We start from the raw sequence: 55,057 nt of genomic DNA, 5'->3' as shown, positions 1-55,057 counted from the left end.
CCCGATCGACCGCGTCCTGCTGCCGCGCGCCGACATCGCCACCGAGACCCTGGTGGCCGGCCTGGTCGAACTCGGCTGGGAGGTCGACGACGTGACGGCCTACCGGACGGTGCGGGCCTCCCCGCCGCCGGCCGAGACCCGCGAGGCGATCAAGGGCGGCGGGTTCGACGCGGTGCTCTTCACCTCCTCCTCGACGGTGCGGAACCTGGTCGGCATCGCCGGCAAGCCGCACAACGTCACGGTGATCGCCTGCATCGGGCCGGCCACCGCGAAGACCGCCGAGGAGCACGGCCTGCGGGTCGACGTGATGGCTCCGGCCCCGTCGGCCGCCGCACTCGCGCAGGCGCTGGCAGACTTCGGGGCGAACCGCCGCGACGCCGCCGTGGCGGCGGGCGAGCCCGTCTACCGCCCCAGCGAGCGCCGCCCCGGCTCCCGCCGCAAGGCCGCCCGCTAGGAAGTGGTTGCACCGGGGGCGCGAGGAACTGCGCGCCGGGGAACGGCAGCACCTGCAACTGGCTGACGGAGGTTCAGTTGCCACTGGTCCGCCTTCCGTACCCGCGCAGTTCCTCGCGCCCCCGGCATCACCGAGAAGGGATATCCGTTGTCCGCTGAGTTCCCGTACGTCCGTCCGCGCCGTCTGCGGCAGAGCCCCGCGATGCGGCGGCTGGTCGCGGAGACCAGGCTGCACCCGGCCGAGCTGATCCTGCCCGCGTTCGTGCGGGAGGGGATCACCGAGCCGCGGCCGGTGAGCTCGATGCCCGGGGTGGTGCAGCACACCCGGGAGACGCTGAAGCGGGCCGCCGCCGAGGCGGTGGAGGCGGGCGTCGGCGGGATCATGCTGTTCGGCGTGCCGCTGGTGCAGGACGCCACCGGCAGCGAGGGCACCAACCCGGACGGGATCCTGCAGCAGGCGATCCGGGACGTGGTGGCCGAGGTCGGGGACGACCTGGTGGTGATGTCGGACCTGTGCCTGGACGAGTTCACCGACCACGGGCACTGCGGGGTGCTGGGCGCGGACGGCGGCGTGGACAACGACGCCACCCTGAAGCGGTACGAGGAGATGGCCCTGGTCCAGGCCGAGGCCGGGGTCCACCTGGTCGGCCCGTCCGGGATGATGGACGGTCAGATCGGCGTCATCCGCAAGGCCCTGGACGCCAACGGGTACCAGTCCACCGGCATCCTGGCCTACACCGCCAAGTACGCCTCGGCGTTCTACGGCCCGTTCCGCGAGGCCGTCGGCTCCTCGCTCAAGGGCGACCGCAAGACCTACCAGCAGGACCCGGCCAACGCCCGGGAGTCGCTGCGCGAGCTGGAGCAGGACGTCGCCGAGGGCGCCGACCTGGTGATGGTGAAGCCCGCGATGGCGTACCTGGACGTGCTGCGCCAGGTGGCCGACGCCTCGCCGGTGCCGGTCGCCGCGTACCAGGTCTCCGGCGAGTACTCGATGGTCGAGGCGGCCGCGGCCAACGGCTGGGTGGACCGCGAGCGGATGATCCTGGAGACCCTCACCTCGATCCGCCGGGCCGGCGCCGGGCAGGTCCTCACCTACTGGGCCACCGAGGCGGCGCGCCTCCTCAAGTGACGCACGCCAAGGGCGCGGCACCCGGGGACGGGTGCCGCGCCCTCGTGCTGACGTGGTGTCAGTGGATCTCGGCGTGGCCCTCGCCGCCACCGGCGGCCCAGTCGTCGCCGGCCACGAACCACTGCTCGAAGCAGGCCTCGATGTGGCTGGTCTCGGCGTGGCCCCACTGCTCGGCGGCCAGGAACGGCTCGCTCGCGGTGGCGGCGAACTGGGCGCCGCCGTGAGCCTCGACGTGCGCGTAGGCGGGGGCCGAGACGCCGGCCAGGGCCAGGGTGGAGATCGCGGTGAGCGCGGCCTTGCCCAGGATGCTCTTCATGGTTTCCCTCTCTGCGTGACAGCAGTGTGACTACACGTGATCACAGAATCGGACGGCCGCGGCGCAGCACGCGCCAGGGCCGCCCACCGGCCACCCGAAGGAACCGCACTCCAACGAGTGGCCGGGGTCGCGGGGGAACGGAAAACCGCCGGGCCCGGGGGGAGTCCCCCGAACCCGGCGGTCGGCCTTACCCGGTTGATCAGCCGATCAGGTGGCTGACGCCACCGTCGCCCGAGCCCTGGGTGGCGGGGCCGACGTTGCAGGTCTGCTTCGGCTCGTTGTTGAGGACGTCCGCCTCGATCGGCACCGCGACACCGATGACGGCGACGGCGATGTTGTGGACCTCCGGCAGGCAGAGGTTCGGGTTGTCGAGGGTGTGGAAGTTCGGGGAGTGGTCGCCGTGGGTGCCGGTCGCGTTGGTGCCACCGTTGCCGGAGACGCCGACGGCGGAACCGTCAGCGTCGCCGATCGCCATGGCGGGGGCGGCGGTCATGGCCAGGCCGGCGGTGGCAACGCCGACAGCGGCGAGGGCCTTCTTGATCATTGTTCTGTTCCTTTTCGGACTTGATGGGTGTGGTGGAACGGGTGGTACTGGTCGGCCCCGGGTAGCGGGGCCGGGCCGGCGAGAGGTCAGCCGACCAGGTGCGAGACGCCGCCGTCGCCGCTGCCCTGGGTGCCGGGGCCGACCACGCAGGTCTGCTTCGGCTGGTTGCTCAGGGCGTCGACCTCGACCGGCACCGCGACGCCCAGAACGCCGACCGCGATGTTGTGCACCTCGGGCAGGCAGATGTTCGGGTTGTCGAGCACGTGGAAGTTCGGGCTGTGGTCGCCCCAGGTTCCCGTGGCGTTGGTGCCGCCGTGGCCGGAGAGGCCGGCCGCCCCGCCGTCCGCGTTGCCGATCGCGGAGGCCGGGACGGTACCGGCGGCCATGGCGGCGGCGGCCAGGCCGACTGCCGCGAAAGTCTTCTGGAGCATGGTGGAGATACCTCTCTTGATGAATCACCATCGGTTGCCGGCCCGTCCGGGGGGATTGCCTCCGACCGCCGTCCTGGCTGCGACAACGGGATCAAAGAGCGAGCGGCGGGAAAGTTACGCGGAATCTCGGGGATTCACCAACGGTCAGTCAAGATCCTCTGTGTCCGGTCGGATTATTAGGCCGAACCGGTCAACGCTCGCTATCCCGCTCCCGGATTGCTCGTTGAAGGGATTGATTTCCCAGGCCGGCCGAATCAGGCCGATGGGCCCTTCATATGACAGAACGGTGAACAGCATGAAGCTCTCCAAGCGCGCGGCCGGCGCGCTGCTGCTGGCGGTCGGCTCCGGTGTGCTCACGGGTCAGGCGGCGGCCGTGGCGGCTCCTGCCCACACCGAGCCGATGACGGCCGGTCAGGTCGCGGCGATGGAAGACCAGTTGGCCACCGAGGAGGTCCCCTTCAACATCCCGCTGGAGACGGTGAGCGAGCACCTCCCGATCTTCCCCGGGGACGGCCACATCTCGGGCGGGGTGCCCACCTCGCTGGTGATGCCGCCGAAGCCGGACGAGGCGCCCGGTGGCCAGCTGATCCCCGAGCGGGTCGTGCCGGGCCTCGAGGTCGGCCGGATCGGGCCGCGCCTGCAGGCCGCGCTGCCGCTGCCCACCGCGGACCGCTCCACCGACCTGGGCGACGTCGCGCTGGACGCCCCGGCGGCCCCGCTGAACGCGCAGGGCCCGGACCTGACCCTCGGTCACCCCTTCGAGTGGGCCCAGGGCAACGCGGCCACCCCGGTGGACGACGTGCTGAGCGCCGGCGAGCTCGACCCGCAGCTGATCACCAACCCGGTGCAGGCCATCCCGGGTGCCAAGGCCAGCCTGGGCAAGGGCGAGGAGAAGCTCTCGGTCAGCGACTCGCTCTCCGACCTGACCGGCACCACCGCCGGCACCGTCCGCGAGGTGCTGGCCCAGGGCTGACCGGCCCGGTACGGCGAGGAGCCCGGCACCCCCGAGGTGCCGGGCTCCTTCCGCGTGCGCGTCCGTTCAGCCGGGCAGCTGGTCGATGACCCCGCCCACCAGCGGCAGGTCCTTGGTGCCGCCGCCCTGGCTCAGCGGCTGGGTGAGCGGGGCGGTGCCGACCGGGGCCAGGCCGTTGTCGGGCTCCAGCGAGAGCCCGTTGTTCAACAGGTCGGCGGAGGAGCCGGCCCACGGGTCGAGCCGGAGGGTCTTGGCCGGGCTGAGGCCGTGGCCGAGCCCGCCGGTGGCGCCCTCCAGGCCGGCGGCGGCGTCGATCGGCTGCAGGCCGCCCACCGGCGGGGTGAGCCCGGCCGCGGCGGCGGGGGAGGAGAGCAGGAAGCCGGCCGCGAGCAGACCGAGGGCGGCGGCGGGGAGGTGGCGGGAGAGCATGGGGTTCGACTCCTCAGCAGGGCAGGGCAGGGCAGGGCAGGGCAGGGTGCGGCGGTGTGGGGTGCGGCAGGGGGCGGGTCAGGGCCTGGACGGCGCGAAGCCCCCCGATCGGCGGACCGGGGGGCTGCACGCGCACGGGGTACCGCTGGTCACCTGGAGGGTGATCAGCAGTCCTCCTCGGGCATCGGCGGGGCGTCGACGTTGGCGCAGGAGTTGCCGAAGGCCGGGTTCAGCAGGCCGACCACGTTCACGGAGTTGCCGCAGACGTTGACCGGGATGTGCACCGGAACCTGGATGGAGTTGCCGGAGCCGACGCCGGGGGAACCGGCGGTGACGCCCTCGGCGGAGGCACCGGCGACGGCGGTGCCGGCACCCGCGGCGACGATGCCGACGACGGCACCCGCGACGGCGGCGGCCTTCTTGACGTTCTGCATGGGGTGATCTCCTCGATCAGGGAAGGGTGCCGGGCACCCGGCGCGGAGGCCGGGTGCCCAGCGGGTGGTGCTGCGTCAGGTGCGGCTGGGTCAGCCGACGTTGGCGCAGGAGTTGCCGAAGGCCGGGTTCAGCAGGGCGATCACGTTCACGGTGTTGCCGCAGACGTTGACCGGGATGTGGATCGGCACCTGGACGTTGTTGCCCGAGAGCACGCCCGGGGAGCCGGCCACGACGGCCTCGGCCTCGGAGCTGGCGAACGCGCCACCGGCGGAGCCGAGCACCAGGCCGGCCGCGGCGACGGAAAGGACAGCAGCCTTCTTGAAGCTACGCATGGGAAATCCTCCGTTTGAGCGGGCGAGCGGGAATGTCGCCCGAGAACTGGGGGTGTACCGTGTGGTGTCGCAATAGCGGCCCAAGTCCTGTGCGTCGCCCGTGGCTTGGGCGGTTCCGCGCGGCCGCTTCGTTCACGCCGCCCCCGTCATCAGTTCTCGCACGGTCGAGAACCGGACGCAATCGCGGCGCGCCCAGGAGGGTTCGAATTGCCCCACCTGGAAGTCATCGGACTGACTCGGCGTCAGTCTCAGGCGTTCAGGCAGGAGTTGCCGAAGGCCGGGTTGAGCAGGCCGACCACGTCGACGGTGTTGCCGCACAGGTTGACCGGGATGTGGATCGGGACCTGGACGTTGTTGCCGGAGAGCACACCGGGCGAGCCGGCCACGACGGCCTCGGCCGACGCGCCGCTGGTGTGGCCGTGACCGTGGCCGTGGGCGGCGGCGGCAGCGGCGCCGCTCAGCAGCAGGGCCGCGGTGGCGGCGGTGCCGAGGGTGCCGTAGGCGAGCTTGCGCATGGTGCGAGTCCCATTTCTTGCGGTGGTTCGATGCTTCGGTGTGGAGCCTGTTTCGCCAGGAAGAACGACGCAGTGCGCGGAGGGAAACGGGCGGATCCGAGCGGTGCGGGAGATCACCCGAATGGCACCGCTGCTGCAAGCGGGTGAATGTGGCCGGGGGTGCGCAACCCGTACGGCCAGGGCTCGTTGGAGTCGACGCACGCCCGTGCGCTTCCATGCTCGTCCGCTGTTGGTACGGCACCTGGAAGAACTGATCTACGAGGAGACTCACATGAGCGTCAAGAAGGTCGCCACCGTCGGCGCCGCTGTCGTTGGCATCGTTGCGGCCGGTGCGGGCACCGCGATGGCGAGCAGCTCCGCCGAGGGCGTCACCGCGGGTTCCCCCGGTGTCATCTCCGGCAACTCCGTCCAGGTCCCGGTTCACGTTCCGGTCAACCTCTGCGGCAACTCGGTCAACGTGATCGGCGCCCTGAACCCGTCGTTCGGCAACTCCTGCGCGAACGTCGGCTGAATTCAGCCGCGTAGCAGCTGAGTTGTACCCGAACAGCGCCTGACGCCGCGCGCGTCGGTCGCCTCTCGGTCGATTCCGCCGTACCCGAGCCGCCGTCCCCGCCTCCCCTCCTGAGGCGGTGGGCGGCGGCTCCGCGTCGTTCAATCACCCGCTGCACGAGGCTTGTTGCGTTACCGGTCAGTACCTAGCATGTGAGCCGGGCTCACCTTTTCCGGGCCCGCGCACCACGCACCAACTCCGGTCCCCCACCCTCCAGGAGTCACGCGTGCTCAGCTCACCACGTACCTCACCGGGAACGGCCCTGCTGGCCGCGGCCGGGCTGCTGCTCTCCCTCGCCGCCGGCGTCCCCACCGCCACCGCCGCGCCCGTCACTGCCAAGCCGGCCGCCATCGTCGCCCTCGGCGACAGCGCCATCTCCGGGGAGGGCGCCGGGACGGACACCAACGACGCCTACACCCCCGGCACCGACACCCCCACCAACTACTGCCACCGGCACGGGAAGTCGGAGATCTTCGTCACCGACATCCCCGGCGTCACGCCGGTGAACCTGGCCTGCTCCGGCGCCCAGACCGGCGACCTGGTCAGCGACCCCGAGCTGGCCAAGGTCACCGGCCCCGGCAGCGGGGACTTCGGGGAGGAGAAGCAGGACGTCCAACTCGCCCGCACCGCCGCCCAGTACGACGTCAAGATGGTGGTCGTCACGATCGGCGCCAACGACGACTTCGACTTCAGCGGGATCATGATGAGCTGCCTGGAGCAGTACTTCCCGATCCCCAAGGACAAGGGCTGCCGGGACACCATCGGCAGCGAGGCGATCACCGCCCGGGCCGAGCGGGTCAAGCCCAAGGTGGTGGCCGCGCTCACCAGCGTGCGCAACACCATGCGGGCCGCCGGATACGCCGACTCCGCCTACCAGTTGGTGTACCAGTCCTACTTCACCCCGATCACCCCGGACATCCGGCGCAACGACTACGTCGGCAAGGTGGCCGACGGCTGTCCGGCCTTCCCCGAGGACCTGGCCTGGGGCCACAACTGGGTGGTGCCCACGCTCAGCGACGCACTGCGCGAGGCCGCCTCGCGCGTGCCGGGCGTGCGCTACCTGGACCAGCGCCGGGTCTCCTACGGCCACGAGGTGTGCGCGGGCTGGAGCAGCTCGCCGTACGAGTACACCAACGGCGACGTGATCGACCTCTCCGAGCGGGACCGCAACGGCTGCGACCACGAGATCGGCATCCCGGGCGTCTGCATGAACATGGTGCGGCAGTCCTACCACCTGCGGGTGGCGGGCTACCGCGGCGAGGGCGTCTGCCTCGGTCAGTTCTACCAACGGCCGGAGCTCCCCGAGGCGTTCTGCACCCTCAACCCGCAGAACACCACCTCGATCCAGCCGCTGACCCCCGGCAGGCCCTTCCCCGACAAGCCCGAGGCCGGCTCCTGGTACCAGCTCACCAACCTGGCCACCGGGCAGGTGCTGGACTTCGCCGGCGGCGGCACCTACGGCGACTCCACCAACGGACGGGCAGCCATCGGCTACAAGCCGACCGGCGGGCTGAACCAGTCCTTCGTCCTCAACTCCCGCCCGGCCGGCGGCTTCTCGCTCACCTTCAGCGGCAACGAGTCCATGTGCCTGGACGCCGCCGGCGGCTCCACCGCCCCCGGCACCCGGCTGCTCCAGTGGGCCTGCCACGGCGGTGACAACCAGCGCTGGCTGATGCGCCCGGCGGCCGCCGGGGGCTACGAACTCGCCTCGCCCGTCGACCAGTCCAAGGTGATGGCGCTCTCCACCGCCAAGGACGCCCAGGGCAACCGGGTGGTCGAACTCGCCTCCTCCACCGGCGCGGCCGAGCAGCGCTGGCAGATCACCAAGCTGGGCATCGCGTACCTGCCCTGATGCCAGGGCCGCCTCCTCGGTGGGGCCGAGGGGGCGGCCCGAGGCCGGGGCCCGGCCCGTGGGGGGTCGGGCCCCGGCCGTTCAGACCGCCTCGCCGACCACCCGGGGCAGCCAGTCGTCCAGTCGGGAGAACGTGTAACCGAGCTCGCGGGCCCGGGAGTTGTCCATCCCGTAGTAGTGCCCGAAGGAGAACGGCGAGGGCTCGGGGCCCTCCGCGAAGCGGGCGGCGGGCAGTCCGTGGCGCTCCAGCAGGGCGCAGAGCTCGCGCACGTCCACCTCGCCGGTGGAGCAGGCGTTCACCGGGCCGGTGAAGTCCTGCTCCGCGGCCCAGACCAGGAAGCGGGCGATCTCGCCGTACTCGGCGAAGGTGGCCGGGGCGGCCGGGCGGTGCACGGTGATCGCCTCGCCCGCGCGCATCCGCTCCGCGTAGTGCGCCAGCCGCCCGGTGAAGTCGGCCGCGCCGCCGCCCAGCACGTGCGCCGTGCGCACCGCCGCGTACGGCAGCCCGTCCTGCCGGGCCAGCACCGCCTCGGCCCGCCGCTTGCCCTCGGCGTAGCCGTCGCCGACGGGCTCCGCGCCCGGCCAGGCCGCGGCGTCGAACTCGCCTTCCCCCAGCGGCTTCCCGGGCACGCCGCGGACGTGGTCGTAGACCTCGCAGGTGGAGGTCACCAGGTACCGGCCGGCCCGGCCGCCGAAGACCCGCAGCGCCACCTCGGCCTGCTCGGGCCGGTAGAGCACCTGGTCCAGCACCACGTCGAAGCTCGCGTCCCCCAGCGCCGAGGCCAGCGCGGCCTCGTCGTCCCGGTCGGCCCGCACGTGCCGCACCCCGGGCGGGGCCTCGGCCGACCCCCGGTTCACCAGGGTCACCCGGGCGCCGCCGTCCCGGAGTAGCTCCACCACCCGCCGGCCGAAGTACCGGCTCCCGCCGATCACACAGATCTCTCGCATGCACACCCCAACTCCGCCGGGCTCCGGAGTCTTCCAAGATCCACCGTCCGAAAGGCGGTTCACCTGGTGGACAGCTCTGCGGCCGCCCCGGCCGATCGAGCAGGATCGGGCACCACCTCGCCTTCCGGGAGCCCGCGATGTCCAGCCCTGCCCGCCCCGCCCAGACGGTCCTCGCCGCCGACCGGATCGCCGCCGTCGCCGAGGAGCACGGCACCCCGGTCTGGATCTACGACGCGGAGACCATCCGGGGCCAGATCGCCAAGCTCCGCGGCTTCGACACCATCCGGTACGCCCAGAAGGCCAGTTCCAACACCCACCTGCTGCGGCTGATGCGGGAACAGGGAGTGGCGGTGGACGCGGTCTCGCTCGGCGAGCTGGAGCGCGCGCTGCGGGCCGGCTACCAGCCGCAGGGCGAGGACGAGCCGGTGGTGTTCACCGCCGACCTGCTGGACCGGACCACCCTGCGCCGGGTGGTCGAGCTGGGTGTGCCGGTCAACGTCGGCTCCCCCCAGATGCTCGACCAGCTGGGCCAGGCCTCCCCGGGCCACCGGGTCTGGATACGGATCAACCCCGGCTTCGGGCACGGCCACAGCCGCAAGACCAACACCGGCGGGGAGCAGAGCAAGCACGGCATCTGGCACGAGCACCTGGCCGAGGCGCTGGAGCTGGTGGACCGTCACGGGCTGGACCTGACCGGCTTCCACATGCACATCGGCTCCGGAGTGGACTACGGCCACCTGGAGGCGGTCTGCGAGACCATGGTCAAGCAGGTCCGGCTGGCCGGGCGGGACGTCCGGGCGATCTCGGCGGGAGGCGGGCTCTCGGTGCCGTACGCGCCGGGCGAGCCGGAGGTGGACACCGAGCGGTACTTCCGGATCTGGGACGCGGCCCGGCGGGAGCTGGCCGCCGAACTCGGCCACCCCGTCCGGCTGGAGATCGAGCCGGGCCGCTTCCTGGTGGCCAACTCCGGGGTGCTGGCAGCCGAGGTGCGGGCCCACAAGCCGGTCGGCTCCAACCACTTCGTCCTGGTGGACGCGGGGTTCAACGACCTGATGCGGCCCGCGATGTACGGCAGCGCCCACCGGGTCAGCGCGATCCGCGGCGGCGCGCCGCTGACCACCCCGCCGGTGGACACGGTGCTGGCCGGTCCGCTCTGCGAGTCAGGCGACGTCTTCACCCAGGCCCCCGGTGGGGACGTGCTCGCCGTTCCGCTGCCCCGGGTCGAGGTGGGGGACCTGGCCGTCTTCCACGACACCGGGGCCTACGGGGCGAGCATGTCCTCCACCTACAACACCCGCCCGCTGATCCCCGAGGTGCTCGTCGACGGCGACGAGGCCCGGCTGATCCGCCGCCGCCAGACCCTCGACGAATTGCTCGACCTGGAGGCCTGACCCTCGCCTGGGCGCCCCGCGTGAGCGCCCCGCAGGGGCGCGAGGAACTGCGCGCAGGGGAACGGCAGCACCTGCAACTGGCTGACGGAGCCTCAGTTGCAGGTGGGCCGCCTTCCGGACTCGCGCAGTTCCTCGCGCCCCCGGTGTAACCACGTACGTCCTTGCGCCCCCGGCGCCTACTCGTGCCGCAGGGCGTCCGGGCGGAGCAGCTTGAGGAGGGGCGGCAGGCCGGCTGCCGTGGCCAGCAGGACCGCGCCCGCCGCGCAGGCGGTCAGGGCCAGCATGGAGCCCCAGTCCATCAGGAACTCCAGCCCGGCGGTGAACTGGAGCAGTGCGCCCGTGCCCAGCCCGGCGAGGGCGGCCAGCGCCAGGCCGAGCGCCATCGGGACGGCGGTCTGCCAGAGCACCGAGGCGGCCAGCACCCGGCGCCGGGTGCCGAAGGCGTAGAGCACGCCGAGGATGCGGCGCTGCTCGCGCAGCCGTTCCAGCTGGCCGACCAGCAGGCTGACCGCGACCAGCAGCAGGGTCAGCCCGGCCCCGGCGGTGAGCACCCGCGTGACGGCCAGGTAGGTGTGGTCCCGCTCGGCCGTCAGCGGGGTGCGGGTGCGGGCCTGCGGGGAGATCACCATGGCGTCGGTGGTCAGGCGGGCCACCGGGTCGGCCACCGCCTCGTCCATGGAGACCAGGACGGTCGCGGGGTGGCCGCGCAGCACCCCCTCGGGGGCCGCGCGCGGGGTGAGCAGCAGGGTGCCGCCCGGGCTGTACAGGGCGGTCGGGTCGACGCCCGGCCGGCTCGGCACGGTGGCGGTAATGGGCGGGACGGTCCACTCGGGTGCCTCGCCGCCCCGGTGGCCCAGCGCCCGGACCCGGTCTCCGGCCCGCAGCACCTCGCCGGGCGCCCGCCCGATCCCGGTCGGGCCGGTCAGGAAGGCGTCGCCGTCCTGACAGGAGGTCAGCACCGCGAACTCGGCCAGCACCGTGCAGTCGGCGATCCGGACCTCACCGCCGTCCCACTCCCGGCCGGGCGGGCCGCTGAGCAGGAAGTCGGTGAACCCGGTGGTGCGGGCCACGCCGGTGGAGCGGGCCAGCCGGTCGGCCAGTTCGAGCGAACGGGTGCCGCCGCCGGGGAACTCCACGCTGTACCGGTACCGGGCGCCCGCGGCGTCCGGCTGCCGCACCGAGTAGGCACCGCTGACCCCGAAGAACAGGGTCTGGAGCGCGATCGCCCCGGCGACCGTGACCACCACGCCGCTGACCGCGGTGGCCGCCGGGCCGGCGCTCAGCTGGAGCCGGCGGACCGCCAACTGCCAGGAGAGCGGGCCCCCGCCGGCCCGGTGGATGAGCGCCTCGACCAGCCAGGGGAGCAGCGTGCAGACCGCCAGCAGCACCAGCAGCACGCCGACGGAGACCAGCAGCGATCCGAAGGTGCCGTGCACCGGGTTCAGCAGGCCGTCCGCGTCGGCGAAGCCGGGCCCCCCGGGGCCGGGCAGCGCCATCGCGCCGAGGGCCACCAGCAGGCCGAGGGCCGCCAGCGCCAGCCGCCACCAGATCCGCCGCCGCTCGCGCCCGGAGCGCCGGACCACGCCCAGCGGATCCACCGTCACCCGGCGCATCGCGACCAGCGTGACCAGCACCGCGAGCGCGGGTACCGCCAGGGCGACGGCGAGGGCGATCGCCGGGTGCGGGGAGACGTCGCCGGCGAAGAAGCTGAAGCCGGCCACGGTGACCTGCTCCAGCAGCTGACGGCCGATCAGGAAGAGCGCCAGGCCGAGGACGAGCCCGAGCGCCGAGCCGACCAGCGACTCGCCGGCCGCGAACCAGGCGGTCATCCGCCGGTCCGCCCCGGCCAGCCGGAGCGCGGCCAGCCGGCGGTCCCGGCGCTCGCCGCCGAAGCGGGCGGCGGCGGCCAGGAAGACGCCGACCGGGGCGAGCATCACGATCAGGCCGACCGCGTTGAGCAGCACCAGCCGGGAGTCCATCGCCTTGGCCGGGGCCGAGTACCCGTACCGCTCGACCCGCAGGGCGCCGCCGTCCACGGTCAGCGCGTCGGAGCCGAGCACGAAGGAGTACTGGCCGGGGCCGAGCAGGCCGTCCGGGCCGACGGTGCCGGTCACCGGGTAGGGCAGCCGCTCCCGGAGCAGCTCGTTGCCGGGCTCGGCGAGCAGCCGGGCGAGGGCGGGCGAGACGGCCATCCGGCCCGGTTCCGGGAACGCGGCCAGGCCCGGGGGGAGGGCGGCACGGGCGCCTTCGCGGCGCACCACCCGGCCCCGGACGGGCTCACCGTCGAAGGTGGTGTCGGCCACCGCGAGGAGCACGCTGCGGTCGGTGGGGGCGGCGATCCCGTCGTCCCCGAAGGTGTCGTTCTGGACGTACAGCCGCGCGTTCCGGTGGTCGACGATGCCGGGAAAGGAGGCGGTGAAGAGCAGCAGCGCCACGCCGATGGCGACCCCGGCGGCGGTCATCAGCAGGCGGCCCCAGCCCTCCCGTCCGCTGCCCAGCGCCAGCCGGGCGCCGAGCGCCAGCTGCGCGGGGGCGCGCAGACGTCCGGTGGTGGTGCTCATGCGGCGGTCTCCAGGTCGGTGGTGCGGCCGTCCCGGACGACGATCTCACGGTCGGCGTACGCGGCCACCCGGGGCTCGTGGGTGACCAGCACCACGGCGGCGCCGGTCTCCTTGGCGGCAGAGGCCAGCAGCGACATCACCCGCTCGCCGTTGAGCGAGTCCAGCGCGCCGGTCGGCTCGTCGGCGAAGACCACCGACGGACGGGTGATCAGCGCCCTTGCCACGCCCACCCGTTGGCCCTGCCCGCCGGAGACCTCGCCGGGCCGCTTGGCCGCCAGCTCGGCGACCTGGAGGCGGTCCAGCCACTCGGCCGCCTCCTGCTCGGCCGCCGCGCGGCGCACGCCGTTCAGCCGCAGCGGCAGGGCGACGTTCTCCAGGCAGCTCAACTCCGGGACCAGCTGGCCGAACTGGAACAGGAAGCCGAACTCGGTGCGGCGCAGCTCGCTCAGCTCGGCATCGCCGCAGTCGGTGAGCTGGCGGCCCCGGTGGCTGACCGAGCCGGCGTCGGGGCGGGTGATCCCGGCCAGGCAGTGCAGCAGGGTGGACTTGCCGGAGCCCGAGGGGCCCATCACGGCGAGGATCTCACCGGCCTCGACGGTGACCGAGGCGTCGGTGAGGGCCTGGGTGGGGCCGAAGGCCTTGGTCAGCCCGCGGGCGGAGAGCAGGGTGGCAGGGGAGGTCATGCGGCTGACTATACACACGAGGTATACACGCAGTGCATAGGGGGCCGGAGCGAGGGTGATGCCGACCGGGATCCGGTCATCCGTGCAGGTCGGGGCCCTGTGGGGCGGCGCGGTGCGCGCCCGGTCCGCCGACGGGCCGCCCCCGGAGCGCCCGCGCGGTCAGCCCGGGAGTGGCCCGGCGGGCCCGGCGGGCGGGGCGGCGAGCAGCTCGCGGACGGCCTTGGCCTCGGGGGCGCCGAGCCGGTCGAAGAGGGCCAGCGCGGCGTGCAGCCGGCCGCGGTCCCCGGTCGCCCGGCCGAGCACCGTCTGGGCCAGCGCCTGGCCGTAGGTGCGGCCCACCTCCTCGGTGATCTCCAGGGCACGCGAGGCCAGCCCGACCGCCTCCGGGCGCCCCTGGTCGAGGCGGCACTCGGCCAGCCGGGCCAGGGTCAGCCCCTCCCAGTCCCCGGGGCCGTGCAGGCGGAACAGCTCCAGCGCCTCGGTCAGCTGCTCCGCCGCGGCCGCCGGCTCCCCGGCCTGCCGCAGCACGCAGCCGTACTGGTACAGCACCCGGGCCAGGCCGGAGCCGGTGGCCACCTCCCGGGCGTCGTGCGCGGCCCGCCGGGCGTCCGCCACCGCGCGCTCCGGGTCGCCCAGCGCCAGCCGGACCCGGGAGATCGCCGAGAGCACCCGGGCGGCACTGCCCCGGTCGCCGGTCCGATCCGCCAGTTCCCGTGCCAGCAGCAGGAGTTCGAGGGCCCGCTCGGGCTGCCCGGTGGCCAGCCGGAGCACTCCGAGGGCGTTCGCCGCCAGGTGCCGTCCGACGGTGTCCCGGGCCCGCTCGGCCAGCTCCAGGCTCCGGGTCAGCTGACGCTCCGCCACCCCGTAGGCGTCGGTGCCGTAGTGCAGCACCCCGGCCAGGTAGTGCGCCCGGCCCTCGGCGGCCGGCGCGTCCTGCTCCCAGGCCGCCCCGGCCGCCAGCTCGATCAGCCGCTGGAACTCCTGACGGTGCGCCGGGCCCTCGACCAGGCCGTACCAGACCAGCAGCAGGTCCACCGCGGGCCGGGCGCCCGAGGGGAGTTCGCGCAGCGCCCGCTCCACCGTCCCGGCCAGCAGGTCGTGCCGCTCGCGCAGCCAGCGCCGGGCGGCCGCCGCATCGGCCGGCACCAGCCCCGGGCCCTCGGTGGGGTGCAGGCCGTGGTGCAGCGCGTGGTCCGGTTCGATCAGCCGGGCGGCGTTCACGGTGGTGGCCAGCAGGTGGTCGAGCAGCCGGGCCAGCGCGGCCTGCCGCTCCTCCACCGGGTCCAGCTGCTCGGACAGCCGTCGGGCGTACCGCCGCAGCAGGTCGTGGTACCGGTAGCTGTTCGAGCCGTACGGCTCCAACAGTCCGGCGTCCACCAGGAGTTCGGTCAGGTCCTCGGTCTCCTCCGGGCCCCGCCCGAGCAGGGCGGCGAGCGCGTCCAGCGGCAGCTCCACCGCCTCGGCGACGGCCGCCAGCCGGAAGGCGCGGGCCGGCTCGGCCGCCAGCTCGGACAGGCCCAGCTCCAGGACCGCCTCCAGCGCCGGGCCGCCGCCGGTCCTCGGCTCGCCGGGCCAGCGGTGCGCGGCCCGCAGCCGGTCCGCCAGCTCGGCCGCCGAGGGCGCCCCGGCGCCGTCCTGCGCCAGCCGCCCGCCGGCGATCCGCACCGCCAGCGGCAGTCGGCCGCAGAGCTCGGCCAGTTCGCGCGAGGCCCGCGGATCGGCCGCCACCCGCTCCGGGCCGGCCACCGCCGCCAGCAGCTCCACCGACTCCCCGGCGGTCAGCGGCTCCAGCTCGAACTGCCGCGCCCCGGGCGGCCGCAGGGAGCGCGAGCGGCTGGTGACCAGCACCGCACAGCCACCGCTGCCCGGCAGCAGCGGGCCGATCTGCCCGGTGCCCCGGGCGTCGTCCAGCACCACCAGCACCCGGCGGCCGGCCAGCAACGACCGGAACAGCGCCGCCCGTTGGTCCACGTCCTCCGGGATCGAGGCGGGCGGGGTGCCCAGGGTCTGCAGGAAGCCGGCCAGCACCGCCCCGGCCTCGGCCGGCGCCGGGCCCGCCCCGTGCAGGTCCGCGTGGAGCTGGCCGTCGGGGAAGCGCTCCTGCACCCGGTGCGCCACGTGCACCGCCAGGGCGGTCTTGCCCACCCCGCCCGGGCCGGTCACGGCGCAGACCGGCACCGCGCCGTCCGGATCGGGGCGCAGGTACCCGTCGAGCTGCTCGACGGCCTCCCGGCGGCCGGTGAACCCGGCCACGTCGGCGGTCAGTTCACGGGGCGTCGGCAGGCCGGGGGCGATGGCCGGGCGCAGCGGCCGGGGGCGGCGGGGCGCGGTGGCTGCGGTGGCCGCGGTGATCCCGGGGGTCCCGGGGGTCCTGCCCAGGGGGTCCCGCGGGGCGGGGACGGAGGGCGAGGGGCGCGGAGCACCGCCCGGCCGCCCGGCGTGTCCCGGGTGCTCCGCGCGCACCGGGTGCGCTGCGCGCACCGCGTGCGCCGCGGGGTCCACCGGGCCGCCCGAGCCCTCGGGGCCGGGGACGTCCAGGGTCGGCCGGTCCAGCGGAGGGCGGTCCAGCACCGGGCCGTCCAGGGTCGGATCGGCCGTCAGGATCCGGCGCTGCAGGTCCGCCAGCCGCACCCCCGGCTCCACCCCGAGCTCGGCCCGCAACAGCCGCCGGGCATCGGCGAACACGCCGAGCGCCTCGGCCTGCCGCCCGCTGCGGTACAGCGCCAGCATCAGCTGTGCCCGGGGCCGCTCGCGCAGCGGATGGGCGGCCGCCAGCGTCTGCAGCTCGGCCACCGCCTCGGCCGGCCGGCCCGCCGCCAGCAGGCAGTCCAGCACCTCCTCCTGGGCACGCAGCCGCAGCTCGGTCAGCCTGGTCCGCTGCCGCTCCGCGTACGGGCCGGGCACCCCGGCCAGCGCCGTCCCGCTCCACTCCGCCAGCGCCCGGCTGAGCGTCAGTTCCGGCCGCGGTCCGCCTCCCGGCACCGCGCGACCGCGGGCCGCGACGGCGCGCGGAGCCTCGGCGGCCTCCGCCAGCAGGCGCTCGAACCGGTGGGCGTCCACCGTCTCCGGCGCCACGGCGAGCGCGTGGCCGCCGGGCACCGAGCGCAGCACCGCGGCCGGTCCGCGGCCCGTCCGCTCCGGCTCCAGAGCGGCGCGCAGCCCCCGGACGTACCGGCGCAGCGCCTCCGCCGCGCGCTCGGGCGGGCGCCGCCCCCAGAGCGCCTCCACCAGCTCCTCGGTGCCCACGGGCTGACCCGGCCTCAGCAGCAGCACCGCCAGCACCGCCCGCTGCTGCGGGGGGCCGAGCTCCAGCTCGCGACCGTCCAGGCGGGCGCGCACCGGGCCCAGCAGCTGGAAGCAGTAGCCCTCGTCCGGGTCGTACCCCTCCGGCCCGGACGGCCCGTGCCCGGGCACGGCCGGTACCGGTGCCCCCTCGTGCCGCCCGGCCCGGGCGGTGCGCTCCGCCATGTGGTCCCCCCACTGTTCGCTCCGCCCACGTCCGATCCCCGATATCCGGAGCGGGCGGCCCCACGGTACACCGGAGTCCCGGCGTTGATCGTTTGTCGACCGGCGGCCGGCCGCCGCGGTCCACCCGGTGGTCCGCCCGTCGCCGACCACCGCCCCCGAGGAGGAGAAGCGCCGACGGACGTGATTCCGTCACACCTCCGCCCGGCCGCGCACACATCCGGCCGGGCGGACTCCCCGTGCTGACGGACCGTCAGTCGTGCGTCCGGGCAAGCGGGTCGGGGCCCGCTCCCCTGGGGAGGGCCCGACCCTCGGGCGCGCCGGGAACTGACGGAGTCACCGGCCGGCCCTGGCTGGGGCCCGGCCCGCCTGGCCACGCTGAGCCCGACCGGGACGCAGACCAGTGGGGAGTAGGGACATCGTGCGGAAGAGCATCAGACGTGGCCTGTTCAGCTGTCTGGCGGCGGTGGCCCTCGCCGCTGCCGTCCCGGCCCTTCCGGCCGGGGCCGTGACCGGGGACCGGACCGCCGGCCCCGGGCACCTGGAGTTCCGGGACACCTTCCAGGACGGCTTCAAGTCCGAAGGCCCGGACGCCAGGTGGAAGCTGTTCGCGACCGGCGACCTGCCGGGCGGCGACGGCGTCCCCGTCACCTCCGCCCGGGGCCTGAGCGTCGCACCGGGCGGCCGCGACCCGCTCACCGGCAAGCCCGCCTTCACCTACTCCACCGGCCAGGAGCACACCGGCGGCGCCGGCACCGCCGACCACGTCAAGTGGTACGCCTACGCGAACGGCACCGCCTCCAGCGGCTACCCCGGCTTCGACGCGCTGCCGGGCCGGAAGCTCACCTGCGCCTCCCGGATGGCCGCCCGCACCTACGGCACCGAGCGGCACCCGTTCGGCGCGGCCGTCACCGACCCGCAGAGCGATCTGCGGCTGGCCGCCGGGGCGGTCTCGATGGTGGACTTCGAGTCGCTGATGGTCTTCGACTTCTTCGTCACCAACAGCAAGCTGTACGCCTTCTACGAGCGCCTCCCGCAGCCGGGCCGCACCTACGCCGCGTTCTCCTACGCCGTCCCGGTGGCCGACCGCAGCCCCGGCCAGAAGCACGACCTGGCGATCTCCTACGACCGCGCCGCCGGCACCGTCTCCTACCGGGCCGACGGCCGCGAGGTGTACCGGGCCGCGAACCTCGGCTTCCGCCCGGCCGACCGGAGCGGCCTGGTGCTGGACCTCGGCGGCACGGAGGAGAACGTGACGCCCCGCCAGCTCTCCTGCGGCATCGCGATGTTCGCCATCCTGGACGGCGGCAGCGCCACCGGCCCGGGCCTGGTCCGGCTGACCGACCAGCCCGGCACCTACTACCGACCGGCCGTCGGCGCGCCGACCCCGCAGACCTTCGTGGACGAGCAGAGCCTGCCGGCCAGCCGCCTCTGGGGCCAGGGAGCCCGCCTCGACGTCGAGCGCGTCACCGTCACCTCGTCCTGACCCCGCCCCTGCCCGGCCCCGCCCACCACCGGGGCCGGGCAGGGCCGTCTCCCCGACGGGTCAGGGCCAGACGAGGCAGTAGAGCTGGTGGCCGGCGTCGTGCAGGCGGTTGGCGAAGTCCTGCCACTCGTGCAGCATCGTGTAGATGACGAAGGCGTCCCGGGGGCCGCGCCGGTCGGGGACGGTGGACCAGATGAAGGCGGCGGCGCCGAGCTCGGTCTCGTCGGCCTTGCGCAGGGGTTCGACCACGGTGTGGGGGAGCTGGACCACGGCGTAGTCGGGGTGGAGGACGACCAGTTCCAGCGGGGGCACCTGGTGGAGCGGGACGCCCTGGATGCCGGTGAGGACCATGGCGGACATGGTCTCGGGCTTGATCTTGGTGGAGAGGTGTCCGTTCGGTGAGCCGCTGGTCTCCATCAGGTCGCCGAGGCGGCCGAGCGAGCCGAGCTCTCCCGCGTCGAGGCCGAGGCCGCCGGGGCCGAGGGCGGTGGGGACTCTGGCGGCGGTGGCCCGGTCGGGTGCTCCGAAGTACTTGTAGGTGACTCCCACGCTGCCTTCACCCCGCTTTCCCCTGCCCGAACCCGTACCCCCACCAGCAGCACCGGCACGCCAGGCACGCCGACGGGAGCCACCCGCGGCCTCCTCGTGGCCGTCCTGCGCCTCGGACACTCGGACCATCCTCACCGGAATTCGCCGGAATCGACAGACCCCCGCACGCTCGGTGTCCCTCCGAACGTGCCAACTACCCGCTCCACGCCGCCGTACACGGCCTGCCTGTCACATTCCGACGTGCGTGTGCCACGGCGGACGGACCGTCAGGTGCGGGGCGGTACGGACAACCGTACCGACGACACTACAGACCGTACAGTCCGGTTCGGTCACACCCCGGCACATCTCCGATCATCGTTCCAGATGATCGGGTCCGACATGCGGAGGTCCAGGACACGATTTGAGACCATGTCCCGGTGACCAACCCGAAGAGCTACCCCTACGAGGCCCCGCAGAGCCAGTCGCTGTTCGACCGCGCGTCGGTCGTGACCCCCGGCGGCGTCAACTCCCCGGTGCGCGCGTTCCGCGCCGTCGGCGGCACCCCGCGGTTCATGGTGTCCGGCACCGGCCCCTACCTGACCGACGCGGACGGCCGCGAGTACGTCGACCTGGTCTGCTCCTGGGGCCCGATGATCCTCGGCCACGCCCACCCGGCGGTGGTCGAGGCGGTGCAGCGGGCCGTGGCCCTCGGCACCTCCTTCGGCACCCCGGGGCAGGGCGAGGTCGAGCTGGCCGAGGAGATCGTCGACCGGATCGCCCCGGTCGAGCAGGTCCGGCTGGTGTCCAGCGGCACCGAGGCGACCATGTCGGCGATCCGGCTGGCGCGCGGCTTCACGGGCCGGGCCAAGGTGGTGAAGTTCGCGGGCTGTTACCACGGTCACGTGGACGCGCTGCTGGCCGCGGCCGGTTCCGGCGTCGCCACCTTCGGCCTGCCGGACACCCCGGGCGTGACGGGGGCTCAGGCGGGCGACACCATCGTGCTGCCCTACAACGACCTGGCGGCGGTCCGGGCGGCCTTCGAGCAGAACCCCGGCCAGATCGCCTGCGTGATCACCGAGGCCTCCCCGGGCAACATGGGCGTGGTGCCCCCGCTGCCCGGCTTCAACAAGGGCCTGTCCGAGCTCTGCGCCGCCAACGGCGCGCTCTTCGTCTCCGACGAGGTGATGACCGGCTTCCGCACCTCCAGGGCCGGCTGGTACGGCGTCGAGGCGGCCCACGAGGGCTGGGCTCCGGACCTGCTGACCTTCGGCAAGGTGATGGGCGGCGGCTTCCCGGCCGCGGCCTTCGGCGGCCGCGCCGACGTGATGGGCCACCTGGCCCCGGCCGGCCCGGTCTACCAGGCGGGCACCCTCTCCGGGAACCCGATCGCCACCGCGGCCGGCCTGGCCCAGCTGCGGCACTGCACCGACGAGGTGTACGCCAAGGTCGACGCGGTCTCCGCCGAGATCTCCGGCCTGGTCTCCGCGGCACTGGCCAAGGAGGGGGTGGCGCACCGCCTGCAGACCGCGAGCAACATGTTCTCGGTGTTCTTCCTCGACGAGGCGGTCACCAACTACGACGAGGCGAAGCGTCAGGAGTCCTTCCGCTTCACCGCGTTCTTCCAGTCGATGCTGTCGCAGGGGGTCTACCTCCCGCCGTCGGCCTTCGAGTCCTGGTTCGTCTCGGCCGCGCACGACGAGCGCGCCGTGGAACTGATCGCCGCCGCCCTGCCCGCCGCCGCCCGCGCGGCGGCCGAGGCGCGGGCCTGACCCGGGGGAGCCCGAAGAAGTGAGCAACAAGGACATCACCGTCGTCCACCTGATGCGGCACGGCGAGGTGCACAACCCGGAGGGCATCCTCTACGGCCGCCTGCCGGACTACCACCTCTCCGAGCTCGGCCGGCAGATGGCCGACCGGGTCGCCGAGGACCTGGCGGGCCGGGACATCACGTACGTGGTGGCCTCCCCGCTGGAGCGCGCCCAGGAGACCGCCGAGCCGATCGCCAAGTCGCACGGGCTGACCGTCGCGACGGACGAGCAGCTGATCGAGGCGGACAACATCTTCCAGGGCAAGACCTTCGGGGTCGGTGACGGCTCGTTGAAGAACCCCTCGCACTGGAAGTACCTGACCAACCCGTTCCGCCCGTCCTGGGGCGAGCCGTACATCGAGCAGGCGGTGCGCATGATGGGCGCCCTCGCCAAGGCCCGGGACGCGGCGCGCGGCCACGAGGCGGTCTGCGTCAGCCACCAGCTGCCGATCTGGATCGCCCGCTCCTTCGCGGAGCGCCGCCGGCTCTGGCACGACCCGCGCCGTCGGCAGTGCTCGCTGGCCTCGCTGACCAGCTTCACCTACGAGGGCGACAAGATCGTCTCGATCGGCTACCGCGAGCCGGCCCGCGACCTGCTGCCGGCCCACCTGGTCGGCAAGGGCAAGAAGGGCGACGCCCCCGTCGGCAAGAGCTTCGGCGCCTGAGCCGGGCCTGACGGGACGTCAACACCGCTTTGTCCGTTTTAAGCGGATCATAAGCACGATCGCCGCAGGTCAAGGGGGGTCCCACGGTCAACGTAGGACCCCCCTAAAACGGACCCAAGTGCCATGCGAAACTTTTCACATGTCTGGGACGACCCGCCGCTTCCTCCGCCCCGCCGCCGCCCTCGCGGCCGCCTCCGCCCTGGCCCTCACCGGCTGCACGGCGGACTCCGCCAGCTCCGACGGCCAGACCGGTTTCGTCACCGGCAAGGGCGGCCTCGACACCGCGAAGGCGGGCTCCCGGGAGGCCGCCCCGGAGATCGGCGGCACCCTGCTGGACGGCGGCAGCGCCAAGCTGGCCGACTACCGGGGCAAGGTCGTGGTCCTCAACATCTGGGGCTCCTGGTGCGGTCCGTGCCGGGCCGAGGCCAAGGGCCTGCAGGAGGTCTGGACGAAGTACCAGGACCAGGGCGTGCAGTTCCTCGGCATCAACACCAGGGACGCGGTGCCGGCCAACGCGGTTGCCTTCGAGAAGAACTTCGGGGTGACCTACCCCAGCATCTTCGACCCGGACGGCACCCAGATCCTCAAGTTCCCCAAGGGCAGCCTCAACCCGCAGTCCATCCCGACCACCATCGTGGTGGACCGCGAGGGCAAGCTGGCCGCCCGGGCGATGCGCGCCCTGTCCACCGAGGACCTGGAGAGCCTGATCAAGCCCGTCGTGGACGAGGCGAAGTGAGCGCCGTCCTCCTGGCGGTGGGTCAGAACGAGACCGTGGCCACCGGCGCGATCCTGCTGGCCCTGCCGATCGCCCTGGCGGCCGGCCTGGTCTCCTTCTTCTCGCCCTGCGTGCTGCCGCTGGTGCCCGGCTACCTGAGCTACGTCACCGGCTTCTCGGCCGCCGACCTGGCCGACGCCAAGGGCGGCCGACGCGGCCGGATGCTGCTCGGCTCGCTCTTCTTCATCCTCGGCTTCACCGCGGTCTTCGTCTCCGGCGGCGCGCTGTTCGGCTTCTTCGGCTCGACCCTGAGGGAGCACCAGCAGACCATCAACGTGGTGATGGGCCTGCTCACCATCGCGATGGGCCTGGCCTTCATGGGCCTGCTCCCCGGCTTCTCGATGCGCGAGCTGCGCACCCACCGCCGCCCGGCCGTCGGCCTGGCCGGCGCCCCGCTGCTCGGCCTGGTCTTCGGCATCGGCTGGACCCCGTGCATGGGCCCGACCCTCGCCGCGATCAACTCCCTCGCCCTCAACCAGGCTTCGCCCTGGCGCGGCGCGGTGCTGATGCTCGTCTACTGCCTGGGCCTCGGCGTACCGTTCGTGCTGGCCGCCCTGGCCTTCCGCCGGGCGCTCGGCGCCTTCGGCTGGGTCAAGAAGCACTACCAGTGGGTGATGCGGATCGGCGGCGGCATGCTGGTCGCCGTCGGCCTGCTGCTGGTCACCGGTGTCTGGGACACCCTGGTCACCGAGCTCCAGTCGCTCACCGCCACCACCTCGATCGGAATCTGATGAGCACCCACACCGACGTCGAGAACGAGGCGGAGCGGCTCACCTCCGCCCCCGAGGAGGCGGAGCAGGGCCCGGTCGGCATCGGCCCGCTCGGCTGGCTGCGCTGGACGTGGCGTCAGCTCACCTCGATGCGGGTCGCGCTGATCCTGCTCTTCCTGCTCTCGCTGGCCTCCATCCCCGGCTCGCTGATCCCGCAGAACGGCAAGAACGCCTTCAAGGTCGCCACCTGGAAGGCCGAGCACCCGACCGTCACGCCGGTCTACGAGAAGCTCCAGCTGTTCGACGTCTACAGCTCGGCCTGGTTCTCGGCGATCTACATCCTGCTGTTCGTCTCGCTGGCGGGCTGCATCGTCCCGCGCACCTGGCAGTTCGTCGGCGTGCTGCGCTCCCGCCCGCCGGCCGCCCCGCGCAACCTCACCCGGATGCCGGTGCACGCCGCCTGGCACACCGGCGCCGACGCCAAGGCCGTCAACAACGCCGCCTACGCGCTGCTGAAGAAGCGCGGCTTCCGCACCCACCTGGCCGACGGCTCGGTGGCCGCCGAGAAGGGCTACCTGCGCGAGGCGGGCAACCTGCTCTTCCACTTCTCGCTCTTCGCCCTGCTGGCCGGCTTCGCCTGGGCCAGCCTGGCCAGCGGCACCGGCGGCAAGCTGGTGATCGAGGGTCAGGGCTACTCCAACACCGCGACCCAGCTGGACGACTTCACCGGCTCCGCGTTCTACGGGGTCGAGGACCTGGACGCGTTCGGCTTCAAGCTGGACAACTTCACCTCCAAGTTCGCCACCTCCGGGCCGCAGGCCGGCTCGGCCCGCCAGTTCACCGCCCACGTCCGGTACTGGAGCGGCAGCGACCAGTCCAAGCTGAGCAAGGGCGACATCGAGGTCAACCACCCGCTGGAGATCGGCGGTTCCAAGGTCTTCCTGATCGGCCACGGCTACGCCCCGGTCGTCACCGTCAAGAACGCGGCCGGCGAGAAGGTCTACTCGGGCCCGACCGCCTTCCTCCCGCAGGACGGCAACCTCACCTCCACCGGCGTCATCAAGGTCAGCGACTACGGCCAGAAGGACGGACAGCGGACCCAGCTCGGCTTCAACGGCTACTTCCTGCCGACCGCGCCGGAGAGCTTCGAGAAGACCGGCCCGGTCTCGCTCTTCCCGGCCGCCGCCGACCCGCTGCTGGTGCTCACCGCCTACGCCGGCGACCTGGGCACCGACTCCGGCCTGCCGCAGAACGTCTACCAGCTCGACACCAAGAAGCTCACCCAGCTCAAGCAGGACGGCGACCTGGCCCGCGCCAGGCTGAAGCCCGGTCAGGCCTGGACCCTGCCCGACGGCTACGGCACCCTCACCTTCGAGGGCTACCAGCAGTGGGCCAGCTTCGAGGTCTCGCACCGCCCCGGCAACGCCGTCGCCCTGGTCGGCGCCGTCTGCGCCATCCTCGGCCTGATCGGCTCGCTGCTCATCCAGCGCCGCCGGATCTGGATCCGCGCCGTGGCCACCGCCGACGGCCGCACCCTGGTCGAGCTGGCCGGCCTGGCCCGCAGCGAGTCCGCCAAGATCGCCGAGGAGCTGGCCGAGCTGGCCGTGGAGCTCCAGGACGACGCCCCCGCCGTCGAGGACGAGGACGCCTCCGACGGAGCGTCAGAAACCCCCGCCCGCACCGCACAGGACTCCAAGGAGTAGACGGTGAACCTCGCCGCATCGGTCGACCCCGGTCTGGCCGACCTCTCGAACAAGCTGATCTACTCGGCGATGGCCGTGTACGTCATCGCCATGTTCGCCCACATCTTCGAGTGGACCTTCGGCTCCAAGGGAGCGGTCGCCGTCCGCTCCACCGAGCAGGCCGGGGTGGCCGCCGCGGTGGCCGAGGCCGAGCGCAAGGGGAAGGCCAAGAAGGTCACCGTCACCGTCGCCTCGGCCGGCGGCGGCACCACCACGCTGACCCGCACCGCCCTCGCCGACGCCGGGGCCACCGTGGTCACCAGCGGCCGCGGCGATCAGGACGAGGACGGCCCCGGCGCCGCCGGCGGCAGCGAGAAGGGCGACCTGGCCGGCCGCATCGCGGTCTCGCTGGCCGCCCTCGGCGTCCTGCTGCACGCCGGCGGCGTGCTCACCCGCGGCCTCTCGGTGATGCGCTGGCCGTGGGGCAACATGTACGAGTTCTCCTGCGCCTTCGCCCTCGCCATGGTGGTCGCCTACCTCGGCCTGCTGGTCGCCAAGAAGCCGGTCCGCTGGCTCGGCCTGCCGGTGATGGTCGCCGTCGTCCTCACCCTGGGCCTCGCCGTCACCGTGCTCTACACCGAGTCCGAGCAGCTCGTCCCCGCGCTCCACTCCTACTGGCTGGCCATCCACGTCTCCACCGCGATCTTCTGCGGCGGTGCCTTCTACGCGGCCTTCATCGCCACCGCCCTCTACCTCGGCAAGGACTCCTACGACCGCCGGATGGCCGAGGGCAAGGCCACCGGCCCGCTCGGCACCTCCGCCTCGATCTGGCGCCGCCTGCCGGCCGCCTCGACCTTCGACAAGCTCTCCTACCGGATCAACGCGATCGTCTTCCCGCTCTGGACCTTCACCATCGTGGCCGGGGCGATCTGGGCCGAGGCCGCCTGGGGCAAGTACTGGGAGTGGGACCCCAAGGAGACCTGGTCCTTCATCACCTGGGTGTTCTACGCCTGCTACCTGCACGCCCGCGCCACGGCCGGCTGGAAGGGCCGCAAGGCCGCGTACCTGGCGTTGTTGGCCTTCGCCTGCTGGCTCTTCAACTACTACGGCGTCAACATCTTCGTGACGGGGAAGCACTCCTACGCCGGCGTCTGACGCCCGGTCACATCCATCCATCTGTACGAAGAGCGCGAGGAGGGCCGCACCCATGCCGGAGTGCGACGAGGTCATGCTGACCGTCCGAATCACCGCTGCGGAGAGAGCGCTGCTCCGACGGCTGGCCCAGAGCCACCGGAGCGACGTCTCCGAGGTCGTGGCGGACGGTCTGCTCGACGTCCTGCCGACGCTGCACCGGCCCGCGGACGCGTTCAAACTGCTGGCCGCGCTCGCGCCGCCGGCGCCGTGCGCCCAGACCGTCTGGCTACCGGCCCCACTGGCCGACCTCCTGGTCCTCGCCGCCGCCCGGGTCGCCCAGCTCACCGGCGTCCGCCTCGGCTCCGCGAGCGCCATCCTGGGGGCCACCGTCCGCCTCTGGCTCTCCCAGGACCCCCAGCACCTGGAGGCCAACCTCAGCGTCATGCACGCCGGCCGGGGAGCCGCCCTCGCCGTCGTCGCCTAGGCGGCGCGAGGAACGTACGTGGTCGTGCCAGCTGGGCGAGGAACGTACGTGGTGATGCCGGGGGCGCGGGGAACTGCGCGCGGGGGAACGGCAGCACCTGCAACTGGCTGACAGTGGGTCAGTTGCAGGTGAGCCGCCTTCCGATTCGCGCAGTTCCCCGCGCCCCCGGGGTGGCCACTCAGACGGCCAGGCCGGGTGGGACCCACGGGTCGGTGCGGGGCTTCGTCGAGGTGATGCCGTAGTCGGGCTTGAGCTCCTCGGGGATGGCGTACTGCATGACGCGGCCGCGGGTGAGGGAGCTGAGCTCGAAGCGGGTGGTGAGCTCACCGAGGTGGTCGAGGGCCCAGGCGGCCAGCGGGGAGGCGTCCTCCAGGCGCTCCAGGACGCCCAGGGCGGCCGGGGCGAGGGTCACCAGGCGGTCCCAGGGGGAGCGGGGGACCTGGAGCCAGTCGGCGCTGGTGTCGCCGATCAGGAAGCGGATCAGGGCCGCCACCACCGGGTCGAAGAAGGTCCCCGGCACGACCTCCTCGTAGAGGTCGATCAGCTGCTTCGTGAGCAGCGCGCCCTCCTCCGAGGGCCCCATGTGCCGCGCCATGTACCGGTCGGAGAACTCCCGGGCCTGCTCCAGGTCCGCCGGCATCGCGTCGAGCTCGATCCCGAGGATCGCCCCGACCACCTTCCACGCGTAGAAGTAGGCCTCGGCGCCCTCGTTGGACATGTGGATGCCCATCCGGTGCAGCGCGTCCAGCACCTGCACGGAGAACATCATCTGCCCCCCGATCATGTCCTCCTGGCAGATCGGCACCCCGAGCGCCGCCTCGTCCCACCGCCCCTCCCGCCGCAGGTGGTGCCGGATGGAGGCGTGCAGCAGCCGGACCTTCTGCGCGGCGGGCAGGAAGCGCCCGCCGGCCTCGAAGGCGTCGGGCCGCATCAGGTAGAGGGTGAACTGCCCGGTCTCGGCCATCCGCTTCGACGGGTACGCCAGCGAGTGCGTGGCGCTGAGCAGCCTGGCGATGTGCGGGACGACGTAGCAGGCGGGCATCGAGGCGAAGGAGAGCGCCGTGGAGATGTGCACGTTGTTGTCGATGAAGAACAGCCGGGCCTTCTCCATCTGCTCCCAGTCCACCCAGGAGGGCGGCACCGCCGTGGCCTCCAGGTAGGCCCGCGCCTCCTCGGGGACGTCGTCCGGCAGCGGCTGGCCGCTCTGCGCGAACCAGCGCATCAGGGTGTTGAACTTGCCGACCTCGCCGCGCTCGAAGAGCGCCGCGACCACGGAGTCGGCGAGCGGGTCGCCGAGCAGCCGCAGGGCGTCCATCCGTTCAGGGGTGTACGTCATGGGTCCTCATTCGACGGAGGGTCAGGAAGTGCGCGCGGTGGCGGCGTCGACCAGCTCGCCCAGCGCGGCGGCGGCGGCCGGCCCGGCGACGGGGGCGGTGGCGAGGGCGGTGCGGGCGGCGGTGGTGCGCTCCTCGATCAGCTCCTCGACCCGGGCCCGGGCGCCGGAGCGGACCAGCAGGGCGCGCAGCTCCGCCAGGTCCTCGGGGCCGGGCCGGTCGAGCAGGGCGCGCAGCCTGGCCCGGTCGGCGGGGCCGGAGTTGGCCAGGGCGAGGGCCAGCAGGGCGGTGGGCTTGGCCCCGGCGAGGTCGTCCAGGTTGGACTTGCCGGTCCGCCCGGGGTCGCCGAAGACGCCGAGCAGGTCGTCGCGGAGCTGGAAGGCCTCGCCGAGCGGCAGCCCGTACGCGGTGAAGGCCTCCAGCAGGGCGGGCGGCGCTCCGGCCAGCAGGGCGCCGAGGTGCAGCGGGTGCTCGACGGTGTACTTGGCGGTCTTGTAGCGGACGATCTCCAGGGAGCTCGCCTCCGAGGCGGCGGCGCCCCGGGTGCGCAGCACCTCCAGGCACTCGCCGGCGACCAGCTCCCGGGCCAGGGTGGCCCAGAGCGGGCGGGCCCGGGCCAGGTAGCCGGACGGCAGGCCGCAGGAGGCGAAGAGCTGGCCGGCCCAGGCGGTCAGCAGGTCACCGACCAGCATGGCCAGCGCCCGCCCGGCGGCGTCCCGGCCGGGCCCCTCCGGGGCTGCCTGACGGAGCGCCAGGTGGGCGGTGGGGGAGCCCCGGCGGACCGGGCTGTCGTCGATCAGGTCGTCGTGCACCACGGCCGCCGCGTGCACCAGCTCCATCGCGGTGGCCGCCCGGACCATCGCCTCGCTGTCCGGCTGCCCGGCCGCCCGCCAGCCCCAGTAGGCGAAGGCCGCCCGCAGCCGCTTGCCGTCGGCCACGGTGGCGGTCAACTGCTCGGCGACCGGCTTGAGTTCGGGGTCGATCGCGGTGAGCAGAGCGCACTCCTCCGCCACGAACGCGTGCAGTGCCCCGTCCACCCGGGCCTTCAGTCCGCCGTCCCAGGCAGCGGCGGACTCAGCCACCGCCCGCAGCCTTCCGGTACGCGGCCGAGCGGCGGGCCACCGCCTCCATGTGCGGCTCGGAGCCGGTGGCGAGCCGGCCGAGCAGCAGCTCGCCGCGGGCCCGCAGGTCCTCCTGGCCGTCCGTCAGCAGGGCGTCCAGGTCGGAGCGGCCCAGCGTGCCGCGCAGCCGCCGCAGCAGCCCCTCGGCCTGCTCCAGCCCCAGGTCGACCACCCCGGCCAGGAGTTGGACCGCCTCCGCGCCCCGGTCCGCCGGTTTCCCGTTCCCGTTCGCTGCCACCACGCCTGCGCCTCCACCCCGGTGCGTCCACGAATGGACCGAGCCTGGCAGGGGAGGCGGGCCGTTCTGAAGGGGTGGTCACCGGTCCGGGTGAGAACGCGCCGAAGCCCCGGCACCCGCCAGCACTGGCGTGCTAGTACGGTGCCGGGGCCTCGTGAGGGTGCGTCAGGCCGCCTGCTGCCAGCTGACCGGCGAGAAGTAGGCCGGGCGGCGCTCGATGCGCGACCAGGTGGCGATCGGCTCGACCGCCGGGGCGGCCGCGGCGGCGGCCTGGACGGCGGCCGCACGGGCCATCAGGACGGCGGTCAGGGCGGCCAGCTCCTCGTCGGAGAGCGAGCCGCGGACGATGCGGACAAGCGGTTCGGTGCTCATGGGTTCTTTTCTCCCCCGGCTGGACGTCTGATGGGTTCCGAGCGGCGAAACGCCGTGTTACATCGGCGGGTTGCCGTGCTTGCGGCTGGGCAGGTCCGCGTGCTTGGTGCGGAGCATGGCCAGCGCCGAGGCGAGCACGGCCCGGGTCTCGGCCGGGTCGATCACGTCGTCCACGAGGCCGCGCTCGGCCGCGTAGTACGGGTGCATCAGCTCGCTCTTGTACTCCTTGATCTTGTGCGCACGCATCGCCTCCGGGTCCTCGGCCCCGTTGATGTCGCGGCGGAAGATCACGTTGGCCGCGCCCTCGGCGCCCATCACGGCGATCTCGTTGGTCGGCCAGGCGTAGGACAGGTCGGCGCCGATCGAGCGGGAGTCCATCACGATGTAGGCGCCGCCGTAGGCCTTGCGCAGGATCAGCTGGATCCGCGGCACGGTGGCGTTGCAGTACGCGTACAGCAGCTTGGCGCCGTGCCGGATGATGCCGTCGTGCTCCTGGTCCACGCCGGGCAGGAAGCCGGGCACGTCCAGCATGGTCACCAGCGGGATGTTGAAGGCGTCGCACATCTGGACGAAGCGCGCGGCCTTCTCGCTGGCGTTGATGTCGAGCACGCCGGCCAGCGACTGCGGCTGGTTGGCGATGATGCCGGTGACGTGGCCGTCGATCCGGGCCAGCACGCAGAGCACGTTGGTCGCCCAACGCTCGTGGACCTCCAGGAACTCGCCGTGGTCGACGACCTCCTCGATCACCTTGCGCATGTCGTACGGGCGGTTGCCGTCGGCCGGGACGAGGTCGAGCAGCGACTCGTTGCGGCGCTCCACCGGGTCGTCGTTGGGCGCGACCGGCGGCATCTCGCGGTTGTTCTGCGGCAGCAGCGAGAGCAGGAAGCGCACCTCCTCGATGCAGCTCTGCTCGTCGTCGTAGGCGAAGTGCGAGACGCCGGAGACCGAGGAGTGCACGTCGGCGCCGCCCAGCCCGTTCTGGCTGATCTTCTCGCCGGTGACGGCCTGGACCACGTCCGGGCCGGTGATGAACATCTGCGAGGTCTCGCGGACCATGAAGACGAAGTCGGTCAGCGCGGGGGAGTACGCGGCGCCGCCGGCGCACGGGCCGAGCATCACCGAGATCTGCGGGATCACGCCGGAGGCCCGGGTGTTGCGCTGGAAGATGCCGCCGTAGCCGGCCAGGGCGGTGACGCCCTCCTGGATCCGGGCGCCGGCGCCGTCGTTGAGCGAGACCAGCGGGGCACCGGCCGCGATGGCCATGTCCATGATCTTGTGGATCTTCTGCGCGTGGGCCTCGCCGAGCGCGCCGCCGAAGATCCGGAAGTCGTGGGCGTAGGTGAAGACGGTGCGGCCGTGCACGGTGCCCCAGCCGACGATGACGCCGTCGGTGTGCGGCTTCTTGTGCTCCAGGCCGAAGCCGGTGGCGCGGTGGCGGCGGAGCGGCTCCACCTCGTGGAAGGAGCCCTCGTCCAGCAGGAGGTCGATCCGCTCGCGGGCCGTCAGCTTGCCCTTGGCGTGCTGGGCCTCGGTGGCCTTCTCGCTCGGGCCGCTCAGGACCTGGCTGCGCAGCGCGTGCAGCTCCGCCACCCGGCCCCGGGCGTCCGCCGGGGTCTCGATGGCCTGGCCACCGGCGGGCGCCTCGGGCACAACCGTCATCTCGAACCACTCCAAGTCTGTGTGAACTGTCCGGTTACGGGGCCGCTGTGGGCGGGCCGATCACTGCGAACACTTCTTCACCTACGACACTACGAGGGACCACGGGTCCGTCTCGGCGTCGATTCCGTACAAGGTCGAGCGCCAGAAGCTGTCAGGGCTGCACAGAAAACGGCCCGACCAGGCAGCTGGTCGGGCCATTCGAGCTCATCCGGCGTCAGGCCGGGTGGCAGGTGAAAGAGCAGGTCAGGGCCGGTTTCCGGGCTTGTTGCGGGGAGGTTGCCGCAGGATGAAGCGGGCCCCCGCGGCTCGTAGGGATGCGCCAAAGCGCTCCGTCAGCCCTGGTCGGGGCGGTCCCGGTCGTCCTTCCGGTCCCGCAACTCCTGCTCGCGGCGGCGCAGGTCGGCCTCCCACTGCTTGAGGTGCTCGGCGTCCTGGTCCGCCTGCTGCTTCTTGAGCGAGGCGAGGAACTCCGGGTTGTCGTCCGGGGCCACCGGGGCGGCCGCGGTCCGGGCCGGGCGGAGCGTGCCGCGCTGCTTGCCGGCCACCAGCCAGGCGATCGAGCCGACCAGCGGGAAGAGCAGCACGATGATGATCCAGATCACCTTCGGCAGGTACCTGACCTCCTCCTCCGGAGTGGTCAGGCAGTCGATGAACGCCCAGACCCACAGGGCGAGTACGAGCAGGGGCGGAAGGATCCTCAACACGGTGCGTCTCTCCCCGGAAGCGGCGGACGGGGCCCTCTTGGCGTGGCCAGACTAGCCAGTATCGGATACTGGCCCACATGGCATACGACGATCTCCGTTCGTTTCTCCGGGCCCTGGAGCGAGAGGGCGACCTCAAGCGGATCAAGACCGAGGTCGATCCGCACCTGGAGGTCGGTGAGATCGTCGACCGGGTGCAGAAGGCCAAGGGCCCCGCGCTGCTGTTCGAGAACGTCAAGGGCGCCTCGATGCCGCTGGCGATGAACGTCTTCGGCACCGAGCGCCGGCTCTCCAAGGCGCTCGGCCTCAAGGGCCCCGAGGAGATCGCCGAGAAGATCGCCGGGCTGCTCAAGCCCGAGCTGCCGCAGGGCTTCACCGGCTTCCGGGACGCCTTCGGCAAGCTGGCCTCGATGGCCCACGTGCCGCCGAAGAGCGTGAAGTCCGGCGACGCCCCCGTCCAGGAGGTGGTGCTGACGGGCGATCAGGTCGACCTCGACCGGCTGCCCGCGCTCTTCACCTGGCCGCTGGACGGCGGCTCCTTCTTCAACCTCGGCCTGACCCACACCAAGGACCCGGAGACGGGCGTCCGCAACCTCGGCCTCTACCGGCTGCAGCGCCACGACAAGCGCACCATCGGCATGCACTGGCAGATCCACAAGGACAGCCGCAACCACTACGCGAAGGCCGCCAAGCGCGGCGAGCGGCTGCCGGTCGCGATCGCCTTCGGCTGCCCGCCGGCCGTCACCTACGCCTCCACCGCGCCGCTGCCCGGCGACATCGACGAGTACCTGTTCGCCGGCTTCGTCTCGGGCAAGCGGATCGAGATGGTGGACTGCAAGACCGTCCCGCTCCAGGTCCCGGCCAACGCCGAGGTGGTGCTGGAGGGTTGGCTGGAGCCCGGGGAGATGCTGCCCGAGGGTCCGTTCGGCGACCACACCGGCTTCTACACCCCGCAGGAGCCCTTCCCGGCGCTCACCATCGACTGCGTGACGATGCGGTCCCGTCCGCTGCTGCAGTCCATCGTGGTCGGTCGGCCGCCGACCGAGGACGGGCCGCTGGGCAAGTTCACCGAGCGGTTCTTCCTGCCGCTGCTCAAGATCATCATCCCGGACATCGTGGACTACGACCTCCCCGAGGCCGGCGGCTTCCACAACTGCGTGATCGTCTCGATCGACAAGAAGTACCCCAAGCACGCCCAGAAGGTGATGCACGCCATCTGGGGCGCCCACATGATGTCGCTGACCAAGCTGATCGTCGTGGTGGACGCCGACTGCGACGTGCACGACTACCAGGAAGTCGCCTGGCGGGCGCTCGGGAACGTCGACTACAGCCGCGACCTGAGCGTCGTCGAGGGCCCGGTGGACCACCTGGACCACGCCTCCTACCAGCAGTTCTGGGGCGGCAAGGCGGGCATCGACGCGACCCGCAAGCTCCCCGAGGAGGGCTACACCCGGGACGGAGGCTGGCCCGAGATGGTCAGCTCCGACCCGGCCACCGCCGCCCTGGTCGACCGTCGCTGGAAGGAGTACGGGCTGTGACCTCCGTCGCCGCCGCGCCCGAGCCGGGCAAGGTCCGGGCCTTCCTCAACCTGGTGCTGATCGAGCACTCCGTCTTCGCCCTGCCGTTCGCCTACATCGCCGCCTTCACCGCGATGTACCTGACGGACGGTCGGATGCACTGGGGCGCCCTGGTCCTGGTGACGATCTGCATGGTCGGCCTGCGCACCTTCGCGATGGCCGCCAACCGGATCATCGACCGCGAGATCGACGCCCGGAACCCGCGCACCGCCAACCGCGAACTGGTCACCGGCGCGGTCTCCATGCGCACCGCGTACATCGGCTCCGCGGTCGCCCTGCTGGTCTTCCTCGGCTCGGCCGCCCTGCTCAACCCGCTCTGCCTGGCCCTGGCCCCGGTCGCCGTCGTCCCGATGGTGGTCTACCCGTACGGCAAGCGCTTCACCGACTTCCCGCACGCCATCCTCGGCCTGGCCCAGGCCATGGGCCCGATCGGCGCCTGGCTGGCCGTCACCGGCAGCTGGTCCTGGGACGCCGTCGTCCTCGGCCTCGCCGTCGGCATCTGGATCGGCGGCTTCGACCTGATCTTCGCCACCCAGGACGTCACCGCCGACCGCGCCGAGGGCGTCCGCTCCTTCCCGGCCCGCTTCGGCGTCCCGGCCGCCCTCTACGGCGCCCGCGTCTGCCACACCGTCACCCTCGGCCTGCTGGTCTGGTACGCCCTCCTCACCCACGCGGGCCCGGCCTTCTGGGTAGGCCTGGCGGTGGTGGCCGGCGCCTTCGTCTACGAGCACACCATCGTCAAGCCGCACGACCTCTCGAAGCTCAACCGCGCCTTCTTCACCACCAACGGCTTCGTCGGCATCTCGCTCTTCGTCTTCGCCCTGCTCGACCTGGTCCTGCGCGGCCTGAAGCTCTGACGGTCCGTCGAAGGGGAGGCGCTCGCGAGTGCCTCCCCTTCCGCGTGCTCAGAGGTCGATCGGGAGCAGCCGGAAGGCGGGGTGTGCGGTGAGCGGTCGCACCATGCGGAAGTGTTTCACGTCGAGGGTGAGCAGAGCAGCGGTGCGGAACTCGCGGGCCAGCACGACGTTCATCGCATCCGTGAGCCCGATGTCGGGGTAGGTCTGCATGACGGCCCGGGCGGCCGGGAGGTGGGCGCCGACCTCGGGCACCTCGAAGCGGGAGCGGAGCACACCCTGGGAGATGTAGCCGAGCGCCGTGAGGGCGGCCTGGTTGCCGGCCCGGGCGGTCAGGAGGTAGTCCAACTCGGCCAGCACGAAGGGCGGTACCACGAGATGGCCGAGGCCTCGCAGGGCCTCCCGGCATCGGTCGTGGTGCGGATCACGGGGATTGAAGAAGGCGAGCAGGCCCGAGGTGTCGGCGATGGCCACGGGCACGGGGACGGTCTCAGTCAACGCCGAACCCCCGTGCCATCAGGTCGTCCTGCTCGTCCACGTCCATCGGTGCGAACTCGATGGACGGCGGCTCCTGGAAGTAGGGATCCTCGCCCATCGGGTCCGTGCGGAACCCGTAGGCCGGGGGGTCGTCGGTGCCGTACGGACGCAGTATGGCGACCGGGCGGCCGTTCTTGGTCACGGTGACTGTCTCGCCGGCCTCGACCCGGGCCAGGATCTGGGCGGTCTGCTGGTTGAGCTCGCGCGCCGGAACTTCGCTTGAGATCTCCATGCAGCCAGCGTACTACGCGTACTACGCCTGCTTCAGGGCCAGCCGGGCATAGGCGCGGACGTCCGCGTCGGGGTCGGCGAGGCGGTCGCGCAGGGCCTCGGCGAGGGCGGCGGCGTGCGGGGCCGCGGCGCGGACGGCGGATTTGCGGACGTCGGCCTCGGGGTCGGTGAGGTAGGGGAGCAGGGCGTCCAGGGCGGCGGCGGAGCCGAGGGCGGTGGCGGCGGTCCTGCGGACCTGCCAGGCGGGGTCGGGGGTGGTGGCCAGGGTCAGGAGGGGGTCGGGGCAGTTGAGGCCGGCCGCGCCCTGGAAGGCGGCGGCGCGGACCAGGGGGTCGGGGTCGGTGGCGAGGGTGGTGAGGGTGGGGACGGCGACGGGTGAGGCGATGGTGCCCAGGCCCTCGGCGGTGGCGACCCGGACCTCGCGGGCGCCGTCGGCGGCGAAGGGGAGCAGGGCCGGGGCGGCGTCGAGGGAGACCAGGCCGTGGACGGCCTGGAGGCGGACGGGGACCGCGGGATCGCGGAGTGCGGAGGCGTAGAGGGGGAGTTCGCCCGTGCGCAGGGCGCGGGAGAGTTCGAGCACGCCCGCGCGCACCACCGGGTCGGGGGAGGCCGCGTGCGGGAGCAGGGCGGGGCCGAGCGAGGCGGTGAGGACGGGGAGCAGCTCGCGCAGGGCGGCCACCGCGGCGGTGCGCACGGAGGCGTCGGCGTCGGCCAGGGTGCGGGCGAGGGCGGCCCCGGTGCCGTCCGAGGGGTGCTCGGTGGTGAGGGCGACGGCGGTGCGGCGGACCTCGGCGGCCGGGTCGTGGAGGTAGGGGAGGAGCTCGGGGAGGGTGGGCTCGTCGAGGAGGAGCAGCGAGCGGAGGACGGGGGAGGAGGCGGCGGTGGGGGCGGAGGCGGTGGCCGGGCTGACGGTGGCTCCGGTCCGGCCGACCACCAGCGGGTGCACCTCGCCGAGGACGGTGACGGGGAGGGCCGGGGGCACGAGGCCGTCCACCGGCACCAGGTAGGGCGCGACCGGCCGGGTCAGGAACTCCATCGTCCCGGCCGCGGTCCGGCGCAGGTTGAGGTGGCTGAACCAGCGCTCGTCGTCCCGCCCGGGGTGGTCGACCCGGGAGTGGTAGAGGCCCCAGCGGCTCTCGGTGCGGGCCAGCGAGGAGCGGGCGGCCATCTCGGCGCAGTCCCGGATGAAGTCGACCTCGACGGCCCGCATCAGCTCGTGCGGGGTGCGGGCGCCGATCCCGGCCACCTCGCCGCGCATCCGCTCGAAGTGCTCCAGCGCCACCGACAGCCGGGCCCCGGTCTTCGGCGGCGCCACGTAGTCGTTGACGAAGCGTCGGAGCTTGTACTCCACCTGCGGCTGCGGCGGCCCGTCCGGGTTGCGCAGCGGACGGTAGATCAGTTCGTGGGCGGCGGCCACCTGGTCGAGGGGGAGCGGGGCCCGGGCGGACGGCAGGTGGGCGGCGGCATGGGTCCCCGCCAGGTCCCCGAAGACGAAGGCGCCGATCATGTAGTTGTGCGGCACGCAGGCCAGGTCCCCCGCCGCGTACAGCCCGGGCACCGTGGTGGCCGCGTTCTCGTCCACCCAGACCCCGCTCGCGGAGTGGCCGCCGCACAGGCCGATCTCGGAGATGTGCATCTCGATGTCGTGGGTGCGGTAGTCGTGCCCGCGCCCGGCGTGGAAGGTGCCCCGGGTGGGGCGTTCGGTGGTGTGCAGGATGCCTTCCAGCGCCTGCACGGTCTCCTCCGGCAGGTGGGTGGTGCGCAGGTAGACCGGGCCCCGGTCGGAGGCCACCTCGGCGGCGAACTCGGCCATCATCTGCCCGGACCAGTAGTCGGAGTCGACGAAGCGCTCGCCGTGCCGGTTCACCTGGTAACCGCCGAAGGGGTTGGCCACGTACGCGCAGGCGGGCCCGTTGTAGTCCTTGATCAGCGGGTTGATCTGGAAGCACTCGATGCCGCTCAGCTCGGCGCCCGCGTGGTACGCCATCGCGTAGCCGTCCCCGGCGTTGGTCGGGTTCTCGTACGTCCCGTAGAGGTAGCCGCTGCTGGGCAGGCCGAGCCGGCCGCAGGGGCCGGTGGCCAGCACCACCGCCCCGGCCGAGACGGTGACGAACTCCCCGCTGCGGGTGTCGAAGGCGGCCGCGCCGACCGCCCGGCCGCCGGCGGTGAGCACCCGCACCGGCATCACCCGGTTCTCGATGGTGATCCGCTCGCGCATGTGACGCTGCCTCAGCACCCGGTAGAGCACCTTCTTGACGTCCTTGCCCTCCGGCATCGGCAGCACGTACGAGCCGCTGCGGTGCACCTGGCGGACCTGGTACTCGCCGTACTCGTCCTTCTCGAACTTGACCCCGTACCCCTCCAGCCGCCGCACCATGGCGAAGCCCCGGGTGGCGGTCTGCCGCACCGTCCGCTGGTCCACGATGCCGTCGTTGGCCCGGGTGATCTCGGCGACGTAGTCGTCCGGCTCGGCCCGGCCGGGGACGACGGCGTTGTTGACGCCGTCCATGCCCATGGCCAGCGCGCCGGAGTGGCGGACGTGGGCCTTCTCCAGCAGCAGCACGGTGGCCCCCGCCTCGGCGGCGCTGATCGCGGCCATCGAGCCGGCGGTGCCGCCGCCGATCACCAGCACGTCGCACTCCAGGCGGCGGGCCTCGGACAGCTCGGGGATCTGCATGGGTCGACGTGCCTTTCGGAGGAGGGGTTCAGGAGAGCGTGGCGAGCAGGTGGTCGCGCAGCTCGGGGCGGGCGGCGGACGGGCGGGGCACCTCGTGCAGGGCCAGCAGGCGGCCGCCGCCGAGCACCGCGACCCGGTCGCCGAGCAGCAGTGCCTCGTCCACGTCGTGGGTGACGAAGACCACCGTGCAGCCCTCCTTCTCCCGTACGGTGAGCAGGAGTTGCTGCATCGCATGCCGGTTCTGCGCGTCCAGCGCGCCGAACGGCTCGTCCATCAGCAGCGCCCTCGGCGAGCCGGCCAGCGCCCGCGCCAGCTGGACGCGTTGCCGCTGCCCGCCGGACAACTGCCGTGGCAGCCGGTCCTGGTGGTCTTCCAGGCCGACCCGCCGCAGCCAGCCGAGGGCCGGTTCCCGGCGTTCCGGCCGGCGCAACCCGGCGATGGCCAGCGGGAGTTCGACGTTGCGGCGGGCGCTGCGCCAGGGCAGCAGGCCGTCCTCCTGGAAGACCAGGGCGCGCTCGGCGGAGGGGCCGCGCAGCGGGGCGCCGTCGGCCAGCAGCTCGCCGCCGGTCGGCGGCAGCAGGCCGGCCAGGGCGCGCAGCAGGGTGGACTTGCCGCAGCCGGAGGCACCCAGCACGGTGAGCAGTTCGCCGGGGGCGACGTCCAGGTCCAGGCCCTCGACCACGGGGTGCCCGGCGTGCCCGAGCGAGAGCCCCCGGGCGGTCAGTCGCAGGCTCATCCGGCACCTCCGGGGCGCGGCGGCAGCCAGGCGGTCAGCCGGCGGCCGAGCAGTTCGACCGCGCCGGAGGTGAGCCAGCCGAGCAGGCCGATGGTGACGATGCCGACGAACACGCCGGGGTAGTCCAGCACGGTGTACGCCTGCCAGGTGCGGTAGCCGACGCCGAACTGACCGGAGATCATCTCGGCCGAGATCACGCAGATCCAGGAGACCCCGAGGCCGACCGAGAGCCCGCCGACCACCCCGGGCAGGGCGGCCGGCAGCACCACGCTCCACAGCACCCGCCCGCGGCCGCCGCCCATGGTGCGCACGGCCTCCTCCCAGAGCGGCGGCACGGCCCGCACCGCGTGCCGGGTGGCCACCGTGACGGGGAAGAAGGCGGCGGCGAAGGTGATCGCCACGATGCCCTGCTCGTTCTCGGGGAAGAGCATGATGGCGACGGGCACCAGCGCGATCGCCGGGACCGGCCGGACCACCTCCAGCACCGGGCCGAGCAGGTCGGCCGCCCAGCGCGAGCGGGCGGTGAGCACCCCGGCGGCCACGCCGAGCAGCCCGGCCAGCAGGAAGCCGGTGCCGATCCGGCGCAGACTCTCCGTCAGGTCCTGCCAGTACTCCTCGGTGCCCAGCCGCAGGCCGAAGGCGTGCCAGACCTGGACGGCCGTCGGCAGGTGGTCGAAGCGCACCCAGAGCCGGACGTGCCGCGCCGTCAGCAGCTGCCAGAGCCCGACGGCGGCGAGCAGCGCGGCCAGCCGCACCAGGCGCCGGGTCATGAGGCGGCCAGGGCTTCCCGGTAGGAGAGCTGCCGGGCGTCGGGGTGCGCGGCCAGGTACGCCTTCGCGCCGTCCTCGGTGGTGAACGGCAGCAGCTTCGCCCCGTCCCGCACCCACAGGTCGTGGTCGGCGAACCACCGGGTGCCGGTGGCCGCGTCCGGCACGTAGGCGGCGCGGAGCTTCTTCCCGCCCGCCTCGGCGGCCTTCACGGCCTTCAGCAGGCAGCCCGGGTCGGCGGCCGGCCGGGTGGACTCCTCGCCCTCCAGCCAGAGTTCACCGGCCAGGGCCGGGTCGGTGACCGGCAGGCCGCAGAGCTCGTCGGTGCCGGTGATCCGGGCCGGCGGGACGGCCGGGAGCGCGGCCTTCGCCAGGTAGGAGGGGTCGACGAAGGCGTCCAGGTCCAGCGCCTTGAGCACGCCGACCGACTTGAGGAAGGGCACGTCCTCGCGCAGCGCGGTGAGCAGCTCGGGGCGGAGCTCGGTGCCGAAGGTGGCGATGCCGTTGGGGCCGTTGTACAGGTGCACCACCTCGGCGGGCAGGCCGGTGGCCTCGGCGACCTTCCGACTGGCGGCCAGCGGCTGCTCGTTGAGGTACTCGGTGGCATCCTGCTGGGCGGCCAGGAAGGCGTTCACCACCTCGGGCCGCTCGGTGCCGAACTTCTGCCGGACCACCACCCCGTGCAGGGTGGGCCTGGCCAGCGCGGCGCCGTCGTAGAGCAGCCGCCCGTCCCCGGCGAAGACCACCGCGCCGGGCCAGGCGACGAACTGGGCCAGCGCGTCCACGCCGCCCGCCTTGAGGGCCGAGGCGCCGACGGCCGGCTGCTGGTTCTGCTTCTGGATCCCGTCGTCCGGCACTCCGGCCTTGCGCAGCGCCTGCACCAGGGTGCCGTCGGCGGCCGAGCCGACCGAGGTGGAGACCTTCCTGCCCTTCAGGTCGGCCAGGGTGTGCGCGGGCGAATCCTTGGGCACCACCACGGAGTTGAGCGCACCCAGCAGGTTGTAGCCGGTCACCGAGACCAGCCGGGTGCCGGGGCCGCCGGCCTCCTGGGCGCGGGAGCCGTTGATCAGCAGCGGGTAGTCGCCCATCGAGCCGATGTCGGTCTTGTCGGCGAGCATCTGTGCGGTGATCGGGGCGCCGGAGTCGTAGTCCTGCCAACTCACGGTGTAGGTCTTGCCGTTCTGCTTCCCGAGCTCGGCCAGGCGCTGCTCGAAGTACCCCTGGGCGCGCAGCAGGGTGCCGGCCGTGACGGTGTTGATGGTCTTGGACTGGTAGCCCACCACCACCTGGACGGTGCTGCCGCCCCCGGCCGCCCCGTCGGCGGAGGAGCAGGCGGTGGCGGCGGTCAGCGTCGCGGCGGCCAGCAGGGCGCCGGTGCGTGCTCTCATGGTCTGGGGGCTTCCTCAACTATCGGAGCAGATAGGGCATGTTGACGGTGACCGCCCCGGTGGGGCAGCGGGCGGCGCACGGGCCGCAGTACCAGCACTCGTCCACGTGCATGTAGGCCTTGCCGTTCTCCTGGTCGATGGCCAGCGAGTCCAGCGGGCACATCTCCACGCAGAGCGTGCAGCCCTCGATGCAGAGCGAGGCGTCGATGGTCACGGGCACGTCGGAGCGGTGGTCGGCGAGTGCCATGGGGTTGCCTCTCGGGAGGGTGTGTCAGGGGAGGTCGCGCAGCAGCTGCCCGCGCATGGTGAGCCGGTCGCCGCGGAAGCGCACGTACTCCAGGTCGACGGGGCGTCCGTCGGCCAGGGTGGTCAGCCGCTCCAGCATCAACAGGGCGGCGCCGCGCGGGACTTCGAGCACGGTGGCGGAGTGCGGGTCGGCGTTGACCGCCTCCAGGGTGATGTCGGCCCGGCCGAGCGGCTGGCCGGCCACCTCCTCGATCAGCCGGAAGATGTCCTGCCCGGCCAGGTCGGCGGCGTCCAGCTCCGCCCCGATGTCCGGGGCCAGGTAGGTGAGGTCGAGCGAGAGCGGCAGCCCGTTCAGCCGTCGCAGCCGCTCCACGTAGACCACCTCGGCGCCGTCCGGCAGCCCGAACCGCCGGGCCACCGGGCCGGGGGCCCGGACCGGGCCGAACGCCCGCACCTCGTTGACCACGTCGCCGTGCTCGTGCAGGGTCTCGGCCAGGCCCTCCAGCCGGTTCAGGCCGTGCGGTACCTTCTCCGCCACCACCTGGGTCCCGGAGCCGGGCACCCGGCGGATCAGGCCCTCCTCGCGGAGCAGGTCCAGCGCCTCCCGGACGGTGTTCCGGGACGTGCCGAACTCCTCGGCCAGCCGGTCCTCGTGCGGCAGCGAACGGGCCGCCCCCCGGCCGTCCAGCACCTGGCGGCGCAGCACGTCGGCCACCTGCCGGGCGCGGTCGGCGCGCAGCCGCCGGGCCGTCGGTCGGGTGCCGTTCTCGCTGGTCATCGCGGTGCTCCGAGGGGGAGGGGGTCGGTTCGCCAGAACCCTAGGGCCGTACCGGCGGGTTTTTCGTTGCGGCGGCATTACGCCACCTGACGGTCCGTCTCCACCCGCCTGGCCTGCGGCGATTCCGGTACGGCCGGCCGTACTGCCACCGCGGCGCCGTGTCGGGACGGGCCCGGCGGGCGGGCGCGCGGGATGCTGGGGGCACCGGTGTCCGAGCCTTGGGAGCACATGATGATCGGCAAGCTGCAGTGCGTGGTGCTGGACTGCCACTACCCGGCGGGGCTGGCCCACTTCTACGCCGAGCTGCTCGGCGGCGAGCTCGACCGGCCGGACCCGCGCTGGTCCCTGGACGAGGAGTGGTCCACCGTGCACGTGCCCGGCGGGATGGTGCTGGGCTTCCAGCGGGTGGAGGACTACCGCCCGCCGATGTGGCCGGACCCGGCCCACCCCCAGCAGCTCCACCTGGACGTGGAGGTGGCGGACCTGGACGAGGCCGAGACGCGGGTGCTGGCACTCGGCGCGGTCCGCAAGGACGTCGAGACCGGCTGGCGGGTCTACGTGGACCCGGCGGGGCACCCCTTCTGTCTGGTGAAGGCGCACTGATCGTTCGGGTGTTCCCCGCGCGCAGCTCGGTGCACGGCGCGTTTCGTGCGGCGCGCGCCGGTCGAATTCTCGCGCGCCGCCTGCTGCGAGCGCTGTGGCAGATGTGACTGATGGGGCGCAGATCGACTCATGAGGTGCCCCACGTCCCAGGGGTACGGCGGCACACCGGGTGCAGGTGGTGTGGACGGTCGGTGGGGGAGGTGTGACGGACGCCCGGTGTCCGGCGTTCGATGGACGCGCCCGGCGCGGGCCGCCTACAACGGATGGCGTCCAGCGGGGGGCGCGTCAACTGTGTGACGGTCCACCGCCGTTGACGCCACCCTTGCCTTCCAGGCGTCCGAGTAGAGAGACCACCCATGCCCATATCCGCTGTACTGCGCCGCCCGGCGGCAGCCCTCACGGCGCTGCTGCTGACCGCCCCGCTCGCCGCCGCCGCCACCCTGGCCGCGCCGGGCACCGCGCACGCGGCCGTCGGCACCGGCCACCTGTACGTGGCCAACTCCGGCACCGACGACGTCTCCGTGGTGGACACCGCCACCGGCACGGTGACCGCCACCGTGCCGGTCGGCGACGCCCCGCGCGGCGTGGCGGCCGCCCCCGACGGCGGCCGGGTCTACGTCGCCGACAGCGGCTCGGACGCGGTCTCGGTGATCTCCACCGCGAGCAACACGGTGACCGCCACCGTCCCGGTCGGTGACGGGCCCAACGGACTGGCCGTCAGCCCCGACGGCTCCCGGGTCTACGTGGCCGACTTCAACGCCAACACCGTCTCGGTGATCGACACCGCCAGCAACACCGTGGCGGTCACCGTCCCGGTCGGCTCCCAGCCGTTCAACCTGGCGGTCACGCCCGACGGTTCGCGGGTCTACGTGGCGGACTCCGACTCCAACACCGTCTCGGTGATCGACACCGCCGGCGCCACGGTGACCGCCACCATCCCGGTGGCCCAGTTCCCGGAGGCCGTCGCGGTCAGCCCCGACGGCAGCAAGGTCTACGTCGGCGGCTACAGCAGCGCCACCCTCAACACCATCGACACCGCCACCAACACCGTGGTCGCGGCCCTGTCGGTCGGTGCGGGCACCAACGCGGCGGTGGTCTCACCGGACGGCGGCAGCCTCTACCTCGGCAGCTTCAACGCCGCCGCCAACCTGACCGTGGTGGACACCTCCACCCAGACCGTCAGCGGCAGCCTGGCGGCCGGCAAGGTGCGCGGCGTCGCGCTGGACCCGAGCGGCGCCACCCTCTACGCCACCGACTTCCCGGGTGACCGGGTCTCCGTGGTCGACACCGCCACCCGCACCCTGACCGCCGTCGTCCCGGTCGGCACCGACCCGTACGGCCTGGCCTTCGTCCGCCCGCAGGCCCCGGTGCCCGCCCCCGTGGTCTCCGGCATCAGCCCGTCGAGCGGCCCGGCCGCCGGCGGCACCGTGGTCACCGTCGACGGCACCGGCCTGTCGGGGGCGAGTTCGGTCAAGTTCGGCTCCACCGAGGCCAGTTCGTTCAGCGTCGCGACCGACAACCGGCTGACCGCGGTCGCCCCGGCGGGCACCGGGACGGTCGACGTCACCGTCACCACCCCGGGCGGCAGCAGCGCCACCTCGGCGGCCGACCGCTTCACCTACACCGTGGTCACCGACCCGGGCACCCCGCACTCCACCGCGCTGAGCGCCGCACCCACCCTGTTCTCGGTCGGCGCGGGCGGCCTGACCGTCGGCCTGACCCTCTCCGCCACCCTGACCGACACCACCGCCCACCTCCCGGCGGCCGGACAGACCGTCAGGTTCACCGTCGGAAGCGCCACCGTCTGCACCGCCGTCACCAACGCCCACGGCACCGCCACCTGCAGCGGCCTGGTCCCGTTGCTCACCGTGGTGCTGGCCGGCGGCTACCAGGCCACCTTCGCCGGCACCCCGGCCCTCAAGCCCGCCACCGCCCGGGCCGGCCTGATCCGGCTCGGCTGACCCTCCCGGGCACGGCACGCCGCACGGGGGTCGACGGAGTCTCCGCCGGCCCCCGTGCGGCGTCGTGGTCCTGCGGCGCCGGTCAGTCCTCCAGGGTGAGCCGGTCGCCGATCCGGAGGCGGCCCGGGTGGGCGACGGTGGCCAGGGCGTCCAGGCGACCGTCGTGGGCGTGGTCGATGGTCTTGAGGATCTCCGGCGCGTGCGGCAGGCCGGGCTGGGCGGTGCCGGACATGACGCACCGTTCGCTGGAGCGGACGAAGGCCAGCACCAGCCCGGTGGGGGTGGCCGCGCTGCGGCCGAACCAGGTGTCCTCGGTGAACGGGGCGGTGCCCGGCGGGGTGCGCAGCAGCACGTTCGGCCGGAACCGGCGCTCGTCCACGGCGGTCTCCGGCAGCTCGGCGCGCAGCCAGTCCAGGGTGGCGGTGGTCAGCACGCTGACCGGTAGCTGGTCGAAGTGCGAGACGGTGTCCTCCCGGGCCAGCTCCACGTCCTCGCGCTGGAGGTAGGCGCGCAGGAAGGCGTCCGGATCGGGGACGGGCTTGCCCAGCGGGTCGAGCAGTTCGGGGGCGGTCAGCCGGGTGCCGAGCCGCGAGCCCAGCCGCAGCAGCCCGTCCATCCGGCGGAACCTCCGGGTGGACTTCCCGGAGCCGAGCTTTCCGGCCCCGTCCCGGACGGCGTACAGCCGGTCGCCCGCCAGCCCGCGCTCGTCCACCTCCACGGAGTCGAGTCGCTCGCCCCCGGTCGACTTGACCGGGTAGCGCCACAGCCGCTCGATCACGCCGATGATCTCTGCCATGACGAGAGCGTAGCGGCGGCACCGGAAGTTGGTCTAGACCATGACAGCCCGACCGGCCGGGTACCGTCGGGTCGCCCGCGCTCAGCCCAGGCGGGCCACCGCCCGGACCGGGGCGCCGTCGGCGGCGGTGAGGCGGATCGGGAAGAAGGAGACCGCCACCGGGAGGCCGGCGTCCCGGGCCTCCAGCAGCGGGGTGAGGTCGGTCAGGTTCTCGCAGACCACCGCCCCGCCGGGGGCTCCGAGCAGCGCGCGGTGGGCGGCCAGCGATCCGGGCTCCGGCGCCGGGTCGTGCTCGTCGGAGAGGGAGCCCAGCAGGGCCGCCACCGCCGGGTCGGCCGGGGCCGGTTCCGGGGTGAGGTCGATGCTCAGCGCGTCCACCCCGACCGAGCGGATCCCGGCGGCGACCACCGCCCCGGCGGCCTCCGGGGTGAGGTAGGGGTGCGCCAGGTAGTGGTCGGTGCCCCAGTGCCGGGCCCAGCCGGTGGCCAGGAGGAGCACGCTCCCCTCCGCCGCCCCGGCCAGGGCCGGGGCCAGCTGAGCGGCCGTCACCGCGCTGCGCGGCTCCAGCCCGCGCAGGTCGGCCAGCACCGCCGGGCCGGTGAACAGGGCCAGCGGCAGCCCGTCCAGGGTCGGCCAGGTGACGTCCACGTGGTACGGCGCGTCCACGTGCGTCCCGGACTGCGAACCGAGGTGCAGCGCCAGCACGTTGACCCCGTCGGCGGCGGTGGTCAGGGCGGGCCGCACCACCACCTCCGGATCCCCGGGGTAGACCGGCATGCCGGTGGTGACCGGATGGGTGAGGTCGATCAGCGTCGCCGTCATGCCCACCATCCTGGCCCATGGGCGCCGCCCGGGGCGGCGCCGCGCCCTCCCGGATCCCTTGCCCGGCGATCGGGCGGTCGGTAGGTTACCGGGCGAGCCGGACGGGGGTGCGAGCCCCGAATGGTTCGTCAACACCCCTGTGGTGCAGGGCCGTTCGGCTCCAGGTATCCCTCCCGGTCGTCCGCCCGGCACGCGGCGCACTCCAGTCGAGTCACGGGGCGGTGCCTCCCGCCGCCCGGAGGGACGTCCGGTGAAGACCGAAGCCACCACCCAGCGGGTCAGCTGCACCGGGGCCCGCAGCGGCGAGGGCCCCGTCACCTGGGGCCAGTACGCGATCTGGCACGCGCTCCGGGCGATCCGCCCCGGCGACCACGCCTACAACGTCCCGATGGACGGCCCGGTCTCCCCGCCGCTGCCGCTGGAGACGGTCCGTCAGGCCCTCGGCGGGCTGCTGTACGTCCACGACGCCCTCCGCACCCGGGTGGTGGAGACCCCCGGCGGCGAGCTGCGCCAGCAGCTGGACGGTGAGGGCGGCGCCCCGCTGCACCTGAGAGCGGGCACCGCGGAGACCGCCGCCGGGATCGGCGCCGAGCTGCGGCAGGAGCTCTGGGGCCGGGCCTTCGACTACGCGGGCGAGTGGCAGGCCCGGTTCGGCGTGGTCGTGGAGGACGGACTGGTGCACCACCTGGCCGCCGTCTTCTCGCACACCGCCGCCGACGCCTGGGGCCTGCCCCGGCTGATGGAGGACCTGGTCGCGCTCGCCACCGGGGCGAGCCGGGAACAGGTCCGGGAGGCCTCCGCCGCCGAACTCCAGCCGCTGGAACAGGCCGCCGAGCAGCGCTCCGCCCGCGGGCAGCGGCTCGACGCGGCCGCCCGCCGGCACTGGCGCACCGCCGCCGCCGGAGCCCGTGCCCCGAAGGACCCGGCCGCGCTCACCCCCGCCCCCGAGGACCCGCCCTACCGCCGCGCCCACCTGCTCTCCCCGGCCCTGCCGCAGGCCCTGGCGCGGCTCTGCCCGGCCGTCCGGGCCACCCCGCCCACCGTGCTGCTCGCCGCCACCGCGCTGACCGTGGCCGAGTGGGCCGGCACCGGCCGCTGCGGCCTCCAACTGATGGTCAACAACCGCTTCCACAACGGCCTGGCCCGCGCCACCGGCCCGCTCGCGATGGAGGGCTACCTCGCCATCGACACCGAGGGCGCCGACTTCGCCGAACTCCTCGGCCGCACCAAGCGCGCCTCGCTGGCCACCTACCGCAGCGCCTACTACGACAAGAGCGCCCTGGAGGCCGAGCTCGCCCCGTACGCCGAGGATCCGGGCGTGGTCTTCGAGCGCTCCTGCTGGTACAACGACCAGCGCGTCTCCCCCCTCCCCGCCCCGGACCCCTCCTGGGACCCGTCCGCCGCCCCCGCCGCCACCCTCACCTGGCAGCCCGCCACCGACCACGGCGGCCGGGTCAGCTACGTCCTGCACATGGCCGACCAGCCGGGCGGTCTGGAGATCGCGATGACCGCCGACTCCCGCCTGTTCGCCCCGGCCGAGGTGGAGCGCCTGCTGCGCGGCATCGAGCGGACGGTGATCGCCGAGGCCGCCGCGCTGTGACCCTCCTGACGTACCCTCACCCCACACGAACGGATGTGCGGTGGGGGGAGACGTGGGGATGACGGCCGAGCCGGTACCGACGGGCGAGGGAGGGCCGGGAGCGACGGCGCGTCGGAAGACGGTGCGGGCCCTGCTGGGGGCGGTCGGGCTGATGGTGGTGGCCCAGGTGATCGGGAGCATCGCCACCCACCGGGGCGGGCTGGTGCTGATCCAGGAGCTGGACCGGCCGGTGGACTGGGTGGTCGCGGCGGTGGTCGTGCTGACGGCCGCGGCGATGGTCGGCCTGCGGGACGACGGGGCCAGGGCGACGGTGCTGGTGGCCGTCATCGGGCTGGCCTTCTTCAGCATTCCGGCGTACCAGTTCACCCGCTCCGGCTGGAAGCCGACGGAGCGTCACGCGGCGCCCGCCCGCGCCGACCGCCAGTTGGTGGTGGAGGAGGGCCGCGACCTGATCGACCCGCTCTGGATGGTCTACCTGGAGCAGGGCAGCGGCCTCGCCGAACGGCGCTGGCACCTCGGCCGGTTCAACGGCGACTCGGACGACGGCGCCCTGCTGGAGGCCGCCTGGGACGGCCCGGACCGGATCCGGATCCGGACCGGGGACGGCAGGGTCCAGCTGATCGAGCTGGCCCCGGACGGTTCGCCCCGCAGCCGCGCGAAGTGAGGCGCCGACAACGCCGGACGGGCCGCGCCGGCGGCCGAGGTGTTCGCGGAGCTGCCGAACGTCCGGGTGGTGCACGGTGACTGGACCGAGGTCTACCGACACGCCCCGTCCGACCTGCTGGTGCTGGACGGCGGCGGGAACGGCAAGCAGACCGGACCGGCCGACCCGGAGCGGCTGCTGACGGTCGGTGGGGTCCTGGTGGTGGACGACTTCACCCCGAGCACCGAGTGGCCGCCCCGGTACCAGGGCGAGCCGGACACCGCCCGGCTGCACTGGCTGGGCCATCCGGCCCTGCGCGCGGTGGACCTCAGGCTGGCCCCGGACCTGAGCACGGTGGTGGCCACCCGGCTCCGGTGAGCGGCCGGCGCCGGGCTCTAAGGTGCCCGGTATGAGCACAGATCAGCAGAACGTCCGCCGGCCCTGGGTGGTCGGGGTGTCCGGAGCGTCCGGGACGCCGTACGCCGCCTCCGTGATCCGGGCGCTGCTGGGGGCGGGGGAGGCCGTGGACCTGGTGGTGAGCCGGGCGGCGCGGCTCACCATCCTGGACGAGACCGGCATCGCCTTCCGGGACGCGCACTGGCGGGACGACCTGGCCGCGTGGCTGGGGAGCGGGGACCTCGACGGCGTCCGCTACTGGCCGGCGGGCGACTTCGCGGCCGGCCCGTCCAGCGGCTCGTACCCGGCCAAGGGGATGCTGGTGGTGCCGGCCACCACCGGGGCGGTGGCCGGGATCGCGCTCGGTCTGAGCAAGGACCTGCTCCAGCGGGCCGCCAGCGTCACCCTCAAGGAGCGCCGCCCGCTGGTGGTCTGCCTGCGCGAGACCCCGCTCAGCGGGGTGACGCTCCGGCACCTGGTGGAGCTGGACGCCCAGGGCGCCGTGGTGCTGCCGGCCTCGCCGGGCTTCTACGCGGGCGGGTCGACCGCCCGCGAGCTGGTCGATTTCGTCGCCGGGCGGGTGCTGGACGCGGTCGGTGTGCCGCACGCGCTCTACCGGCGTTGGGAGGGAGAGTTGGGCGAGGGTGGGAAGGTCGGGTGAGCGGGCGCCCGATGGGAAGGTATGTTCTCTGAGATATCCGGGTCGATCTGAGCATGTCGCCTTTGAAACCGGATAATGATCTGTGGGTCTGGAGAGGTTCGGAAGGACGCGGGCGGATACATGGACACGGTGGACAGACAGCTCATCCAGGCCCTTCGGGAGAACGGCCGGGCCTCGTACGCCGAACTCGGCCGCCTGGTAGGCCTGTCCGGGCCGAGCGTCACGGACCGGATCAACCGGCTGGAGCAGGCTGGGGTGATCACCGGGTACCGGGCCACCGTCAACCCGGCCTCGCTGGGCTTCGGGGTGACCGCGCTGATCGGCCTCCAGCTGACCGACGCGGCCGACCACGAGGACGTGGCGCACCGGCTGAAGGACCTCGGCGAGGTCGAGGACTGCTGGTTCATCGCGGGTGACGACTCGTACATGCTGAAGGTCCGGGTCTCCGACGTGGAGGGCCTGGAGTCGGTGGTCAAGCGGCTCTCCGGCACCAAGGGGGTGGCCCGCACCAGGACCACCGTGGTGCTCTCCACCAAGTGGGAGAACCGGGTGAGCGAACTGCCTTTGGAATCGGGGGAGTAGAGCGATGGCACTGGTCGGCCTGGAGGAGCTGCGCGCCGCGCAGCAGCGCATCGAGGGAGTGGCGGTGCGCACGCCGCTGCTGCCCGCCCCGTGGGCGGAGGACGGCACGCGCCGGCTCTGGCTCAAGCCGGAGAGCCTCCAGCCGACCGGAGCGTTCAAGCTGCGCGGGGCGTACAACCGCCTCTCCGCGCTGAGCGAGGCGGAGAAGGCCCGCGGCGTGGTCGCCCAGTCCAGCGGCAACCACGCCCAGGCGGTGGCCTACGCCGCCCAACTGCTCGGCATCAAGGCCGTCATCGTGATGCCCGACGTCTCACCCGCCGTCAAGGTCGAGAACACCCGGGCCTTCGGCGCCGAGGTGATCCTGGTCGCCCCCGGCGAGCGGGACACCCTGCCCGCCGAGCTGGCGGAGCGTCACGGGTACGTCTGGGTGCCGCCGTACGACGACCCGTACATCATCGCGGGCCAGGGCACCGTCGGCCTGGAGATCGCCGAGGACGCCCCCGACGAGCTGGACACCGTGCTGGTGCCGGTCAGCGGCGGCGGCCTGATCAGCGGCACCGCCGCCGCGCTCAAGCTGGCCTGCCCGGGCGTGCGGGTGATCGGCGTCGAGCCCGAGCTGGCCGCCGACGCCCAGGCCTCCTTCCGGGCCGGCGAGCGGCTGAGCTGGTCCACCGACCTCACCTACCGGACCATCGCCGACGGGCTGCGCACCCCGAGTGTCGGAGTGCTGCCCTTCGACCACATCCAGGCCTACGTGGACGACATCGTGACCGTCTCCGAGGAGGAGATCCGCTCCACCGTCGCCCTGCTGGCCCGCCGCGGCCGCCTGGTCGCCGAGCCCTCCGGAGCGGTCGCCCCGGCCGCCTACTTCCACCGCGCGGCCGAGCTCGACGGCCGGGTCTTCGCCGCCGTGGTCAGCGGCGGCAACGTCGACCCGGGGCTGCTGGCCGAGCTACTGAGCGCATAGGCGTAGGCTCGTTCCCGGCTTGATAACCGAGGCACGAGGAGGCGGGGCACCGCATGGACGCAGGGCTCAAGCGCGAGCTGGAGGCGAAGGTCTACGCGGGTGAGCGGCTGACCCGCGAGGACGGCATCGCCCTCTACGAGAGCGACGACCTGGCCTGGCTCGGCGGTCTGGCGCACCACGTGCGGACGGTGAAGAACGGCGACGTCGTCCACTTCAACGTCAACCGCCACCTCAACATGACCAACGTCTGCTCCGCCTCCTGCGCGTACTGCTCGTTCCAGCGCAAGCCGGGCGAGAAGGACGCGTACACCATGCGGATCGAGGAGGCGGTGCGGCTCGCGAAGGCGATGGAGGTCGACTCGCTGACCGAGCTCCACATCGTCAACGGCCTGCACCCGACGCTGCCCTGGCGCTACTACCCGCGGAGCCTGCGCGAGCTCAAGGCCGCGCTGCCGAACGTCTCGCTGAAGGCCTTCACCGCCACCGAGATCCACTGGTTCGAGCGGATCAGCGGTCTGACGGCCAGTGAGATCCTGGACGAGCTGATCGACGCCGGCCTGGAGTCGCTCACCGGCGGCGGCGCGGAGATCTTCGACTGGGAGGTCCGCCAGCACATCGTCGACCACGAGACCCACTGGGAGGACTGGTCGCGGATCCACCGCCTGGCGCACGAGAAGGGCCTCAAGACCCCGTGCACCATGCTCTACGGCCACATCGAGGAGCCCCGGCACCGGGTCGACCACGTGCTGCGGCTGCGTGAGCTCCAGGACGAGACCGGCGGCTTCCAGGTCTTCATCCCGCTGCGGTACCAGCACGACTTCCACGACTCCAAGGACGGCGTGGTCCGCAACAAGCTGATGGCCCGTACGGAGATGGCCACCGGCGCCGAGGCGCTGAAGACCTTCGCGGTCTCCCGGCTGCTCTTCGACAACGTCCCGCACGTCAAGGTCTTCTGGGTGATGCACGGCGTCACCACCGCGCAGCTGGCGCTCAGCCACGGCGCCGACGACATGGACGGCTCGGTGGTCGAGTACAAGATCACCCACGACGCGGACAACTTCGGCACCCCGAACAAGCTGGGCCGCGACGACCTGCTCGACCTGATCCGCGACGCCGGCTTCCGCCCGGTGGAGCGCAACACCCGCTACGAGGTCATCCGCGAGTACGAGGGCCCCGACCTGAACCGCCGGGAGACCCCGCAGGCCATGCGCCTCTGACACCTGCGTCACACCGTCCCCCGAGCTCGCCCGAGCCGGGGGACGGCGCGCATCCGAGCGCGTATGCTCACAGGCTCACCACACGCCAAGGGTTCCGTTCCGGCCCGTGGCTTTGGAAGGATCGCCCCATGTCCGGTTCCCATCGCGCCAAACCTCGAGGCGGGGCAGCAGCCCCCACGACCCTGGAGGAGGGCGCGCGGCCGCGCGGACACCGGCGCAAGCCCAAGAAGAAGAGCCACGGCGGCAAGGTCGCGTTCGGCTCCACCGCCTTCCTGCTGGCCGCCGTCTCCGGCTGGTTCACCGTCGGGCCGGGCAACGCCGAGCCCCGGGTGACCGCCGCCGGGGTGCCGGACCGGCCGCTCCCTGACGGTGCGTCGACGACCGCCCCGTCCGCCGACCCGGCGCAGGCCAAGGCCGACCAGCGGGCCGAGCAGCCCGCCGCCAACCGCTCCGACCGGGGCGACGGCACCTTCGACGCGATCCCCGGCATCGGCCCCAAGTTCGCCTCCCAGATCTCCGCCGACACCCGGCAGCTGGTGGTGGCCACCGGCAAGGCGGGCGACGCCACCGAGACCACCGTGGTGCTCTGGACCAGGACCGCCGACAACCGCTGGAAGCCCGGCGCCACCTGGCAGGGCCACAACGCGGCCAAGGGCTGGACCACCGACAAGAAGCAGGGCGACCTGCGCAGCCCGGTCGGCGTCTTCGCCCTGACCGACGCCGGCGGCCGCAAGGCGGACCCGGGCTCCAAGCTGCCCTACGACCAGGACAAGGCCTTCGTGATCGGCGGCACCGGCTTCAACGGCGAGCAGCTGGCCGGCTCCTTCGACTACGTGGTGGCGATCAACTACAACCGGGTGCCCGGCACCTCCCCGCTCTCCACCAAGTACCCGATGGGCGTGGCCAAGGGCGGCGGCATCTGGCTGCACGTGGACCACGGCGGCCCGACCCACGGCTGCATCTCGCTGCCCGAGGCGCAGATGGTCGAACTCATCAAGGCGCTGGACCCGGCCGCCAAGCCGGCCATCGTGATGGCCGACGCGGCCACCATGGCCGCCTGACGGCACCCCGGGGCATCCCCGGACGGAGGCTTGATCCCGGGGGAGTTGTCCAGCCCCTACAGCTTCCGACCTCGTACGTTGTACCGGTGCGCGACCGGGCGACCCGCCGGTAACGCTGTTGAGTGGGTGGTATGACCGCCTCCCGCATCGTGGCGCTCGGCCACTACCAGCCGCCCAAGGTCCTCTCCAACGACGACCTGGCGACGCTGGTCGACACCGACGACGAGTGGATCCGCTCCCGGGTCGGGATCCGCACCCGCCACATCGCGGAGGACGAGACCCTCGTCGACCTCGCCACCGAGGCCGCCCAGAAGGCGCTGGCCAACAGCGGTCTGATGGCCGACCAGATCGACCTGGTGGTGGTCGCCACCTGCACCGCCACCGAGCGCAGCCCGTACACCGCCGCCGCGGTGGCCGCCCGCCTCGGCGTGAAGAGCCCGGCCGCGTACGACATCAACACCGTCTGCTCCGGCTTCTCCTACGCGCTGGCCACCGCCGACCACGCGATCCGGGCCGGCTCCGCCACCCGGGCGCTGGTGATCGGCGCCGAGCGGATGTCCGACACCATCGACTGGTCCGACCGCACCACCTGCGTGATCTTCGCGGACGGGGCCGGGGCCGCGGTGCTGGAGGCCGTCCCGGACGAGCGGGCGGGCGTCGGCCCGGTGCTCTGGGGATCGGAACCGGACAAGGGCGACGCGGTGGTCATCACCGGCTGGGACCCGACGATCAGTCAGCAGGGCCAGACCGTCTTCCGCTGGGCCACCACCCAGCTCGCCCCGCTGGCCCGGCAGGCCTGTGCCAAGGCCGGGCTGGAGCCGTCCGAGCTGCGCGGCTTCGTGGCCCACCAGGCCAACCTGCGGATCATCGACGCCATCGCCGCCAAGCTCGGCCTCGCCGAGGACGCGGTGGTGGCCCGGGACGTGGTCGAGTCCGGCAACACCTCGGCCGCCTCCATCCCGCTGGCGCTCTCCAAGCTGGTCGAGCGCGGCGAGCTGCGCAGCGGCGATCCGGTGCTGCTGTTCGGCTTCGGCGGCGGGCTGGCCTACGCCGGCCAGGTGGTCCGCTGCCCCTGACGCCCCCTCGGCGTCCACACCCCCCCCATGGACTCCCGGGACGCACCCCCGGGACGGCGAAGGACCCCGGGCCCTCACGGGCCCGGGGTCCTTCGCGTTGGTCGGGCGTGCTGCGCGGTGTGGCGGTCGGCCAACCTCCCCCGAGGACACGGCCGGCGTCCGGCACGTCCCGGACAGGAAACCGGGACGGAGCACGCGTGGACGGGGTGGTTTACTTCGGCGGCTTCTTACCGGTGACGCCCAGGTAGACCTGGAGCGCCAGCGTGGGCTTGAGGTCCTTGGCCTTCACTCCCCAGGAGGTGAAGGCCTTGGCGTGCTCGGCCGCCGAGGCGAGCAGCGAGACCAGGGCCCCGGAGAGTCCGGAGGCGTCGACCGACCTGTCGGTCTTCCCCTGGTTCGCCGAGATGGCCTCGGCGAGGGGCCCGGCCACCGAGTTGAGGACCTTCATGCGGATCTTGAAGAACCGCTTGTCCCCTTCGGCCGCACCGAGAGTGACGACTCGGAGAATGGCATCGTTCTTGCGCCAGAAGGCGAGAAAACCCTCCACCAGGTCTTCCGACGTGGTGACACCGGTCTTTCCCGCCCAGGACTTTCCATCGACGAGCTCCTTGAGCTCGACGCTGTCCTCGGCCATTTCCTCGGCGATTTCGAGGACTGCGCCCTCGACGTCCGGGAAGTACTGGTAGAAGGTCGCGGGGGAGGTGCCTGCCATCCGGGCGACGTCGATGACCTTGACGTCCCGGTACGGAGACGTGCTGAGCATCTCGCGGAGGCAGTCGAGCAGCTTCTGCCGCGTCTCCTGTCCGCGTCGCCCGGCGACGCGACCGTCGACGGTGCGAACTTGTCCTGTCATGCCGTCAGCTTACCGTGGCAAGATCTTGGCGCGATTCGGTGATGCGACTATTAGCCCGCCCGGGTTGATGGATATTCAGCTCCGGATGCCCGCGACCGTTCCCCCCCGTGAGCTGACGGGACCCCAGCGTGACGGGTCGTCGGCTGAGGCTCCGTCGGGTGGCGCAGAGTGACCGTAGTGGAGCCTGCTGTTCCGATTTCTGGCCCCTCGGCGGCCGGTCGGCCACCGCCGTCCGTCGGTCCGTCAGATCCCGTCCGGGAAGGCCGGAACCCGCCCCGGACGGGGCTGCGGCGGGGGAGATTGGATCAGGCGGGGCGGGCATTGG

The 55,057-nt window shown here is 73.2% G+C and carries 56 protein-coding genes (1 of these 56 running past the window's edge); 27 read left to right on the top strand and 29 right to left on the bottom strand.

Annotation, left to right across the window (positions count from 1 at the left end):
* Positions 1–454, top strand: the final stretch of a protein-coding gene (locus tag ACWCYY_RS29565) for a bifunctional uroporphyrinogen-III C-methyltransferase/uroporphyrinogen-III synthase (protein ID WP_345289271.1). The gene continues 1,187 nt to the left of window position 1, outside the view; only the last 454 of its 1,641 coding nucleotides appear in the window; its start codon lies off the left edge, out of view; it ends in the stop codon at positions 452–454.
* Between the two features lie 147 nt (positions 455–601).
* Positions 602–1,582: a porphobilinogen synthase gene (gene hemB / locus ACWCYY_RS29560; protein ID WP_345289273.1), complete on the top strand. Its 981-nt coding sequence runs from the start codon at positions 602–604 to the stop codon at positions 1,580–1,582.
* A 58-nt stretch (positions 1,583–1,640) separates the two neighbouring features.
* On the opposite strand, the gene ACWCYY_RS29555 is transcribed toward hemB, so the two are convergent.
* From ACWCYY_RS29555 to ACWCYY_RS29545, 3 genes are all read right to left on the bottom strand, one after another.
* Positions 1,641–1,898 carry a hypothetical protein gene (locus ACWCYY_RS29555; protein WP_449797769.1) on the bottom strand — a complete coding sequence of 86 codons (258 nt, stop codon included), beginning with the start codon at positions 1,896–1,898 and terminating at the stop codon, positions 1,641–1,643.
* A 199-nt stretch (positions 1,899–2,097) separates the two neighbouring features.
* Entirely contained in the window at positions 2,098–2,442 is a 345-nt protein-coding gene (locus ACWCYY_RS29550) for a rodlet layer protein (protein WP_345289275.1), read from the bottom strand.
* A gap of 86 nt (positions 2,443–2,528) precedes the next feature.
* The gene (locus ACWCYY_RS29545) at positions 2,529–2,873 is read right to left on the bottom strand and encodes a rodlet layer protein (RefSeq protein WP_345289276.1); all 345 of its coding nucleotides are present in this window, start codon (positions 2,871–2,873) and stop codon (positions 2,529–2,531) included.
* Positions 2,874–3,168: 295 nt separating this feature from the next.
* Here ACWCYY_RS29545 and ACWCYY_RS29540 point away from each other — a divergent pair, with 295 nt between their 5' ends.
* On the top strand, positions 3,169–3,846 hold the full coding sequence (locus ACWCYY_RS29540) for a hypothetical protein (RefSeq protein WP_380149574.1): 678 nt from the start codon (positions 3,169–3,171) through the stop codon (positions 3,844–3,846).
* A gap of 66 nt (positions 3,847–3,912) precedes the next feature.
* Here the strand turns inward: ACWCYY_RS29540 and ACWCYY_RS29535 are convergent, their stop codons facing one another.
* The 4 genes from ACWCYY_RS29535 to ACWCYY_RS29520 form a co-directional block, all read right to left on the bottom strand.
* The gene (locus ACWCYY_RS29535) at positions 3,913–4,275 is read right to left on the bottom strand and encodes a hypothetical protein (protein ID WP_345289278.1); all 363 of its coding nucleotides are present in this window, start codon (positions 4,273–4,275) and stop codon (positions 3,913–3,915) included.
* A 164-nt stretch (positions 4,276–4,439) separates the two neighbouring features.
* The gene (locus tag ACWCYY_RS29530) at positions 4,440–4,709 is read right to left on the bottom strand and encodes a chaplin (RefSeq protein ID WP_345289280.1); all 270 of its coding nucleotides are present in this window, start codon (positions 4,707–4,709) and stop codon (positions 4,440–4,442) included.
* Positions 4,710–4,799: 90 nt separating this feature from the next.
* Positions 4,800–5,042, bottom strand: coding sequence for a chaplin (locus tag ACWCYY_RS29525; protein ID WP_345289281.1), 243 nt, complete (start codon positions 5,040–5,042; stop codon positions 4,800–4,802).
* Between the two features lie 248 nt (positions 5,043–5,290).
* The gene (locus tag ACWCYY_RS29520; RefSeq protein WP_345289282.1) at positions 5,291–5,557 is read right to left on the bottom strand and encodes a chaplin; all 267 of its coding nucleotides are present in this window, start codon (positions 5,555–5,557) and stop codon (positions 5,291–5,293) included.
* Positions 5,558–5,828: 271 nt separating this feature from the next.
* On the opposite strand from ACWCYY_RS29520, the gene ACWCYY_RS29515 reads away from it, so the two are divergent.
* Together ACWCYY_RS29515 and ACWCYY_RS29510 are read left to right on the top strand one after the other, a co-directional pair.
* The gene (locus ACWCYY_RS29515; protein ID WP_345289284.1) at positions 5,829–6,068 is read left to right on the top strand and encodes a chaplin; all 240 of its coding nucleotides are present in this window, start codon (positions 5,829–5,831) and stop codon (positions 6,066–6,068) included.
* 265 nt (positions 6,069–6,333) lie between these two features.
* Positions 6,334–7,959, top strand: a complete 1,626-nt coding sequence (locus tag ACWCYY_RS29510; protein ID WP_345289285.1) for an RICIN domain-containing protein — start codon at positions 6,334–6,336, stop codon at positions 7,957–7,959.
* 81 nt (positions 7,960–8,040) lie between these two features.
* Here ACWCYY_RS29510 and ACWCYY_RS29505 read toward each other — a convergent pair whose 3' ends face one another.
* Positions 8,041–8,907 (bottom strand): NAD-dependent epimerase/dehydratase family protein, encoded by an 867-nt coding sequence (locus ACWCYY_RS29505; protein WP_449797768.1) that lies wholly within the window; start codon positions 8,905–8,907, stop codon positions 8,041–8,043.
* Between the two features lie 137 nt (positions 8,908–9,044).
* Here ACWCYY_RS29505 and lysA point away from each other — a divergent pair, with 137 nt between their 5' ends.
* Positions 9,045–10,298 (top strand): diaminopimelate decarboxylase, encoded by a 1,254-nt coding sequence (lysA, locus tag ACWCYY_RS29500; RefSeq protein WP_449797767.1) that lies wholly within the window; start codon positions 9,045–9,047, stop codon positions 10,296–10,298.
* A 176-nt stretch (positions 10,299–10,474) separates the two neighbouring features.
* Here the strand turns inward: lysA and ACWCYY_RS29495 are convergent, their stop codons facing one another.
* From ACWCYY_RS29495 to ACWCYY_RS29485, 3 genes are all read right to left on the bottom strand, one after another.
* Complete coding sequence (locus ACWCYY_RS29495; RefSeq protein WP_449797766.1) at positions 10,475–12,859, bottom strand: FtsX-like permease family protein; 2,385 nt, start codon at positions 12,857–12,859, stop codon at positions 10,475–10,477.
* Entirely contained in the window at positions 12,856–13,542 is a 687-nt protein-coding gene (locus ACWCYY_RS29490; RefSeq protein ID WP_345289289.1) for an ABC transporter ATP-binding protein, read from the bottom strand. The genes ACWCYY_RS29495 and ACWCYY_RS29490 overlap by 4 nt, the downstream gene beginning before the upstream one ends.
* A gap of 159 nt (positions 13,543–13,701) precedes the next feature.
* Positions 13,702–17,010, bottom strand: a complete 3,309-nt coding sequence (locus tag ACWCYY_RS29485) for an AfsR/SARP family transcriptional regulator (protein ID WP_449797765.1) — start codon at positions 17,008–17,010, stop codon at positions 13,702–13,704.
* Between the two features lie 418 nt (positions 17,011–17,428).
* On the opposite strand from ACWCYY_RS29485, the gene ACWCYY_RS29480 reads away from it, so the two are divergent.
* On the top strand, positions 17,429–18,493 hold the full coding sequence (locus tag ACWCYY_RS29480) for a DUF6081 family protein (protein WP_345289292.1): 1,065 nt from the start codon (positions 17,429–17,431) through the stop codon (positions 18,491–18,493).
* Between the two features lie 60 nt (positions 18,494–18,553).
* Here ACWCYY_RS29480 and ACWCYY_RS29475 read toward each other — a convergent pair whose 3' ends face one another.
* Positions 18,554–19,042, bottom strand: a complete 489-nt coding sequence (locus ACWCYY_RS29475) for a hypothetical protein (protein ID WP_057231582.1) — start codon at positions 19,040–19,042, stop codon at positions 18,554–18,556.
* A 416-nt stretch (positions 19,043–19,458) separates the two neighbouring features.
* Between ACWCYY_RS29475 and hemL the strand changes: the two genes are divergently transcribed.
* From hemL to ACWCYY_RS29440, 7 genes are all read left to right on the top strand, one after another.
* Positions 19,459–20,790 (top strand): glutamate-1-semialdehyde 2,1-aminomutase, encoded by a 1,332-nt coding sequence (hemL, locus tag ACWCYY_RS29470; protein ID WP_380149575.1) that lies wholly within the window; start codon positions 19,459–19,461, stop codon positions 20,788–20,790.
* Positions 20,791–20,842: 52 nt separating this feature from the next.
* Positions 20,843–21,493, top strand: coding sequence for a histidine phosphatase family protein (locus ACWCYY_RS29465; RefSeq protein WP_449797786.1), 651 nt, complete (start codon positions 20,843–20,845; stop codon positions 21,491–21,493).
* Positions 21,494–21,632: 139 nt separating this feature from the next.
* The gene (locus ACWCYY_RS29460; RefSeq protein ID WP_345289294.1) at positions 21,633–22,229 is read left to right on the top strand and encodes a TlpA family protein disulfide reductase; all 597 of its coding nucleotides are present in this window, start codon (positions 21,633–21,635) and stop codon (positions 22,227–22,229) included.
* Positions 22,226–22,999 (top strand): cytochrome c biogenesis CcdA family protein, encoded by a 774-nt coding sequence (locus ACWCYY_RS29455; RefSeq protein WP_380149576.1) that lies wholly within the window; start codon positions 22,226–22,228, stop codon positions 22,997–22,999. The genes ACWCYY_RS29460 and ACWCYY_RS29455 overlap by 4 nt, the downstream gene beginning before the upstream one ends.
* Positions 22,999–24,681: a cytochrome c biogenesis protein ResB gene (gene resB, locus ACWCYY_RS29450; RefSeq protein WP_380149577.1), complete on the top strand. Its 1,683-nt coding sequence runs from the start codon at positions 22,999–23,001 to the stop codon at positions 24,679–24,681. The genes ACWCYY_RS29455 and resB overlap by 1 nt, the downstream gene beginning before the upstream one ends.
* Before the next feature lie 3 nt (positions 24,682–24,684).
* Entirely contained in the window at positions 24,685–25,815 is a 1,131-nt protein-coding gene (gene ccsB / locus ACWCYY_RS29445; RefSeq protein WP_380149578.1) for a c-type cytochrome biogenesis protein CcsB, read from the top strand.
* A gap of 52 nt (positions 25,816–25,867) precedes the next feature.
* Positions 25,868–26,278: a hypothetical protein gene (locus tag ACWCYY_RS29440; RefSeq protein ID WP_380149579.1), complete on the top strand. Its 411-nt coding sequence runs from the start codon at positions 25,868–25,870 to the stop codon at positions 26,276–26,278.
* A gap of 178 nt (positions 26,279–26,456) precedes the next feature.
* On the opposite strand, the gene ACWCYY_RS29435 is transcribed toward ACWCYY_RS29440, so the two are convergent.
* The 6 genes from ACWCYY_RS29435 to ACWCYY_RS29410 form a co-directional block, all read right to left on the bottom strand.
* Positions 26,457–27,614 carry an oxygenase MpaB family protein gene (locus ACWCYY_RS29435; RefSeq protein ID WP_449797764.1) on the bottom strand — a complete coding sequence of 386 codons (1,158 nt, stop codon included), beginning with the start codon at positions 27,612–27,614 and terminating at the stop codon, positions 26,457–26,459.
* Positions 27,615–27,635: 21 nt separating this feature from the next.
* Positions 27,636–28,694 carry a polyprenyl synthetase family protein gene (locus ACWCYY_RS29430; RefSeq protein ID WP_449797763.1) on the bottom strand — a complete coding sequence of 353 codons (1,059 nt, stop codon included), beginning with the start codon at positions 28,692–28,694 and terminating at the stop codon, positions 27,636–27,638.
* Positions 28,687–28,974, bottom strand: coding sequence for a polyprenyl synthetase (locus ACWCYY_RS29425; RefSeq protein WP_345278942.1), 288 nt, complete (start codon positions 28,972–28,974; stop codon positions 28,687–28,689). The genes ACWCYY_RS29430 and ACWCYY_RS29425 overlap by 8 nt, the downstream gene beginning before the upstream one ends.
* Positions 28,975–29,136: 162 nt before the next feature.
* On the bottom strand, positions 29,137–29,343 hold the full coding sequence (locus ACWCYY_RS29420; protein ID WP_345278940.1) for an acyl-CoA carboxylase subunit epsilon: 207 nt from the start codon (positions 29,341–29,343) through the stop codon (positions 29,137–29,139).
* Between the two features lie 57 nt (positions 29,344–29,400).
* A complete protein-coding gene (locus tag ACWCYY_RS29415) occupies positions 29,401–31,002 on the bottom strand; it encodes an acyl-CoA carboxylase subunit beta (RefSeq protein WP_345278938.1) in 1,602 nt (533 codons plus the stop codon).
* Positions 31,003–31,334: 332 nt separating this feature from the next.
* Positions 31,335–31,706 (bottom strand): PLD nuclease N-terminal domain-containing protein, encoded by a 372-nt coding sequence (locus ACWCYY_RS29410; RefSeq protein ID WP_345278936.1) that lies wholly within the window; start codon positions 31,704–31,706, stop codon positions 31,335–31,337.
* A gap of 77 nt (positions 31,707–31,783) precedes the next feature.
* On the opposite strand from ACWCYY_RS29410, the gene ACWCYY_RS29405 reads away from it, so the two are divergent.
* Both ACWCYY_RS29405 and mqnP read left to right on the top strand, forming a co-directional pair.
* Positions 31,784–33,241, top strand: a complete 1,458-nt coding sequence (locus ACWCYY_RS29405) for a menaquinone biosynthesis decarboxylase (protein WP_345278934.1) — start codon at positions 31,784–31,786, stop codon at positions 33,239–33,241.
* Positions 33,238–34,137, top strand: a complete 900-nt coding sequence (gene mqnP / locus ACWCYY_RS29400) for a menaquinone biosynthesis prenyltransferase MqnP (RefSeq protein WP_345278931.1) — start codon at positions 33,238–33,240, stop codon at positions 34,135–34,137. Before ACWCYY_RS29405 ends, mqnP begins: the two co-directional genes overlap by 4 nt.
* 48 nt (positions 34,138–34,185) lie before the next feature.
* On the opposite strand, the gene ACWCYY_RS29395 is transcribed toward mqnP, so the two are convergent.
* The 8 genes from ACWCYY_RS29395 to ACWCYY_RS29360 are packed head-to-tail and all read right to left on the bottom strand — an operon-like array spanning position 34,186 to position 41,494.
* Entirely contained in the window at positions 34,186–34,632 is a 447-nt protein-coding gene (locus ACWCYY_RS29395) for a PIN domain-containing protein (protein ID WP_449797762.1), read from the bottom strand.
* Positions 34,625–34,903, bottom strand: a complete 279-nt coding sequence (locus tag ACWCYY_RS29390) for a type II toxin-antitoxin system Phd/YefM family antitoxin (protein WP_449797761.1) — start codon at positions 34,901–34,903, stop codon at positions 34,625–34,627. Before ACWCYY_RS29390 ends, ACWCYY_RS29395 begins: the two co-directional genes overlap by 8 nt.
* Positions 34,904–34,924: 21 nt before the next feature.
* Positions 34,925–37,579: a fumarate reductase/succinate dehydrogenase flavoprotein subunit gene (locus ACWCYY_RS29385; RefSeq protein WP_449797760.1), complete on the bottom strand. Its 2,655-nt coding sequence runs from the start codon at positions 37,577–37,579 to the stop codon at positions 34,925–34,927.
* Positions 37,580–37,607: 28 nt separating this feature from the next.
* Entirely contained in the window at positions 37,608–38,315 is a 708-nt protein-coding gene (locus ACWCYY_RS29380; protein ID WP_345278927.1) for an ABC transporter ATP-binding protein, read from the bottom strand.
* Complete coding sequence (locus ACWCYY_RS29375) at positions 38,312–39,085, bottom strand: ABC transporter permease (protein WP_345278925.1); 774 nt, start codon at positions 39,083–39,085, stop codon at positions 38,312–38,314. Before ACWCYY_RS29375 ends, ACWCYY_RS29380 begins: the two co-directional genes overlap by 4 nt.
* The gene (locus ACWCYY_RS29370; RefSeq protein ID WP_449797759.1) at positions 39,082–40,470 is read right to left on the bottom strand and encodes an ABC transporter substrate-binding protein; all 1,389 of its coding nucleotides are present in this window, start codon (positions 40,468–40,470) and stop codon (positions 39,082–39,084) included. The genes ACWCYY_RS29375 and ACWCYY_RS29370 overlap by 4 nt, the downstream gene beginning before the upstream one ends.
* 19 nt (positions 40,471–40,489) lie before the next feature.
* A complete protein-coding gene (locus tag ACWCYY_RS29365; protein WP_345278921.1) occupies positions 40,490–40,717 on the bottom strand; it encodes a 4Fe-4S dicluster domain-containing protein in 228 nt (75 codons plus the stop codon).
* A gap of 24 nt (positions 40,718–40,741) precedes the next feature.
* Positions 40,742–41,494 carry a GntR family transcriptional regulator gene (locus tag ACWCYY_RS29360; RefSeq protein WP_449797758.1) on the bottom strand — a complete coding sequence of 251 codons (753 nt, stop codon included), beginning with the start codon at positions 41,492–41,494 and terminating at the stop codon, positions 40,742–40,744.
* 231 nt (positions 41,495–41,725) lie between these two features.
* On the opposite strand from ACWCYY_RS29360, the gene ACWCYY_RS29355 reads away from it, so the two are divergent.
* Together ACWCYY_RS29355 and ACWCYY_RS29350 are read left to right on the top strand one after the other, a co-directional pair.
* Positions 41,726–42,097 (top strand): VOC family protein, encoded by a 372-nt coding sequence (locus ACWCYY_RS29355; protein ID WP_345278957.1) that lies wholly within the window; start codon positions 41,726–41,728, stop codon positions 42,095–42,097.
* A 356-nt stretch (positions 42,098–42,453) separates the two neighbouring features.
* On the top strand, positions 42,454–44,058 hold the full coding sequence (locus ACWCYY_RS29350) for a YVTN family beta-propeller repeat protein (protein ID WP_449797757.1): 1,605 nt from the start codon (positions 42,454–42,456) through the stop codon (positions 44,056–44,058).
* An 82-nt stretch (positions 44,059–44,140) separates the two neighbouring features.
* Here the strand turns inward: ACWCYY_RS29350 and ACWCYY_RS29345 are convergent, their stop codons facing one another.
* Both ACWCYY_RS29345 and ACWCYY_RS29340 read right to left on the bottom strand, forming a co-directional pair.
* Positions 44,141–44,854 (bottom strand): MOSC domain-containing protein, encoded by a 714-nt coding sequence (locus ACWCYY_RS29345; RefSeq protein WP_345278911.1) that lies wholly within the window; start codon positions 44,852–44,854, stop codon positions 44,141–44,143.
* Between the two features lie 81 nt (positions 44,855–44,935).
* On the bottom strand, positions 44,936–45,676 hold the full coding sequence (locus ACWCYY_RS29340) for a cyclase family protein (protein ID WP_449797756.1): 741 nt from the start codon (positions 45,674–45,676) through the stop codon (positions 44,936–44,938).
* Positions 45,677–45,926: 250 nt separating this feature from the next.
* Between ACWCYY_RS29340 and ACWCYY_RS29335 the strand changes: the two genes are divergently transcribed.
* The 9 genes from ACWCYY_RS29335 (at position 45,927) to ACWCYY_RS29295 (ending at position 53,879) form a co-directional block, all read left to right on the top strand.
* Complete coding sequence (locus ACWCYY_RS29335) at positions 45,927–47,276, top strand: condensation domain-containing protein (protein WP_449797755.1); 1,350 nt, start codon at positions 45,927–45,929, stop codon at positions 47,274–47,276.
* Between the two features lie 58 nt (positions 47,277–47,334).
* Positions 47,335–47,940: a hypothetical protein gene (locus tag ACWCYY_RS29330; protein WP_449797754.1), complete on the top strand. Its 606-nt coding sequence runs from the start codon at positions 47,335–47,337 to the stop codon at positions 47,938–47,940.
* Positions 47,941–47,979: 39 nt separating this feature from the next.
* On the top strand, positions 47,980–48,297 hold the full coding sequence (locus ACWCYY_RS29325; RefSeq protein WP_345278903.1) for an O-methyltransferase: 318 nt from the start codon (positions 47,980–47,982) through the stop codon (positions 48,295–48,297).
* Positions 48,298–48,328: 31 nt separating this feature from the next.
* Positions 48,329–48,976, top strand: a complete 648-nt coding sequence (locus tag ACWCYY_RS29320) for a UbiX family flavin prenyltransferase (protein WP_345278902.1) — start codon at positions 48,329–48,331, stop codon at positions 48,974–48,976.
* A gap of 120 nt (positions 48,977–49,096) precedes the next feature.
* On the top strand, positions 49,097–49,558 hold the full coding sequence (locus ACWCYY_RS29315) for an Lrp/AsnC family transcriptional regulator (protein WP_110672680.1): 462 nt from the start codon (positions 49,097–49,099) through the stop codon (positions 49,556–49,558).
* 4 nt (positions 49,559–49,562) lie between these two features.
* Positions 49,563–50,525, top strand: a complete 963-nt coding sequence (locus ACWCYY_RS29310; protein ID WP_345278899.1) for a threonine ammonia-lyase — start codon at positions 49,563–49,565, stop codon at positions 50,523–50,525.
* Between the two features lie 53 nt (positions 50,526–50,578).
* Entirely contained in the window at positions 50,579–51,742 is a 1,164-nt protein-coding gene (mqnE, locus tag ACWCYY_RS29305; protein ID WP_345278898.1) for an aminofutalosine synthase MqnE, read from the top strand.
* Positions 51,743–51,870: 128 nt separating this feature from the next.
* Positions 51,871–52,803, top strand: coding sequence for a L,D-transpeptidase family protein (locus ACWCYY_RS29300; protein WP_449797753.1), 933 nt, complete (start codon positions 51,871–51,873; stop codon positions 52,801–52,803).
* A 131-nt stretch (positions 52,804–52,934) separates the two neighbouring features.
* Positions 52,935–53,879 carry a beta-ketoacyl-ACP synthase III gene (locus ACWCYY_RS29295; RefSeq protein WP_345278894.1) on the top strand — a complete coding sequence of 315 codons (945 nt, stop codon included), beginning with the start codon at positions 52,935–52,937 and terminating at the stop codon, positions 53,877–53,879.
* 211 nt (positions 53,880–54,090) lie between these two features.
* Here the strand turns inward: ACWCYY_RS29295 and ACWCYY_RS29290 are convergent, their stop codons facing one another.
* Positions 54,091–54,732, bottom strand: coding sequence for a TetR family transcriptional regulator (locus ACWCYY_RS29290; protein WP_345278893.1), 642 nt, complete (start codon positions 54,730–54,732; stop codon positions 54,091–54,093).
* Positions 54,733–55,057 lie beyond the last annotated feature (325 nt).

Source organism: Kitasatospora sp. NPDC001664, from assembly GCF_053596675.1.
Note: the sequence above shows the minus strand (reverse complement) of the source record. Positions and strands in the feature narration are given on the sequence as shown.

Bases quoted from the DNA above. Each gene is read 5' to 3' on its own strand.
- ACWCYY_RS29555 (WP_449797769.1), bottom strand. From the start codon at position 1,898: ATGAAGAGCATCCTGGGCAAGGCCGCGCTCACCGCGATCTCCACCCTG.
- ACWCYY_RS29550 (WP_345289275.1), bottom strand. From the start codon at position 2,442: ATGATCAAGAAGGCCCTCGCCGCTGTCGGCGTTGCCACCGCCGGCCTG.
- ACWCYY_RS29545 (WP_345289276.1), bottom strand. From the start codon at position 2,873: ATGCTCCAGAAGACTTTCGCGGCAGTCGGCCTGGCCGCCGCCGCCATG.
- ACWCYY_RS29540 (WP_380149574.1), top strand. From the start codon at position 3,169: ATGAAGCTCTCCAAGCGCGCGGCCGGCGCGCTGCTGCTGGCGGTCGGC.
- ACWCYY_RS29535 (WP_345289278.1), bottom strand. From the start codon at position 4,275: ATGCTCTCCCGCCACCTCCCCGCCGCCGCCCTCGGTCTGCTCGCGGCC.
- ACWCYY_RS29530 (WP_345289280.1), bottom strand. From the start codon at position 4,709: ATGCAGAACGTCAAGAAGGCCGCCGCCGTCGCGGGTGCCGTCGTCGGC.
- ACWCYY_RS29525 (WP_345289281.1), bottom strand. From the start codon at position 5,042: ATGCGTAGCTTCAAGAAGGCTGCTGTCCTTTCCGTCGCCGCGGCCGGC.
- ACWCYY_RS29520 (WP_345289282.1), bottom strand. From the start codon at position 5,557: ATGCGCAAGCTCGCCTACGGCACCCTCGGCACCGCCGCCACCGCGGCC.
- ACWCYY_RS29515 (WP_345289284.1), top strand. From the start codon at position 5,829: ATGAGCGTCAAGAAGGTCGCCACCGTCGGCGCCGCTGTCGTTGGCATC.
- ACWCYY_RS29505 (WP_449797768.1), bottom strand. From the start codon at position 8,907: ATGCGAGAGATCTGTGTGATCGGCGGGAGCCGGTACTTCGGCCGGCGG.
- lysA (WP_449797767.1), top strand. From the start codon at position 9,045: ATGTCCAGCCCTGCCCGCCCCGCCCAGACGGTCCTCGCCGCCGACCGG.
- ACWCYY_RS29495 (WP_449797766.1), bottom strand. From the start codon at position 12,859: ATGAGCACCACCACCGGACGTCTGCGCGCCCCCGCGCAGCTGGCGCTC.
- ACWCYY_RS29490 (WP_345289289.1), bottom strand. From the start codon at position 13,542: ATGACCTCCCCTGCCACCCTGCTCTCCGCCCGCGGGCTGACCAAGGCC.
- ACWCYY_RS29485 (WP_449797765.1), bottom strand. From the start codon at position 17,010: ATGGCGGAGCGCACCGCCCGGGCCGGGCGGCACGAGGGGGCACCGGTA.
- ACWCYY_RS29465 (WP_449797786.1), top strand. From the start codon at position 20,843: ATGCGGCACGGCGAGGTGCACAACCCGGAGGGCATCCTCTACGGCCGC.
- ACWCYY_RS29460 (WP_345289294.1), top strand. From the start codon at position 21,633: ATGTCTGGGACGACCCGCCGCTTCCTCCGCCCCGCCGCCGCCCTCGCG.
- resB (WP_380149577.1), top strand. From the start codon at position 22,999: ATGAGCACCCACACCGACGTCGAGAACGAGGCGGAGCGGCTCACCTCC.
- ACWCYY_RS29440 (WP_380149579.1), top strand. From the start codon at position 25,868: ATGCCGGAGTGCGACGAGGTCATGCTGACCGTCCGAATCACCGCTGCG.
- ACWCYY_RS29435 (WP_449797764.1), bottom strand. From the start codon at position 27,614: ATGACGTACACCCCTGAACGGATGGACGCCCTGCGGCTGCTCGGCGAC.
- ACWCYY_RS29420 (WP_345278940.1), bottom strand. From the start codon at position 29,343: ATGAGCACCGAACCGCTTGTCCGCATCGTCCGCGGCTCGCTCTCCGAC.
- ACWCYY_RS29415 (WP_345278938.1), bottom strand. From the start codon at position 31,002: ATGACGGTTGTGCCCGAGGCGCCCGCCGGTGGCCAGGCCATCGAGACC.
- ACWCYY_RS29405 (WP_345278934.1), top strand. From the start codon at position 31,784: ATGGCATACGACGATCTCCGTTCGTTTCTCCGGGCCCTGGAGCGAGAG.
- ACWCYY_RS29390 (WP_449797761.1), bottom strand. From the start codon at position 34,903: ATGGAGATCTCAAGCGAAGTTCCGGCGCGCGAGCTCAACCAGCAGACC.
- ACWCYY_RS29385 (WP_449797760.1), bottom strand. From the start codon at position 37,579: ATGCAGATCCCCGAGCTGTCCGAGGCCCGCCGCCTGGAGTGCGACGTG.
- ACWCYY_RS29380 (WP_345278927.1), bottom strand. From the start codon at position 38,315: ATGAGCCTGCGACTGACCGCCCGGGGGCTCTCGCTCGGGCACGCCGGG.
- ACWCYY_RS29375 (WP_345278925.1), bottom strand. From the start codon at position 39,085: ATGACCCGGCGCCTGGTGCGGCTGGCCGCGCTGCTCGCCGCCGTCGGG.
- ACWCYY_RS29370 (WP_449797759.1), bottom strand. From the start codon at position 40,470: ATGAGAGCACGCACCGGCGCCCTGCTGGCCGCCGCGACGCTGACCGCC.
- ACWCYY_RS29365 (WP_345278921.1), bottom strand. From the start codon at position 40,717: ATGGCACTCGCCGACCACCGCTCCGACGTGCCCGTGACCATCGACGCC.
- ACWCYY_RS29360 (WP_449797758.1), bottom strand. From the start codon at position 41,494: ATGACCAGCGAGAACGGCACCCGACCGACGGCCCGGCGGCTGCGCGCC.
- ACWCYY_RS29355 (WP_345278957.1), top strand. From the start codon at position 41,726: ATGATCGGCAAGCTGCAGTGCGTGGTGCTGGACTGCCACTACCCGGCG.
- ACWCYY_RS29350 (WP_449797757.1), top strand. From the start codon at position 42,454: ATGCCCATATCCGCTGTACTGCGCCGCCCGGCGGCAGCCCTCACGGCG.
- ACWCYY_RS29345 (WP_345278911.1), bottom strand. From the start codon at position 44,854: ATGGCAGAGATCATCGGCGTGATCGAGCGGCTGTGGCGCTACCCGGTC.
- ACWCYY_RS29340 (WP_449797756.1), bottom strand. From the start codon at position 45,676: ATGACGGCGACGCTGATCGACCTCACCCATCCGGTCACCACCGGCATG.
- ACWCYY_RS29330 (WP_449797754.1), top strand. From the start codon at position 47,335: ATGACGGCCGAGCCGGTACCGACGGGCGAGGGAGGGCCGGGAGCGACG.
- ACWCYY_RS29320 (WP_345278902.1), top strand. From the start codon at position 48,329: ATGAGCACAGATCAGCAGAACGTCCGCCGGCCCTGGGTGGTCGGGGTG.
- ACWCYY_RS29315 (WP_110672680.1), top strand. From the start codon at position 49,097: ATGGACACGGTGGACAGACAGCTCATCCAGGCCCTTCGGGAGAACGGC.
- ACWCYY_RS29310 (WP_345278899.1), top strand. From the start codon at position 49,563: ATGGCACTGGTCGGCCTGGAGGAGCTGCGCGCCGCGCAGCAGCGCATC.
- mqnE (WP_345278898.1), top strand. From the start codon at position 50,579: ATGGACGCAGGGCTCAAGCGCGAGCTGGAGGCGAAGGTCTACGCGGGT.
- ACWCYY_RS29300 (WP_449797753.1), top strand. From the start codon at position 51,871: ATGTCCGGTTCCCATCGCGCCAAACCTCGAGGCGGGGCAGCAGCCCCC.
- ACWCYY_RS29295 (WP_345278894.1), top strand. From the start codon at position 52,935: ATGACCGCCTCCCGCATCGTGGCGCTCGGCCACTACCAGCCGCCCAAG.
- ACWCYY_RS29290 (WP_345278893.1), bottom strand. From the start codon at position 54,732: ATGACAGGACAAGTTCGCACCGTCGACGGTCGCGTCGCCGGGCGACGC.